At 38.9% G+C, this 57,671-nt stretch carries 47 protein-coding genes, 9 tRNA genes, 1 riboswitch and 1 other annotated feature (1 of these 58 running past the window's edge); of the genes, 7 read left to right on the top strand and 49 right to left on the bottom strand.

Annotation, left to right across the window (positions count from 1 at the left end; translation table 11 throughout):
• The 6 genes in view from ACAN52_RS18820 to ACAN52_RS18795 are tightly spaced (at most 35 nt apart) and all read right to left on the bottom strand, a layout consistent with a single transcriptional unit that may run on beyond the window.
• On the bottom strand, positions 1-1,124 hold the 5' portion of the coding sequence (locus tag ACAN52_RS18820) for an aspartate aminotransferase family protein (RefSeq protein ID WP_378956508.1). Its footprint begins 247 nt before the window's first position; the window shows 1,124 of its 1,371 coding nt (coding positions 1-1,124); the start codon lies at positions 1,122-1,124; its stop codon lies beyond the left edge, outside the window.
• A complete protein-coding gene (phnX, locus tag ACAN52_RS18815) occupies positions 1,108-1,929 on the bottom strand; it encodes a phosphonoacetaldehyde hydrolase (RefSeq protein ID WP_378956507.1) in 822 nt (273 codons plus the stop codon). The genes ACAN52_RS18820 and phnX overlap by 17 nt, the downstream gene beginning before the upstream one ends.
• Positions 1,930-3,015, bottom strand: coding sequence for a 2-aminoethylphosphonate--pyruvate transaminase (gene phnW / locus ACAN52_RS18810; RefSeq protein ID WP_378956506.1), 1,086 nt, complete (start codon positions 3,013-3,015; stop codon positions 1,930-1,932). It abuts the gene before it with no gap.
• Positions 3,016-3,044: 29 nt separating this feature from the next.
• Positions 3,045-4,034, bottom strand: a complete 990-nt coding sequence (locus ACAN52_RS18805; protein ID WP_378956505.1) for an extracellular solute-binding protein — start codon at positions 4,032-4,034, stop codon at positions 3,045-3,047.
• A 35-nt stretch (positions 4,035-4,069) separates the two neighbouring features.
• Entirely contained in the window at positions 4,070-5,704 is a 1,635-nt protein-coding gene (locus ACAN52_RS18800) for an ABC transporter permease subunit (protein ID WP_378956504.1), read from the bottom strand.
• Positions 5,697-6,449, bottom strand: coding sequence for an ABC transporter ATP-binding protein (locus tag ACAN52_RS18795; protein WP_378956503.1), 753 nt, complete (start codon positions 6,447-6,449; stop codon positions 5,697-5,699). The genes ACAN52_RS18800 and ACAN52_RS18795 overlap by 8 nt, the downstream gene beginning before the upstream one ends.
• 278 nt (positions 6,450-6,727) lie before the next feature.
• Between ACAN52_RS18795 and ACAN52_RS18790 the strand changes: the two genes are divergently transcribed.
• A complete protein-coding gene (locus ACAN52_RS18790; protein WP_378956502.1) occupies positions 6,728-7,489 on the top strand; it encodes a DeoR/GlpR family DNA-binding transcription regulator in 762 nt (253 codons plus the stop codon).
• Between the two features lie 83 nt (positions 7,490-7,572).
• Here ACAN52_RS18790 and ACAN52_RS18785 read toward each other — a convergent pair whose 3' ends face one another.
• From ACAN52_RS18785 to ACAN52_RS18775, 3 genes are all read right to left on the bottom strand, one after another.
• Positions 7,573-8,934: a lipase family protein gene (locus ACAN52_RS18785; RefSeq protein WP_378956501.1), complete on the bottom strand. Its 1,362-nt coding sequence runs from the start codon at positions 8,932-8,934 to the stop codon at positions 7,573-7,575.
• Between the two features lie 158 nt (positions 8,935-9,092).
• Positions 9,093-11,099, bottom strand: coding sequence for a response regulator (locus ACAN52_RS18780; RefSeq protein ID WP_378956500.1), 2,007 nt, complete (start codon positions 11,097-11,099; stop codon positions 9,093-9,095).
• A gap of 55 nt (positions 11,100-11,154) precedes the next feature.
• Complete coding sequence (locus ACAN52_RS18775; protein ID WP_378956499.1) at positions 11,155-12,927, bottom strand: response regulator; 1,773 nt, start codon at positions 12,925-12,927, stop codon at positions 11,155-11,157.
• A gap of 311 nt (positions 12,928-13,238) precedes the next feature.
• Here ACAN52_RS18775 and ACAN52_RS18770 point away from each other — a divergent pair, with 311 nt between their 5' ends.
• A complete protein-coding gene (locus ACAN52_RS18770) occupies positions 13,239-14,054 on the top strand; it encodes an alpha/beta fold hydrolase (RefSeq protein WP_378956498.1) in 816 nt (271 codons plus the stop codon).
• Positions 14,055-14,218: 164 nt separating this feature from the next.
• On the opposite strand, the gene ACAN52_RS18765 is transcribed toward ACAN52_RS18770, so the two are convergent.
• The 10 genes from ACAN52_RS18765 to ACAN52_RS18720 all read right to left on the bottom strand — a co-directional run bounded on the left by ACAN52_RS18765 (position 14,219) and on the right by ACAN52_RS18720 (position 26,198).
• Positions 14,219-15,202 carry an alpha/beta hydrolase gene (locus ACAN52_RS18765; protein WP_378956497.1) on the bottom strand — a complete coding sequence of 328 codons (984 nt, stop codon included), beginning with the start codon at positions 15,200-15,202 and terminating at the stop codon, positions 14,219-14,221.
• Between the two features lie 432 nt (positions 15,203-15,634).
• Positions 15,635-16,141, bottom strand: a complete 507-nt coding sequence (locus ACAN52_RS18760; RefSeq protein WP_378956496.1) for an isoprenylcysteine carboxyl methyltransferase family protein — start codon at positions 16,139-16,141, stop codon at positions 15,635-15,637.
• Between the two features lie 17 nt (positions 16,142-16,158).
• Positions 16,159-17,205, bottom strand: a complete 1,047-nt coding sequence (locus tag ACAN52_RS18755; RefSeq protein WP_378956495.1) for a type III polyketide synthase — start codon at positions 17,203-17,205, stop codon at positions 16,159-16,161.
• Positions 17,206-17,334: 129 nt separating this feature from the next.
• Positions 17,335-18,690 (bottom strand): FMN-binding glutamate synthase family protein, encoded by a 1,356-nt coding sequence (locus tag ACAN52_RS18750; protein ID WP_378956494.1) that lies wholly within the window; start codon positions 18,688-18,690, stop codon positions 17,335-17,337.
• 56 nt (positions 18,691-18,746) lie between these two features.
• The gene (locus tag ACAN52_RS18745; RefSeq protein WP_378956493.1) at positions 18,747-19,463 is read right to left on the bottom strand and encodes a lactate utilization protein C; all 717 of its coding nucleotides are present in this window, start codon (positions 19,461-19,463) and stop codon (positions 18,747-18,749) included.
• 5 nt (positions 19,464-19,468) lie between these two features.
• Positions 19,469-20,890 carry a LutB/LldF family L-lactate oxidation iron-sulfur protein gene (locus tag ACAN52_RS18740; protein WP_378956492.1) on the bottom strand — a complete coding sequence of 474 codons (1,422 nt, stop codon included), beginning with the start codon at positions 20,888-20,890 and terminating at the stop codon, positions 19,469-19,471.
• On the bottom strand, positions 20,880-21,617 hold the full coding sequence (locus tag ACAN52_RS18735; protein ID WP_378956491.1) for a (Fe-S)-binding protein: 738 nt from the start codon (positions 21,615-21,617) through the stop codon (positions 20,880-20,882). Before ACAN52_RS18735 ends, ACAN52_RS18740 begins: the two co-directional genes overlap by 11 nt.
• A 456-nt stretch (positions 21,618-22,073) precedes the next feature.
• Positions 22,074-23,597: a PepSY-associated TM helix domain-containing protein gene (locus tag ACAN52_RS18730; protein ID WP_378956489.1), complete on the bottom strand. Its 1,524-nt coding sequence runs from the start codon at positions 23,595-23,597 to the stop codon at positions 22,074-22,076.
• Between the two features lie 13 nt (positions 23,598-23,610).
• Complete coding sequence (locus tag ACAN52_RS18725) at positions 23,611-23,946, bottom strand: hypothetical protein (protein WP_378956488.1); 336 nt, start codon at positions 23,944-23,946, stop codon at positions 23,611-23,613.
• A 5-nt stretch (positions 23,947-23,951) separates the two neighbouring features.
• Positions 23,952-26,198 carry a TonB-dependent receptor gene (locus ACAN52_RS18720; protein WP_378956487.1) on the bottom strand — a complete coding sequence of 749 codons (2,247 nt, stop codon included), beginning with the start codon at positions 26,196-26,198 and terminating at the stop codon, positions 23,952-23,954.
• Positions 26,199-26,731: 533 nt separating this feature from the next.
• Between ACAN52_RS18720 and ACAN52_RS18715 the strand changes: the two genes are divergently transcribed.
• Positions 26,732-27,544 (top strand): helix-turn-helix domain-containing protein, encoded by an 813-nt coding sequence (locus ACAN52_RS18715; RefSeq protein ID WP_378956486.1) that lies wholly within the window; start codon positions 26,732-26,734, stop codon positions 27,542-27,544.
• Positions 27,545-27,689: 145 nt separating this feature from the next.
• Here the strand turns inward: ACAN52_RS18715 and ACAN52_RS18710 are convergent, their stop codons facing one another.
• Together ACAN52_RS18710 and ACAN52_RS18705 are read right to left on the bottom strand one after the other, a co-directional pair.
• Positions 27,690-28,376, bottom strand: a complete 687-nt coding sequence (locus ACAN52_RS18710; RefSeq protein WP_378956485.1) for a 2'-5' RNA ligase family protein — start codon at positions 28,374-28,376, stop codon at positions 27,690-27,692.
• A gap of 124 nt (positions 28,377-28,500) precedes the next feature.
• Positions 28,501-29,544 (bottom strand): oxidoreductase, encoded by a 1,044-nt coding sequence (locus ACAN52_RS18705; protein ID WP_378956484.1) that lies wholly within the window; start codon positions 29,542-29,544, stop codon positions 28,501-28,503.
• 240 nt (positions 29,545-29,784) lie between these two features.
• Here ACAN52_RS18705 and splB point away from each other — a divergent pair, with 240 nt between their 5' ends.
• Complete coding sequence (gene splB / locus ACAN52_RS18700) at positions 29,785-30,813, top strand: spore photoproduct lyase (RefSeq protein WP_378956483.1); 1,029 nt, start codon at positions 29,785-29,787, stop codon at positions 30,811-30,813.
• A 188-nt stretch (positions 30,814-31,001) separates the two neighbouring features.
• On the opposite strand, the gene ACAN52_RS18695 is transcribed toward splB, so the two are convergent.
• The 3 genes from ACAN52_RS18695 to ACAN52_RS18685 form a co-directional block, all read right to left on the bottom strand.
• Positions 31,002-32,282 (bottom strand): ammonia-forming cytochrome c nitrite reductase subunit c552, encoded by a 1,281-nt coding sequence (locus ACAN52_RS18695; RefSeq protein ID WP_378956482.1) that lies wholly within the window; start codon positions 32,280-32,282, stop codon positions 31,002-31,004.
• Positions 32,275-32,748 (bottom strand): cytochrome c3 family protein, encoded by a 474-nt coding sequence (locus ACAN52_RS18690; RefSeq protein WP_378956481.1) that lies wholly within the window; start codon positions 32,746-32,748, stop codon positions 32,275-32,277. The genes ACAN52_RS18695 and ACAN52_RS18690 overlap by 8 nt, the downstream gene beginning before the upstream one ends.
• 319 nt (positions 32,749-33,067) lie before the next feature.
• Complete coding sequence (locus tag ACAN52_RS18685) at positions 33,068-33,787, bottom strand: 4Fe-4S binding protein (RefSeq protein WP_378956480.1); 720 nt, start codon at positions 33,785-33,787, stop codon at positions 33,068-33,070.
• 104 nt (positions 33,788-33,891) lie between these two features.
• Here ACAN52_RS18685 and ACAN52_RS18680 point away from each other — a divergent pair, with 104 nt between their 5' ends.
• Both ACAN52_RS18680 and ACAN52_RS18675 read left to right on the top strand, forming a co-directional pair.
• A complete protein-coding gene (locus ACAN52_RS18680; RefSeq protein WP_378956479.1) occupies positions 33,892-34,587 on the top strand; it encodes a Crp/Fnr family transcriptional regulator in 696 nt (231 codons plus the stop codon).
• Positions 34,588-34,684: 97 nt separating this feature from the next.
• A riboswitch (cyclic di-GMP riboswitch) is annotated at positions 34,685-34,770 on the top strand.
• Positions 34,771-34,877: 107 nt separating this feature from the next.
• A complete protein-coding gene (locus tag ACAN52_RS18675) occupies positions 34,878-35,414 on the top strand; it encodes a LysM peptidoglycan-binding domain-containing protein (protein WP_378956478.1) in 537 nt (178 codons plus the stop codon).
• A 225-nt stretch (positions 35,415-35,639) separates the two neighbouring features.
• Here the strand turns inward: ACAN52_RS18675 and ACAN52_RS18670 are convergent, their stop codons facing one another.
• From ACAN52_RS18670 to ACAN52_RS18615, 12 genes are all read right to left on the bottom strand, one after another.
• Positions 35,640-36,368 carry a formate dehydrogenase accessory protein FdhE gene (locus ACAN52_RS18670; RefSeq protein ID WP_378956477.1) on the bottom strand — a complete coding sequence of 243 codons (729 nt, stop codon included), beginning with the start codon at positions 36,366-36,368 and terminating at the stop codon, positions 35,640-35,642.
• Positions 36,358-37,023: a formate dehydrogenase subunit gamma gene (locus ACAN52_RS18665; protein ID WP_378956476.1), complete on the bottom strand. Its 666-nt coding sequence runs from the start codon at positions 37,021-37,023 to the stop codon at positions 36,358-36,360. The genes ACAN52_RS18670 and ACAN52_RS18665 overlap by 11 nt, the downstream gene beginning before the upstream one ends.
• The gene (locus ACAN52_RS18660; RefSeq protein WP_378956475.1) at positions 37,016-37,828 is read right to left on the bottom strand and encodes a 4Fe-4S dicluster domain-containing protein; all 813 of its coding nucleotides are present in this window, start codon (positions 37,826-37,828) and stop codon (positions 37,016-37,018) included. Before ACAN52_RS18660 ends, ACAN52_RS18665 begins: the two co-directional genes overlap by 8 nt.
• Before the next feature lies 1 nt (position 37,829).
• Positions 37,830-40,817 (bottom strand): formate dehydrogenase-N subunit alpha, encoded by a 2,988-nt coding sequence (gene fdnG / locus ACAN52_RS18655; protein ID WP_378956474.1) that lies wholly within the window; start codon positions 40,815-40,817, stop codon positions 37,830-37,832.
• A gap of 248 nt (positions 40,818-41,065) precedes the next feature.
• Positions 41,066-41,374 carry a TusE/DsrC/DsvC family sulfur relay protein gene (locus tag ACAN52_RS18650; RefSeq protein ID WP_378956473.1) on the bottom strand — a complete coding sequence of 103 codons (309 nt, stop codon included), beginning with the start codon at positions 41,372-41,374 and terminating at the stop codon, positions 41,066-41,068.
• 25 nt (positions 41,375-41,399) lie between these two features.
• Complete coding sequence (locus ACAN52_RS18645; RefSeq protein WP_378956472.1) at positions 41,400-42,740, bottom strand: (Fe-S)-binding protein; 1,341 nt, start codon at positions 42,738-42,740, stop codon at positions 41,400-41,402.
• The gene (locus ACAN52_RS18640; RefSeq protein WP_378956471.1) at positions 42,737-43,528 is read right to left on the bottom strand and encodes a respiratory nitrate reductase subunit gamma; all 792 of its coding nucleotides are present in this window, start codon (positions 43,526-43,528) and stop codon (positions 42,737-42,739) included. The genes ACAN52_RS18645 and ACAN52_RS18640 overlap by 4 nt, the downstream gene beginning before the upstream one ends.
• A gap of 158 nt (positions 43,529-43,686) precedes the next feature.
• A complete protein-coding gene (locus ACAN52_RS18635) occupies positions 43,687-44,568 on the bottom strand; it encodes a CPBP family intramembrane glutamic endopeptidase (RefSeq protein WP_378956470.1) in 882 nt (293 codons plus the stop codon).
• A gap of 226 nt (positions 44,569-44,794) precedes the next feature.
• Positions 44,795-46,084 carry a nickel-dependent lactate racemase gene (gene larA / locus ACAN52_RS18630; RefSeq protein ID WP_378956469.1) on the bottom strand — a complete coding sequence of 430 codons (1,290 nt, stop codon included), beginning with the start codon at positions 46,082-46,084 and terminating at the stop codon, positions 44,795-44,797.
• A 34-nt stretch (positions 46,085-46,118) separates the two neighbouring features.
• Positions 46,119-47,093, bottom strand: a complete 975-nt coding sequence (locus ACAN52_RS18625; RefSeq protein WP_378956468.1) for a bile acid:sodium symporter family protein — start codon at positions 47,091-47,093, stop codon at positions 46,119-46,121.
• Positions 47,094-47,191: 98 nt separating this feature from the next.
• Positions 47,192-47,444 (bottom strand) — a binding site (T-box leader).
• Positions 47,445-47,568: 124 nt separating this feature from the next.
• On the bottom strand, positions 47,569-48,309 hold the full coding sequence (locus ACAN52_RS18620; protein ID WP_378956467.1) for a sulfite exporter TauE/SafE family protein: 741 nt from the start codon (positions 48,307-48,309) through the stop codon (positions 47,569-47,571).
• Positions 48,310-48,423: 114 nt separating this feature from the next.
• Positions 48,424-48,861: a CGGC domain-containing protein gene (locus ACAN52_RS18615; protein WP_378956466.1), complete on the bottom strand. Its 438-nt coding sequence runs from the start codon at positions 48,859-48,861 to the stop codon at positions 48,424-48,426.
• Positions 48,862-49,205: 344 nt separating this feature from the next.
• Between ACAN52_RS18615 and ACAN52_RS18610 the strand changes: the two genes are divergently transcribed.
• Positions 49,206-50,045, top strand: coding sequence for a pyridoxamine kinase (locus ACAN52_RS18610; protein WP_378956465.1), 840 nt, complete (start codon positions 49,206-49,208; stop codon positions 50,043-50,045).
• 222 nt (positions 50,046-50,267) lie between these two features.
• On the opposite strand, the gene ACAN52_RS18605 is transcribed toward ACAN52_RS18610, so the two are convergent.
• From ACAN52_RS18605 to ACAN52_RS18545, 13 genes are all read right to left on the bottom strand, one after another.
• Positions 50,268-51,464, bottom strand: a complete 1,197-nt coding sequence (locus ACAN52_RS18605; protein ID WP_378956464.1) for an ATP-binding protein — start codon at positions 51,462-51,464, stop codon at positions 50,268-50,270.
• Between the two features lie 98 nt (positions 51,465-51,562).
• On the bottom strand, positions 51,563-54,526 hold the full coding sequence (locus ACAN52_RS18600; protein WP_378956463.1) for a chemotaxis protein CheB: 2,964 nt from the start codon (positions 54,524-54,526) through the stop codon (positions 51,563-51,565).
• 256 nt (positions 54,527-54,782) lie between these two features.
• A tRNA-Gly gene (locus tag ACAN52_RS18595) sits at positions 54,783-54,857 on the bottom strand.
• An 8-nt stretch (positions 54,858-54,865) separates the two neighbouring features.
• Positions 54,866-54,941 (bottom strand) — tRNA-Phe (locus ACAN52_RS18590).
• 4 nt (positions 54,942-54,945) lie between these two features.
• Positions 54,946-55,021 (bottom strand) — tRNA-Val (locus ACAN52_RS18585).
• Between the two features lie 6 nt (positions 55,022-55,027).
• Positions 55,028-55,102: transfer RNA gene (locus ACAN52_RS18580), tRNA-Glu, on the bottom strand.
• A gap of 33 nt (positions 55,103-55,135) precedes the next feature.
• Positions 55,136-55,226 (bottom strand) — tRNA-Ser (locus tag ACAN52_RS18575).
• A gap of 93 nt (positions 55,227-55,319) precedes the next feature.
• Positions 55,320-55,393: transfer RNA gene (locus tag ACAN52_RS18570), tRNA-Gly, on the bottom strand.
• Between the two features lie 48 nt (positions 55,394-55,441).
• Positions 55,442-55,518: transfer RNA gene (locus ACAN52_RS18565), tRNA-Arg, on the bottom strand.
• Positions 55,519-55,670: 152 nt separating this feature from the next.
• Positions 55,671-56,552 carry a histidinol-phosphatase gene (locus ACAN52_RS18560; RefSeq protein ID WP_378956462.1) on the bottom strand — a complete coding sequence of 294 codons (882 nt, stop codon included), beginning with the start codon at positions 56,550-56,552 and terminating at the stop codon, positions 55,671-55,673.
• Between the two features lie 374 nt (positions 56,553-56,926).
• Positions 56,927-57,262 carry a L,D-transpeptidase gene (locus ACAN52_RS18555; RefSeq protein ID WP_378956461.1) on the bottom strand — a complete coding sequence of 112 codons (336 nt, stop codon included), beginning with the start codon at positions 57,260-57,262 and terminating at the stop codon, positions 56,927-56,929.
• A 175-nt stretch (positions 57,263-57,437) separates the two neighbouring features.
• Positions 57,438-57,526, bottom strand: a tRNA-Leu gene (locus ACAN52_RS18550).
• A gap of 20 nt (positions 57,527-57,546) precedes the next feature.
• A tRNA-Gly gene (locus ACAN52_RS18545) sits at positions 57,547-57,621 on the bottom strand.
• Positions 57,622-57,671 lie beyond the last annotated feature (50 nt).

Genomic DNA, 57,671 nt, shown 5'->3' with positions numbered 1-57,671 from the left:
TCCCCAATGCATTCATATTGATTATACAATTTTTTTGAACATTGTCTGGCAAATTCTGATTGTTTGTTACAATGATCCAGTAACCCATTTTCATCAATATATTTGATTGTCGCACAAATTGCTGCACATCCCACTGCTGGTTTTTCATGAGTGTAATGTCCTAATGAGATATCCTCAGCCCTGTCATATTTAGTTTTAACAAGGATAGCCGCCTGTGGTATAACAGCTCCACCAAGTCCTTTGCCAAGTACGAGGATATCTGGCTCAATGCTGAAATTTTGATGTACATAAAAAGCTCCACTTCTGCCAAGAGCCGTTGGAATCTCATCAAAAATAAGTAGTATACCATTTTGATCACAGAGTTCACGAAGCCTTTGAAAATAAGATTGGGGAGGAATGTGGGTATCCGTTGCTCGGATCGGTTCTAATAAGATTGCACCTATATCGCCTTCATTTTTGATGATATATTCAATATAATCGGTCGAAAATCTCGCAACAGTTTGCGGACAATTGCTATTCATAAGATTTCGATAAGCATTATAAGGTAATGCTCTTATCGTTCCAGGCATCATAGGTCCCATATCCTTACGAAAGATAGACTCCCCCCCAACAGAGATGGAATCAAGACCTGCTCCATGGAAGGATTCCCACATGGAGATTACTTTATGCCTACCTGTAATTTTACGCGCGACTTTAAGAGCAATCCCTACAGCAGCGCTACCTGATGGCGTAAATAAAACCTTATAATCTTTTGACATGGTTTTATCGACCAGTGCATTAGCAGCAGTTACCGCAATATCTCCTGTGTATCTTCTCGGTATAAAAGGCAACTCATCTAACTGTTTCTTAATGGCTTCGATCACATAAGGGTTCTTATAACCAACCTGATGAATACTATTTCCATGAAAATCAAGATATTTTTTGCCATTTATATCAGTGATATAACACCCTTCTGCATCGACAATGACATTCATGCACGGTGTTGACATGGATTGTTTCATAAACGTATCTTCATCAGCTTTTAAGACTGCTATGCTTTTTTCATCCAAAGTATTCAGCCAATTTTTTCTTTGCTGGCTAGAATTAACGTCGCCTTCTCGATTTATTTCAAATTGATTTTGCATTTGGTCTTTTTCCTTTTAGGAGTAGAGTATTAATTTGTTCAATTAATGGGGGAAGATCTTTCATTGTCTCTATGGTAAAATCTGCACCATACTCTAAAAATGCTTGCTGGGTATTTTTAATGGTTTGTTGTTTCTCTATTTCTGATAGACTTTCAAACTCATCATAGCTGAGCCCCATCTGAGAACTGCCAACAATGACTCCAACAGACCAAACTCCAGCATTGAGTCCTTCTGCAATATCTGCCGCCGTATCGCCAATTTTAATGACTCGCCACGGTGCGGACAATTGTAAAGCCTCCATATTTCTAAATATCATATATGGATAGGGTCTTCCATAGGAATTAGTAGAATCAGGCGTAATCCAAAAATCCGGTTCATAACCTTTCTCTTTCGCACCTTTTTCTACTATTTTCATCATCGAATTTGTATAACCTGTTGTCGATCCAATTTTCAGCCCTTTTTCCCGAAGCAGCTGCACTGTCTTGACTACTTCAGGCAGTGGTTCTGTATACTCTGCAAGAGAAGCGAGAAGTAAAGGCTCAAAATTCGAATATAATTGATCAATATCTTTTTCGCTAAAACATTGCCCATACTGTTCTTGCCAAAGTTTGTTGATTCTTGGCATTTCCAACATAGCCTTAATATGATCTCTTTTTAGCATTCCCATAGGAACTCGCGCTTCATCGATCCTTACTTCTATACCTACAGCTTTAAAAACCTTAGTAAATACATGAACTGGAGCAAAGCAACCAAAATCAACAACAGTTCCAGCCCAGTCAAATATAACACCATCAACTTTACTCATTTATGCCCTCACATATTCTTTGATTATATCGCATAATTGCAGAATATCCTCTTCGTATATTTCACCAATCGTACCAATTCGAAAAGTGTTTACATCTGTCAGTTTACCAGGGTATAAAACAAAACCTCGTGCCTTCACATACTGATAAAACATATTAAAATCAAATTCTTCTGTTGGAAAGAGGAATGTTGCTATAATAGGGGATTGAAAGGTTTCTTTTAGGTATGCAACAATTCCCATATGATTGAGTTTTTCGCGTAACAATCTATTATTTTTTTCGTAACGTTTATTTCGCGCAAAAACTCCTCCTTCGTCCACTAATTCGTCAAGAGCCTTTGAAAATGCTGCAACAACATGGGTTGGTGAAGTATAACGCCACTTGCCATCCTTATCCATATGTTTCCACTGATCGTATAAATCTAAAGACAAACTCCTTGAGTTGCCTTGACAATTTAAAAGTTTTTCAAGCTTAGCCACCACAAAGCAAAAACCTGGTACACCTTGAATACATTTATTGGCACTGCTGATCAGATAATCAATGCTCAAGTCCTGCACATTGATTTCAATTCCACCAAAACTGCTCATGGCATCAACAATTAAAGTTTTACCATACTCTTTCGAAATTTGAGCAATGTCTTCAATTGGATTAAGAATACCCGTTGTCGTTTCACAATGTACCATTGCGATATGAGTAATCGCCTCATCACTTGCAAGAATCATTTTGATGTCACCAATATCATGAATCATGTCATACGGAACATGATAAGCAACATAGTTAATACCGCTATATTGTGCCATAGTTACCATTCGTTCGCCATAGGCGCCATTCGTAATGATCAGACATTTATCTTTTTTGCCAATACATGTTGTCAATACAGCTTCAACACCAAAACTCCCACTTCCCTGCATCAGTACCGCTGTATATACAGCAGGTGATACTGATGCGATCTCAAGAAGTTGACGTCTGATTTTTTGTGTTATGTTTTTATATTCATCATCCCAAGTACAACGATCAAAAAGCATTTCTTCTTTAACCCTACTTGTCGTTGTTAAAGGCCCTGGGGTTAAAAGTTTATACTGTTCCATCTCTTTCCCCCTCCATTTCTTCATAATAGTTATTTTGCAGATTTGAAAAATTCTTGATGAGCTTCAAGCAGCTCCACAGTCAATGGTTTAGCAAAAACTTTTGGATTACCAGCCTTATTTAAATCAGTTACGACCTCACCTTGATATAAAGCTACAGGATAATCCTTAATTAATTCAGGTCTAGCTTTCTCAATAATTACTTTTGCCATTTCCATAGCAAGTTTTGTCGTGGCTGTATCTGCTTTTTTAACGACTGCAATTGATTCTGTCAGTGTATAATTTCCTTCGATTGGATCAATATAATCGATTGGTTTTCCTGCAGCTTTATCCGCTACCGCCTGATGACGAAGACCAAATCCTACTGCAACTTCTCCAACTCTTACTTTTTTAATAGGACCTGAACCTGACGTTTCAATGTGAGGACCACAATTTTGAATCAGCTTATTGAGAACCACTTTACCTTCAACTTCTCCATATTCGCTGATAATCGCCTGCATTAGTAACCATGCAGTGGAAGAATTCATTATATTAGGAATGGAAACGAGCCCTTTATACTCATCTTTAGTTAACTCTTTAATGGATTTTGGTATGGGAAGTCCCTTCTCTTTGATGACTTGGGTGTTTATAAAGATTGCACCTGTATTGGCAAGGATCGGAGTATAATAGGATGGATATTTTGCAAGAGCTTTCGTTTCAAAATTAAGTTCGGCAAACATTTTATGTTTTTGCTCGGCACTTTCTATAAAATAAGAACTCATTGTAACTAAATTGGCCTCAATTTTGTCACCTTCGGCCATAAGCTTACCACCTAGTTCAGAAGTACCCATGCTTTGTAGCACGTACTTCCCTTCATAGCCTGCAGTATTAAGACTATTTTGCATGGCTTGTACCGCTTCTTTATCTGCATTGGTATAGATAACGACTTTCTGGGCACTGGTATTATTAGAACATCCTGCCAAACTAATCAACATCGCCATTAAACTGAAACAGAGTATCAAATTCTTGACTATTTTTTTCATACTGTACATATCTCCCTTTTATTTAATTTATCATTTCATCCACGTTGGTGCGTGAATGATAGCTTTTTATTCAAAAGCTCACTACAAAATTTCATACATAGATTAGTGCTAAAAATCAGTATGGATAATACAAAGATTTCATTAAAACTAGCAAAATGTTGAAGTTCTTTTATTTTGCTCGTTACAACTGAAGTGCGTGCCGTAACTAAAAAAATAACTGCACTAATTGTAACCATCGAATTGATAAAATAGTAACCAAACATTTCTACTAAAGTTGATATGGAATTTGGAACAATCACTCTCATGATGGTCTTGAACCAAGTGTCGCCCATTAACTCTCCCGTGATCTCCCAGGCTGGATTCATTTTGGAAAGAGAATTTTTTGCCATAAGATAAGGAGTTGTAAAAAAATGTACAATATTGCAAATAATGATGATGGCAAATGTTCCTTTTAAATCACTCCCATTAAAAAGAAGCAAATAGGATAGTCCGAGCACCATTCCTGGCACAGTATTCGTTGTCATAGAGAAAATATCAATGCTCATTTTCATTTTTTGACTCATCTGAGTACGAACACTAATAATAGCTGAACCATAAGAAATAAACGTTCCGAAGACTGCCGAAGTAATGGCTACGAATAATGAGTTTTCATATACATTGAGTAGGGTTGTAGAAAAAAGCGTGTCCTTAAAAAATCGAGTGGTAAATCCCATATCATAGGGAAAGTTATTTACAAATGGTGTAATAAACATAACTAGAAAAATGAGTATCATTCCTAGGATTATACTCAGAGATATACCAGCCAAACAACTATCACGCATCCTATTTTTAAAGAGTTCTGTTTGACTTACTTTATCATAATGAAAATTAAATCTTTCAAGGTAATTTAAGAATAAAACTCCAAATATTGCAGGTATTAACATAAGCATAGCAATGGCAGAACCACTATTAAAATTTGGAATCGTGCCTAACATCACTTGATAGAGTAGAGTTGCAACCACACTATAGGTCCCGCCCACAGAAGCGGGTATTCCAAAGTCAGTGAAACTTAATATGAACGATACTACAAATGCGCCTCCTAATGTACCAATGAGCGGACGAATAATTGTATTTGTAAAACTTCTTAAAGCGCCGTCCCCCATCAATGTTGAAACAATCATGAATTTCTTATCAATATATCCGAAAGAATTGTTAATCAACAAAAATGCTGAAGGTAAGGTATAAATCACATATCCGATTAGAAGTCCATTCATTCCATAAATAGACAACAATTCTCTGCCAAAAAGTTGAGTTAATAAACCTTGTTTTCCAAAAGAATAGATAATGGCAAAGCCATAGGTAATTGTAGGCAACAACATGGGAATTAGAATTCCAACTTTTATAAATCTTTTAACAGGCTTATATATGTTTGTACAATGTACGGCATAAGCCAGAATAAAAGCCAAAATAGTTGTGATCATGGCAGTAAGAGTTGAAATATAGATACTATTTTTGATGGCTACTAAAACATCCTTATCACCAATCACTGAAATATAATTGAAAAACCCTAGACCATTTCCACTTTTAAAAGAATTTATTAATAATGTCAGTAAAGGAGCAAAAAGAAAAATCATAAAAAAAAGTCCAACCGTAGTATAAATAAACTTTGTTTCTGATCCTTGTTTAAGCATGGCAACCTTCGAATAAATGATAAATGTTATCTCTTTTTATTCTGAGTTGTCCCAATATAAACTCTTCTACAAAGTTATTCTTCGGTTGATGAATCACTTGCTTTGGTGTACCAAATTGAGAAACTTGGCCTTTATCAATGATTAATACTTTGTCAGACATTGTTAAAGCTTCTTCCGGGTCATGGGTTACGATAATCGTGGTCAAATGATACTCTTTGGTAATGGCTTTAATTCGATCCTTAATCGTTTCTTTTATGACACCATCGAGAGCACTTAAGGGTTCATCTAAGAGGAGTATCTTAGGCTTTGTAGCTAAAGTCCGAGCGAGTGCTACCCGTTGCTTTTGCCCACCTGAAAGCTGATCAATTTTTTTCGATAAATGAGGTTCTAACTCCAAAAAATCAATTAGTCCATCAAGTTCTTCTTGACTCATTAAATCAGGCTTATTTTTCAACCCATAAATAATATTTTTATACGCATTAAGATTGGGAAAAAGGGCATAATCTTGAAAAACAATGTTAAATCCACGTTCTTTCATTGAAACCTTGCTGATATCTTTGCCATTAAAAATGATTGTTCCGCTATCCATTCGGGTTAAACCTAATATAATATTAAGCAATGTGGTTTTGCCACTTCCGCTAGGTCCGAGCATAGAAACAATCTCACCATTGGCAATTTCAAGATCAATTCCATCTAACACTACTTTTCCATCAAATTGTTTCCTGATTTTTTTTAATTCTAGCAAAACATTCACCCCCTATCATTTTTATAAAGAAAATATTGGCTTACACCAATCCTCACATCTTCACTATACACGCCTTACGGTATACTTATGTTAGGGCTTTGTTAAGATCTTGTTAAAACGACTTTATAAATGATCATTTCATTACCATATCTTTATATACTAAATACTATCTAATGACAATATTATTACAATATCATTTAAATAAAACTTGAATATTGTCATCTTCTGCGATACACTTTGTATATACTAACCGATTATATTTAATAAGGATGGTATTCATGTTACCAAGCGAAAGACAAAAAAAAATCTTAGACCAGTTGTTAGTCAAAGACGTTATTACAATTCCCGAATTAATGAGTGATTTTAAAATATCCATCGAGACGGTACGAAGAGACTTAACCATTTTAGAAAAACAAGGCAACATTCAAAAGGTATATGGAGGAGCCAAAATTAAGAATTCTACTTTTTCCGAACCTACTATGGAAAGACGAATGGTAAATAACCTATCCGAGAAAGAACTTATTGGAGAAAAATGCTGCGAATTTATTAATGATGGGGATTTTATTTTTATCGATAGCGGTTCCACAACATATCACATTGCCAAATATCTCACGAATAAAAAAAATCTCACAATCATTACAAACTCTATCCCCGTAGTCAACGAGTTGATGAGTACTGATTTTGAGATTATTATCATTGGAGGAAAGATCAGACATAATGAACGTTCAATCGTTACTTATGATTATATCTTCAACTTTTCTCAATTGAATATTCAAAAGAGCTTTATCTGCGCTGGAGGTATTACAGTAGAAAATGGCGTCTCCGATTTTAATATGCAAGAAGCAGTGACAAGAAAAACAATTATTGAACGATCAAAAGAAGTATTCGTTGCAGCAGATAGTAGTAAATTTGATCGAGATGTCACCATAAGTATTGTACCACTCAATAAAATCAACTATATTATTACCGACCCATATTTAAATAAAAATACTGCAAATCGTTTTAAAAAAACCACAACTAAACTCATCTTAGCTGAATAAAAAATCTCTTAAACCAAACTTTAAACAGCCCCCTTGTATTGGACTTTTCTAACATTCCAATTACAAGGGGGCTGTTTAAACAATTATTGTTCTTCTTTCTTTTGAGAAGAGATCAGCCAATCATGTCTGTCATGCCCCATCGTTTTAGCATCATGAATCAAAGCTTCAAGAGAGGTGAGGTTCCGCGTACTGCTCCCATAACTTGCAGCATTAAGAATCTCACCACTATCTGCACGATATACCCCTTGATTTAAGGTAATATAAAAACAATCCTTTTCATTTTTAATTTTATAAGCCTGAATCTCAGGAACCACTACCCATTTGCATCCTAAAGCAAGGGCTTTCTGAAATACATCTTTCCCTTCATCTGTAATACCTAAAACATATCCTGGTAACATTGACCGGTATTCATCTTCAAGAGCTTCTCTCATATAAAGAAACTCTTCTTGTAATTCCTCTGGCAAATTATTTTTTAATTGTGCTACATATACTCTTGGCACTTCAGCAGTCCCTACCGCTTCATTTGCTAATGAAAATTCTCCTGTCAGCACAGCCTGTTGCCTTTTCTGATAGTAGTTTTTAATCGCTAAATCTAAATATGATGTAATTTGATGTGAATCAGACATTTCTCCTTCTGGCGCTTTCCAACGGATTTCCTGACCAAACTGTTCATAGCCCCCTACCAACTTTTGCAATACTTGCGTAATAGGGTCGCCCTTCATTACAACACGAGTTACATTTAAAATGGGATCAAATCGTTGACGAAAAGCCTTATTTCCGACTGCAGGCGCACCAAAAGTAATCACTTCCACCTGTTCACTTCTGACCCCCATATCTAAAAGCCTTGCTCCTCCTAAAGTAACTCCAGCCCCACCTAAACTATGCCCTACAAGATAGACTTTTCTTTCCTTATTCTCTAATAATACGTCTAATAACGGCTTTTGAGCATTGCCTACTTCCTCATGCACTTGCGCTGCTAAACTTGCCTGAACATATTGATTAAACCCTTCATGTACCTTAGGAACACTATCAGGCATATCTTTGCGCTGGGCATTTGCTGTAAATTCTTCCGGCGTTTTTCCAGCAAAATAAACTTTCCCGACTCTTAAATCAGCCTTGATATCTTTTATATTTTCTGTACCGACTGCCGCAAGTAAATAGAAGGGTACCGTAGTCCCTGGCTGAATTTTCTTAGCCACTAAAAACCTTGCGTCTACCTGGCTACTTCTTCCCACATAAGATTCAATCTTCCAACCATCCTGTTCCAACGCATCACGAGCAATACTACCGACCCGATCACTATATACAGCTGTACAGGCCGCTGCTGCCAAGTATAGTTTATGGGCTTCTTCATATTCCTCCAACGCCCCAGCATTTCCTATCGCTGGTAGCATCAATAAAATAACAAGGACAATTATATGAATGTACCTTAAGACTTTACTCATTGTTTCATCCCCTGTCTGGAAAAATATTATCTTACTTCTAAGTTATAATCATATCTATATCTTACAAAATAACTTTCTATCTGACAATCTCTTCCCATTATTTAACGAAATTGAATGCCCTTTTGTAAACTGGCAAAAGGGCATTCAATTTCTTACATTTATATTTTCTTTTTTGTCCATCGCTCCACAGCTGCATAAAATTCATGTGCATTAATTGGCTTAGTCAAGTAATCATCCATTCCCGCTTCAATACATTTTTCTCTATCACCCTGTAATGCATAGGCAGTCATAGCAATAATCGGCGTGTGCGTCTCTCTCTGACGCTCTAATTGTCGTATTGCTCTCGTTGCTTTATATCCATCTAAGACAGGCATTTGGCAATCCATAATCACGATATCAAAATTTTCTTTCCGATATCTATCAAATGCTTCTGTTCCATTTTCACAAAGAATAACCTGCCAACCTTTTCGTCCTGATAATTGCTCTAGTACCATCTGGCTTACAGGATCATCTTCAGCTAGGAGAATTTTTAACTCATTTTTCACTTGACCCTCTATCATTTTCTTTACTGATGGCTCTGGGAAATCTTGTTTTACATGAATACTCTCCAAAACACATGTAAAGCAGAAGTTACTTCCTTCATCTTTTTTGCTATCCACCCAAATTTCTCCTGCCATCAATTCCACCAAATTTTTAGAGATGGCAAGTCCTAGTCCACTTCCGCCATATTTACGAATATTCGAGTTGTCAACTTGACTAAAACTTTTAAAAAGATCATCAATTTTATCATCAGGTATTCCAATTCCAGTATCTTTAACAGCAAATTCGAGTTTAACTTCGTTATTACTTCGCACTTCCACCATTCTGATTAAAATATCAATTCGTCCTTTATTTGTGAATTTAACAGCATTACCCATCAAATTCGAAAGGATTTGTCTTAGACGGAAAGGATCACCGATAAAATGATCAGGAACATCTTTTTGGATAGAAACTTCCATAATTAGTCCTTTTCCAATAGCCGACGACTTAAATAAACTAACTACATCACTGACCATCTTTGAAAAATTAAAAACTATCTTTTCTAATTTCATTTTTCCTATTTCTATTTTTGTATAATCAAGAATGTCATTAATGAGCTTTAAAAGTGCGTCAGAGGATGTCCTAACAATATTCATATATCCTCTCTGCTCTTGTGTCAGTTCGGTCATTTCCATAATTTGAATCATTCCAAGAAAACCATTCATCGGCGTTCTAATTTCATGTGACATATTGGCAAGGAATTGACTTTTTGCAGTATTTGCCGCATTTGCAAAAGCTGTTTCCTCTTTTGACTTAATGACTTCTTCTTGTTTCCTTATTTCCTCTGTTACATCTCTAAATACAAGTATAACTCCGGTTATATCACCATTTTCATCTTTTATGGGTGCTGCACTATCTGCGATATGCCTTTCCGTGCCATCTTTAGCAATTAAAATAGTATGATTAGCCAATCCAATTATTTTCCCCGTATGAATTACTTTTTCCACCGGATCTTCACATCTATCTCTTGTAATTGCACTGATTAGATGAACAACCTCTCCAAAGTACTTTCCACTTGCCTCGTCTTGGGACCAACCTAAAAGTGCTTGCGCTACTTCATTTACAATTTCAATTTTACCTTTATTATCAGTAGAAATAACACCATCACCAACTGATAACAACGTTATTTTCAAACGTTCTTTCTCTTTGAATAAGGACTCTTCAACTAATTTTCGCTCTGAGATTTCTGCCATCAACATGGCATTTATTTTCTCTGACTGTATTTGTAATTTTTTGATTTGAAGATAATTTTTCACACGAGCCAGTACTTCTTTAGGCTGGAAAGGCTTGCTAATATAATCAACGCCTCCCAGATCAAAACTTTTAACTTTAGCCTCAACATCATCGAGTGCACTAATAAATATAATTGGAATTTCACAACTATGTTTTTCTTTTTTTAGACGACGACAAACTTCATATCCATCAATATCAGGCATTTTTATATCGAGTAAAATTAGATCTGGTGCCTTAGCCGCTACTGAAAGCAATGCTAGATCGCCTCCATTGGCAGGTCTAACTTTATAACCCTCCGAAGAAAGGATATCTATCAATAATTTTAAATTAGCTGGATTATCATCTACAACCATTATCTCAGCAGAATAAATGTCTTCATTTTGAAAGTCGATCATATTTTTCTCCTTTCTATTGTATTTTTTTACTTTTTGACAACGAAAATAATTGTGTATAGTCCATACTCTCAGCAAGTTTTTTCAATGAAATTCCAAGATTATTGTCAATTTTACTCATTTTCCCTATTGTTTCTAAGATTTTTTCTCTATCCAATGCAAGTACGGAATTTTGAAATTCCATGAGCAGCTGTTCAGGCATTTTTTCTAATTGCTCATTATCAATCCTAGCCGTTGTTATAGAATTAGATTCTTCATCATGCATCGTCTTATATACATATTCCAAATTAAGTTTTTTTGCCATGACCTCAAAAATTTCACTCTCTCGATAAGGTTTTCCTACAAAAGCATCACAGCCAGCATTGAGTATTTCGGCCACTTCTCCCGTAAGTACATGTGCAGAAAGTGCCACGATTTTTGTGTCCATCCCACTTTTAGTCTCTCTAATCAGTTTGGTTGCTTCTAGTCCATCCATTACAGGCATACGTATATCCATCCATATTAAGTCAGGATGCCATTCATTGAAAATTTCAACTGCTTCTTTTCCATTAACGGCTTCTCGCACTTCAAAGCCAACGCTCGAAAGAAGTTTCACTAGTAGACATCGATTTTCTTCCATATCTTCTGCAATAAGTATCCGAGGAATCTGAAATCCTTTTTTAATACCAATCACACATTTTGCGGTATGACTTTCATGATTACTTTCTTCTTTTCCTAGATCAATCTCAATAGTAAAGTGGAATATACTTCCTTTATCAATACAACTTGTTGCTGAAATCTCTCCTCCCATAAGTTTAATATAATCCTGACTTATGGCAAGTCCTAATCCAGTACCAGTTTTGCTTTTCTTTCCACTTTCAGTCTGTACAAAATATTTAAATAATTTAGTTATCTCCGTTTCTGAGATACCAACTCCTGTATCTTCAACCACCACCGAAATACAAGATTGACCTGATGCTTTTTTAAAAAAAGACAAGGAAAGAGTTACACTTCCTCGATGGGTGAATTTTACAGCATTTCCAATAAGATTAATCAAAATAATGCGTAGTTTTTTTTCATCCCCATATAAATATTTTGGCATATCAGTAAGTCCAGCTATCTTAAATACTATATTCTTCTCATTAACTTGAGCCTGAAACATTTTTTGAAGTTCTTGAATTAACATATGGAAATTAAAATCAGATGCCTCAAGTGCAATACCCTTGGACTCAATTTTCGCTATGATCAAAATATCATTTATGAGTGACAATAAGTGTTCTCCACTGCGATTTATAGTCTTTAAGAATTCTTTATGTTCAGCAGATAGACATTCATCTCTGCGCATCATTTGTGAATATCCTAAAATTGCATTCAGCGGAGTGCGAAGTTCATGGCTCATATTTGCTAAAAATATACTTTTTGCTTGATTGGCTATCTGCGCTTCTTCTTGCGCCTTTTTCGCACGAAGGTTTGCTCGTCGCATCGCCTCTGCAACAAATGAGATCATCGTACAAGTCAGAAAAAACACGGCCATTCCCAACCAATCAGCAGGTTCTTTAATAAAAGGATGAGTTGTAAGTAAAGGCCATAAGAAAATAAGTATGAAACACGATAAACTAGCAGCGATCATTCCGACTGCGACTCCACCATAGATTGCGGCAAGCATTACCGCTGGATAAAATGTTAACCATGCAAGACGATTTTCAAGAAGACCTAATGGCCATACTCGAAGGGTAGTGGCAATACCGATAAGTATAAAAGCAAGCATCAAACGTTTCCATGTTATCGGAGTGATTTGATACCATTCCACTCATAACGCCTCCATTTTTATTCACTTTTTAATATATTCTTCCATACAGTTACACAAACTCCTTTAATTTTTATTTATTTGTTATTTGTTTATTTTTTTGCTTAATAGGAATCCTTCTTAACAAAAAAATCTCTTAAATAAAGTATGAATAAACATAAATACACTTATTAAATTATCTTTAAACCTATGATTTTTTGAAATTATATTTTTTTATTGAATGTATACACCTATCTAACTTAAGAAATTAATTCTCTTTTTTGTTTTAAAGTGAATATATTACCACTATAGATATTTTAGATGGAGTGATTCACATGGGATACTATATTAGAGTCGAAACAAACGTACGTATTTATGTGGAAGATATTAACCCAGGAAGCTGTAAGACAATTTTATTTATACATGGTTGGCCTGCAAATCATAAAATGTTTGAATATCAATTTGACCAACTACCTAAAATGGGATATCGGTGCGTAGGAATTGATCTTAGAGGATTTGGTAATTCTGATAAACCTTGGAAAGGTTATGACTACGATCGATCGGCAGATGATATTCGATGTGTGGTTGAGGAGCTCGATTTACAAGATTTTGTACTTGGAGGCCATTCCACTGGAGGAGCGATTGCGATTCGATACATGGCCCGCCATAATGGATATGGGGTATCAAAACTTGCCCTTTTTGCAGCTGCAGCTCCTAGTCTAATTCAACGCCCTTATTTCCCTCACGGTTTAAAGAAAGAAGACGTAGAGAAAATCATTCAAGAAACATACCGTGATCGTCCTAAAATGTTGCAGGGATTTGGAGACATGTTTTTCTTTCAACATGTTACAGAACCCTTTTCAGATTGGTTTTTCCAATTAGGGCTGCAAGCAGCGGGTTGGTCTACAGCAGCAGTTGCAAAGTCTTGGCTAAATGAAGAAAGATTATTTTCTGATCTTAAAAAGATATGCGTTCCTACATTAATTCTCCATGGAATCCATGATAAAGTCTGCCTCTTCCCACTGGCGATTGCACAAAATGAAGAAATTAGAAATTCTAAGCTCGTACCATTTAAATACAGCGGTCATGGATTGTTTTATGATCAGCGCGATAAATTCAACAGGGAATTGGTACAATTTATTGAGCAATAATTTTTTACACTCCCCTCTGACAAAATAAATCGCCTAAACTCAAAGGGGCTGTTGACAAAAGGGTAGTCGAGAAAGATCTCGGCTACCCTTTTGTCAACAGCCCCTCAAAGTTCAGGCGATTCTAAACACATCGATTTTTCTCCACGCTACTGACAATTTTGCACTTATTGCTGCAAAGCAACATCAATAAAGCTCATTATTCGTCGCTGATATTCAACTTTATGATTAAATATTGCCATAGCATGAGCATCACCAGAGGAAATATACTTTTCCTTATACCCTTTAGTCGCGGTATATAACTGCTCATTCATGTAGACTGGTACTAATACATCAGCATCACCATGAAGATAGAGAATAGGAGTCGTTACATGGCGTACTGATCGAACAGGTGAAACATCCTCGTAGCGAAACCCTGATTGCCACTTGGCCATGATGCTTGAATAACGTAAAAGTAGTTTTATCCAAAGAGGATCATGTAGAGAAACTGCAGCATCAATTTGTTGAGTTAGTAATTCTTCTAAATCGCTGTAACTGCTATCAGCAACATAAAAATTGACACGATGGCTCATTTCATTCATTTCTGCGTGCATTAAAGCAGTCGCTGCTCCCATTGATACACCATGTACCCCGATCTTCCCCTTAGGATGATACTGCTCAACCCAATCAATCCATTGGTCTAGATCATACTTTTCATAGAATCCCCATGACACTGAGTTTCCCCCACTTTCACCACTAGCTCGCGAATCATAGATTAATACGTTATATCCTGCTTTTATATATAATGGAGCATACCATAACCCCATCAGACGGCTTCCAGTAATACCATGTACAAAGATAACCGTGTTATTCGAAGGTGTTGGATTCGGTAAGTATGTGCCTTGCAGGGTATACCCTAAACGTGAGTTAATGCTGACATTTTTCCAGCCTTTTGTTTTAATCCCGTCTTCCAAAGTGACCTGCAATGCTTGAAATCGTTTGGAGTCAAGTCGGGTATTCCATACACAGAATTCTTGGTAAAATAGATTACCAATCACTAGGCCAATTCCATTGATGATTGCAAAAAAAACGAACAGAATTGATAATGTCACTAAAAAAAATCGCAACCAAACCTTTCGCTTAAGCGCTTGCATTTCAGCGTCTTCAAACATAAAAAAAGTGTCCTCCAGTATAACGTAAGGGTCGTATTATTATTCACCAAAATAGCAGTCAGTATTATCATATGTTAATACTACTTCATCGAATAATTCAAAAGTATATTTTTTCAGCAAGCAATTTCGACTTCCTGTAACTGAGAAACTTACCGAAAATAGTCCTCTGATGACTAACGATAATTGCTAGAATTACACATTTAGCCTAGTCTGACTTATATTTTATATTATAAACTAATTATAACATAAAATATAAGTCAATTTCGGGCCCTTAAACCCCCTCCCCTTACTACCGTCCATTACTTTATCCTGAATACTTGAGCCTTTATCGACTAAAGCTAGTTTAACTCGTCCGTTGTCACTATGTGTATAAATCATAACAACTCCACTTTACTCTTATATATTATCTGAGAGTATTTTGTTCTCGTTGTATTATTTAAAAGATTCTTTTTTGAGCAACCCCAAAGCAATATTTTCTTGCGGAATACGAATACCTAAGATGAGTACAGCATTAAAAAAAGTAGCAAGAATTGCTGTTATGACAGAACCAAAAATCAACGGTACGCTGATAAGCTCAATAGCGACTGCTAAATAATTAGGGTGGCGTAAAAAACGATAAGGCCCCTTAGAGATAGCTGCCCGATGGGGGATGACTAAAATACGTGTATTCCATAACCGCCCAAGACTCCTCATACACCAGTAACGCAACCCTTGAGCGATTATAAATAAACATAACCATAAATACCAAAACTGACTTAGCACACCACCACGCAAGATGGATTCCCCTACCCAGCCGACTAACCATCCAATATGTAACAGAAAAAATAAGGGATAATGCCAGGCACCAAATTCTTGTGCACCTGCCGTCAATGCCCATATGCGGTTACTTTTAGCTATGTATAACTCCGATATACGCTGACTAACAATCAATATGACCATAACTACAATCCACCAGTTTACCATTGAAATAGCACTTGCTCAGCGCTGAACCCCGGTCCTAGTGCAAGCATTACACCAAAATTACCTGTAGGAGGTGTTTCTGCCATAAACTTCTCTAATACAAACAACACAGTTGTGCTTGACATATTACCATAATCAGCTAAGATGTCATATGCATATGTTAGCTGATCCTTAGCTAGACCAAGGCTTTCACTATAGGCCTTAAGTACTTTGGCACCGCCAGGATGGACAATATAATGCACGATATCTTCTTGGTTAATGCCCCATTTAGTACAGGCGCCATTCAATAATTGGGGCAAATTTCGCCGAAGGATGCTAGGAATATCCCGAGAAAATCGCACTTTAAATCCAGTCTCAGCCAAATCCCACCCCATCACATCTGCTGAATCTGGAAATAGTGTACTATAATTACCTAGCACAGCCGGACCATCACCATCTACGGTTATTACTGCAGCGGCGGCTCCATCTGCAAAAATACTTGTACCAACTAGATTAGATTTCGAGTAATCGTTCTGTTGGAAAGTCAGACTGCATAGTTCAACCGTTACTAACAATACAGCTTTTTCCTGCAAACTATGGCTAAGCTCAGCAGCTCGTGCTAAGCCTGATACACCACCACCACATCCAAGTCCCCAAATAGGCAATCGTACACTATGGGGCGATAGGCCCAGTCTTTGAATCAATTTAGCATCTAAGGTTGGTGTAACAATACCCGTTGATGAAACAAAAATAACCATGCCAATATCCTCTGGTTGCACACTTGCCTTCATCATTGCCTCTAGTGCTGCCTTTTCGGATAATTCAAGAGCCACCCGCTCAAATATTTTATTTGCTTCGGCGAAAGAGTGAGCAGTAGCATACCAATCCAATGGTTGAGAAAGATGCCTAACATGAATACAACTACTCTCGAATACTGGAAGCAAACGATCAAGATGATCAATGTGTGACTCAAATAAAGCGGTAACAAATTTCTTTATCTCCCTTTGTTCTAAAGCGTAGGTCGGTACTGCTCTGCCTACAGCTTTTATTTTAGGTATTTTCATAAAAAATAATCACCACCATTTCTTTTTCTACTAATAAACTATTTTGGATCATAAGAAAAAATACATCTTTTATCTTACAATTGAAAAAACCTCCCCGATTGGAGAGGTTTGACTTTTTATAGCGTAAGATCAGCAAACAGTTGATTGCTGATCTTCCCGATGACTACCAGCATAACGAATACTCGCAAAATTAGCTAGGTCTTTCTCTACTGATACTAAGTCGGTACGATCCAATTCAGTAATGGCATTTTTTCCTACAGCTTGTACCGCCAATTGCATTTCAATGACGCAGGAAGCAAGAAATTTGGCCAAATGCCCCGCGGCTAAATCAACATCCAGTTTATCTGCTAACTGACCAGTATAAAGTGCCAACTGGGACGGTGGTGCCTGGGGTAAAGTTTTATTGATTTGGGTATGCATCGCAGCCAACAGAGCAATAGTCCCGATATAAATCCCATCAGCTCCTAAAGCCATAGCCTTTAAGAAATGTCCTGGTGTTGTTAACCCGCCAGTAATAATAACGCTAAATCGATCACGCAAATTATTTTTAACTAACCAGTCGATTGTCCTAACCAATGTATGAAATGTAGGTAATCCCACATTATCTTGCAAGGTTGGATTCGCTACTGCTGTCCCGCCCTCAGAACCATCAACTACAATATAGTCAGCATTTGTTTGAGCAATCACTGCCAATTCATATTCAATATAATCAGTACCCGCTATTTTTACTCCCACTGGTACGTCATATTGATCTTTCATGTCATTGATCATTTTAATATAATCTTGAGTGGAACTTTTTCCTGGCATACGAGCGTATACTGTAGCATCTTCCCCATCCTCTAAATGCCATGCTTTACGCAGATGCTCACCGATCTGATCAGCCTTCATGGGTCCATCAACAGCACCGCCCCACGCACCTTGCCCTAACTGAATTTCGATAGCATCCAAACGACTTAATTGTTCTTTTCCTGATAATTGACCACCACGATGATATTGGCCAATTAAAAAATTAGCCGCATCGCGTTCTTCATTCGTAACAGCTGACTCTCCCGTATTTGTTGAAGTGCCAGCAATGGTTGCTCCTTTTGCTAGGGCTATTTTCATTGGCAAGCTTAAAGACCCGCCATATGACATCCCTGTTATCATAATTGGTATTTGTAATTTTAATGGTTTTTTTGCATTAGGCCCAATCACAATCTTAGTATCAATTTGAGTATGATCCGAAGCTGGCAATTGGAATAATTGTTTAGGATTTAGTAAAATTTTATCCCATGGTGATAATACAACTGGACTGCCCATAGGTCTGCTCAATTCCATGCCTTTCTCTGCACGCATGGCAGCTTCCATCATAGCACGCGGCGACAATTTTTCTGCTACCGTTACCATAAGAAAAGGATTGTCGGGATAATCCTCTGTGAGCATTTTGACCATTGCTTCATCAATTGTAGGATCCATCAATTTCATCATCATCCAGCTCAATAACATTCTAGCACCTCCATAATACCAAGCCTTCTTAAGAAATTCAGACCATCATGTACTTTTTATTCATCTAAAATCAAAGCATATACATACCTTGAACCATGTACTCCGATGGTTAGAACCATCTCAATATCGGTCGTTCGGCTAGGTCCGCTAATAAACGTGGTTGTAGTCGGCAAATTGGTTCCATAGCGTTCTTTGAGTATCTTCATTACTGAAGCAAGTCCATCCACCAATTGAGCGGTTGTGAAAATCGCAATCAAAGTAAGTGGTAAAACGCATAAGGATGCAGGTTGTCCAGGAGATGCAGTAGGCAATACAATGGTACCTGTTTCTGCCATGGCAATATCTGCCCAAACGATTCCAGCATCCATAGCAGCCGCTTTGCCAATCCAGTCACTATATTTTTTCTCTAAGGGCCATCGTGATAAGGTCGTCTTAGTATCTGAGAATATTTCTTCCAGCTTTAGATTTTCAAGTTCAGGATGATCCCAGCGCATGGCCTTTTGCAGTTGTCTCTCTTGAATAATTTGCTTGAGTGCTTGACCTAGTTCATTACGATCCTTAATACTAAAGGTTTTCCCGCCCAACTTCACCCATTCTTGAATAAACCGCTCCCGCAACTCTTTTCGTTCATCAAGGGTTATTTCACGCTGGGTAAACAAACCGTTCATTGGATTTTGAACCCTCTTGGCCTTTCCGCCAGGCGGGATTTTCATATTACTCTTAAGACCCGAAAAGAATGCATTACGATCACCAGTTAATACTCCTAGCCCCATCTTGATTACTCCTTTCTATCCTCATGCAGCTCAGGCCAAATTTCGTGGAAAAATTTATCAGGAAGTGCAGGCATATCGCGATGTTTCAGCCAATCAGAAATAGGTGGTGGTCCATAGGCGATTTTCCCTGCTTTCACGAGAGGAAACTGAAAACGCCGCGCCATGCGTACAGAGAAACGATAGCGGCTCACACTTGCGAAAGTAGCACTCCAGCCTTTATAGGCTATATTCTCGGCAATTTCGCCTTTGTTCTCAAGTTCCACCTTGTCGTTCCGTAATGAATACAGCATATCATGTAACGGAATTTTGACTGGGCAGGCAAAAGTACATGCACCGCATAGTGTAGTAGCATAAGCCAATTCACCGAATTTATCAATTCCTTGATAAAGGGGAGATAAAACGGCCCCAATTGGCCCTGGATACACCCAGCCATAAGCATGCCCACCGATATTACGATAAACTGGACATGCATTTAGGCAGGAACCGCACCGAATACAGTTAAGAACTTTTTCGTATTTTGTTCCTAGCAACTTAGAACGACCATTATCCACTATGACTAGATGAAATTCCTGCGGCCCATCAAGTTCATTTTCATCCCGTATGCCAGTCGATAGTGTATTATATACTGTTAGCTTTTGCCCCGTAGCGCTACGTGCTAATAAAGAAAGCATAACCGCAAGATCATCGATACTCGGTAAAATTCGCTCCATTCCCATGATTGTAACAAGTGTTGGCGCCAAAGCAGATATAATACGAGCATTTCCCTCGTTTGTACATAGAGTAATCGCACCTGAATCGGCTATTGCAAAATTACAACCGGTAATTCCGATATCGATTCCTAGGAATTTTTCTCGTAAATGTTCTCTAGCAAATCCACATAAATCTGCGATTTCTGTAGAAAGTTTCTCTTTACTCACTGCATTAAAGAGATCGGCTACTTGGAACCTATTTTTATGCATCGCGGGTGCTATAATATGTGACGGTGTTTCACCTGCTAGCTGAATGATATATTCACCCAGATCTGATTCGATAACCTCACAGCCCAGTTTTTCTAAAGCTGGATTGAGGTGAATTTCCTCAGATACCATTGATTTAGATTTAATAATCGATTTAGCATTTTTCTTTTGTGCTAAGTTTGCAATATACTGAACAGCTTCCTCGCCAGTCTTAGCAAGACATACATGTCCACCTTTTTTTAATACATTATCAATGAGCTGCTCAAGGTATTGATCTAAATGCTGAATGACATGAAGACGAATCCCTTCTGCTCGATCACGAAATGCCATCCAGCGTTCTTCTCCAACGGCTTCAATTGATGCAGCTCGCTGCCCCCTTAATCGTCCTGTACCATTTTTTACAGCTTTAATCATGGCCGGGTCACTCAATGCTTTATGATATCGTTTTTGAAAGCTAGGTTCAAAATGCATTCTTTCCACCCCCTTGATCTAAAACCTGGGCCAGATGCATAACTTTAATCCGAGAACCGCGGCGACTCAAACGACCACTTATATTCATAAGACAAGTTAAATCAGACCCAGCTAACACCTCCGCACCAGTGGCAATAATGTGATCTACTTTTTCATCTACAATCTCGGCTGAAATATCCTTCATTTTCATTGAGAAAGTTCCACCAAAGCCGCAGCAATCAAAAGCAAAAGGTAATTCTATAAAATCAATCCCTTTGACATTTCTGAGCAGTACCTTTGGTTGTTCCTCCACCCCTAGCAAACGAGTCATATGACAGCTAGAATGATAAGTCACTTTCTTAGCAAAAGCAGCTCCAACGTTTTCAACACCAAGAACATCAACAATAAACTGGGAAAATTCATAGGTTTTAGCTACAAATTCTTCTGCTCTCTTCTTCCATTTAGGGTCATTGTCAAATAGTGTCGGATAGCCATGATGTATCATAGCGGCACAAGACCCTGATGGCATAACAACCCTTTCGCTTTTCTCGAAAACTTCAATCACCTTTTTTGCGACTATAGCAGCTTCCTTATAATATCCACTAGAGAACGCTGGCTGACCACAACAGGTTTGTCCTTCTGGAAAGTCAAGGTCTACTCCGTTTCGTTCTAAAACCCGAACTACACTTTTTCCAACATCCGCATACATTAGATCAGCAATGCATGTTATAAATAACGATGCCTTCAAATTACTCCCCCCAATTATGTAACTTTCGATTACTCTATAAAGAAATACAGGGACAAATATATCGTCTTACTAAGAGATCATTCAATTATTCATATGTTTTGCATACTACTAGTAATTAATACTTAAAAAATAAAAAAAGAATTGCCTCAAAAAAATTTGAGGCAATTCTTTTTTTATTTTAGCATTGTTTTTCTTTATCTTGTTTTTTCTTGCAATCATTATTACTAATTTCTTTTGCAAATTCAACGTTCTTAACTTGTTTCTTATTTTCTTGCTTTTTGCATTCTTGTTCTTTCATGTTTATCACCTCCAACATTATTATTGCCATATCTTCAATTAAAATTATAGGAAAAATACACCGTAATTTTACATGACTTTACCAAATGCACATAAAACTATGGCGGTATAGGCCGCCATAGTTTTACATACTTTATTTATCTTTTCTGAGAAGAAAAACTAGTTCAGCACCCTATGGCTATTATCATTTTCTTTGTTAGCAATGCGCCAGGCGACAGTTCCTAACAAGATTCCAAACACGATTGCCGTCAAATCGACGCCGACCGTCATCCAATCACTACGTGGGATGGCCCTTAGCAGACCGACATTTGTCGTCAAACTATTTATGATTGGTAGCCCAATGCAAAGCCCAGCTGCGATTGCCAGTTGTTCGATCCAAGCCCGCAGTGGTGAACGCCAAAAAGCATGGATAAGCATCAACAGCCATACACAAAAAAATACGGTGATTTCACTATCTGCCCGTTCCCGCATAGAGATGGGTAAAAGCCGATTGGCCCACAAATAGCTAGTGCAGGCAATCATAGCACCAGTGATCGCTGTCGTATTCAAGGCTTCGATAGCACGATAAGTATGTTGGAGCATCTTACTACTCTTGGCATAACGACTACGTCGCTTGACTGTAAAAAATACCAGTCCGGCGGCGATCATAACGCAACCGATCAAACCAGATAGAAAATACAACCAGGAAATCATATAGCCACCAAACCTAGCAACATGTAATCCAGCTAAATAGCGAACGGTATAGACAGAAGGGTTCCACTCCTTATGGATGCCGATCAGTTCACCCGTAACCCCGTTAAAAGAAACTCGGTCACCTACGGCTGCAATCCGATCGTCGATATTGCGTATAAAGGTTATTACGGCTTGCTGGTCTCCTGGATTTTTAACTAGAACATAAGCAATCTTACCCTTACCAAATTCTTTTTCCGCCAAGGGCAGCAATTGCTCTAAAGGTAGTAACGTGGCGGGGACATTCCCACGTTTCTGGTCAGAAATGAGTCCGACTTCGCTCCATAATTTAGCCTTATTCTCATATAGTAAGTGTGTTGCAACGGGCATCACTTCCATGAAGGTCAGCACCAAACCAGTATAGGTAATAAGCAGTACGAAAGGTAGCGTGAGTACACCAGTCATAAGATGAGCATGAAGCCATGTCCGGCGCCAGCGCAAAAGAAAAAATTCTTTAAATACCTGCTTACGAATGATGATCCCAGAGACTACTGCCGCCAATAATACAAGAGATGCAGCACTGACTAGCCATAAACCAGCCTTACCACGATGTAGTTCAGAGTGAAAGTCCGTAAAGAAATGGCCGCCTTCTGTTTGACGTTCTTTGATTATCTCTCCCGTCAGAGGATCTAAATGCCTTTCTAATGTTGCCTTACCTTTCTTCCAACTAATATCGAGTACGGGATAACGTGTCTGTGGCAGACGAATTGTCCAATTATCGCTTTGGGGGGCAACTTGGCGAAGTTTTTTGTTCGCTTCAGCCAGAGCTTGCTCAGGCATAACTTGAACAGCCCTAAATTCCGGTTTCATCCAATGGGTCAATTCAGGCTGGAATACCGCCAGCGTACCTGTCAAAAAGATAACAAACAGTAACCAGCCAAAAATCAATCCCCCCCAAGTATGTAGTTCACTCATCGACTGAGTAACAGTTTTATTTATTGTTGATTTTATCACTATCTATACTCCTTTAACGTCCCCAGACTACAACCATAGCCAAGAGACTACAAAACGCTGTCGCTCCTAGCATGTCTCGCCAGGCTCTTTGAGCAGTGGGGGCAGCAAAAGCCCACAGTATCCCACCTAGCCAAACTAAACTCGGAAACAATGCGCTAAAAAATACTACATCAACTCGAGGCCAAGGTAATAATATTGCTAAAGCTGCTAGAGTACTATAGGTTAAGCCATAACCGCCAAGCACAGCGGCTAAAATGCGCAAGATGACTTGTCCCGTTTTGTTGGTGCTAGCTGAAAATTCCTTCAGCTGGCGAATTGAATTAAGAATAGTTATATTTATAATCAACACCTGCCTTATAAACTCATCGTTGCAGATAGTTTAAAAGTACGAGGGTTGCCCAGCGTAACATAACCAGAAGTATTAAAAGAACCTGCCCAATAGTTTTTATTAAGTACATTTTCCACACTGGCATTGAAAGTAACCGGTGTTTTTCCCATAGTCGTTTTATAGCTTGCACCGAGATCATACCGTACCCAGCTTGGAATTTTGAGTGTATTCGTATTATTGATATATTGTGAGCTAGTGTATACTGCCCGAACAGAAAGGGCTAAGTTGGGGTTCCAAGGAGTATCCCATTCCAAACCTAAATTTGTCTGCCATTTAGGGATACCTGCAGGTGTATTCCCTTCATTGACTCCTTTAGTTTGACGAGTTAATTCACCTTGGGTATAAGCAATCCCCCCCAAGAGACGTAGGTTTTTTGCAACTTTGCCAAAAGTACTCCATTCAATACCACGGTTTTCTTGTTCACCATCAGATGTTACATTATATAAAGTGCTAGTTAGATAAACATTAGTTTCACTTGGTTTTGTGATTTTATAAAAGGAAAGGGTATTAGCAAAATCGCCACCATCCCATTTAACACCAACTTCCTTTTGTTTACTTTTATATGGTGGTAAGATCTCACCACCATTATTTACATTCACACCCGTTGCAACGACTTTGCCAGCACTCAATCCTTCAATGTAATTGGCATAAAGAGCAACGGAATTGTCCCACGGTTTGACAACAAGGCCAAGCATTGGTGTGTTCGCACTTGCATCATATTCACTGGTTTGAGCACCAGTGGTAACATTAAAACTTCTAGTATTCACATTTTGCCGGCGCATACCTAAGGTTAATTGAACTTTTTCTTTATTGAAAGAAAGGGTATCGGCGATAAAAAGGCTGGAGAGCTCTTTATCATTGCTTTTATTTGGTCTCGCTGGTGTTGGCGCTAACACGTTAAAAACAATCGGATTATAAATATTTGTTTTACCTGATACTTGCGTATAAACACTGGAGTTTTCAGAAGTTAGATAGCTTGAACCTAAAACAATTTGATGTTCAATCGAACCTGTTTGGTACTTACCACGTAAACCCAGTTCAGCTGAAGCAGAATCTGTCCACCAGTATTGATTATTTCGATTGACGGTAGCTGTACCGTCTGCTAGGATGCTGTTGGCGTGATTGCCCGAAAGATAACCTGTCGTAGTGCTGGAAAGCTTACCAATACTAGCGTAGGCAGTCAGCTTGTCATTCACATCATATTCACTTTTAAACAAGATCGCATTGTTCCGCGCTGAACCATATGTCCCTTTAAGTAAATTAGTAGAACCATCAGGAGCAGAGATAACGCCCTTGCCTAGGTCATACATAGAAACCGATCCATTATCAAAATTTTCTTGGGAGCCATAAGCATCCAAGGACAAACGCCACCTATCATGACGATAATCCATGCCCATAGCGCCTAATAGTCTTTCTTTCGACTGACCATCGGTTTCCGTACCTCCATCTTTATAAACACCATTGAATCGAATGCCAAATTCTTTATTTTTACCATAACGACGGCCAATATCAAGATGTCCACCGAATTGAGACCCTGAGGAATAGTCGGTAGTAAAGGTGGTGACGTCTATTTCGCCAGCCCGTTTCGGCACAAGATTAACGGTACCACCAACCGCTCCATTCACACTTCCGTTTAAAAAAGAGCCAGGACCTTTAAGTACTTCTACTCTTTCCAGAAATTCTACCGGTACATGGTTAAGTGGTGCCAGACCTTGCATTCCGTTAAAATTAAGTTCTTCAGCAAGTAAACCAAACCCGCGAATCGTAAAATTTTCCTGAATATGTCCGCTAGAAGTGGTAAAACGGATTGATGGATCATTGATCAGTACATCATGCAGTGTACTTGCCTGTTGGTCCTCAATAGCCTGTGCCGTATAACTGGTGATATTAAATGGTGTATCCATGAAATCCTTATTGCCCAGTACACCTAGATTAGCCCCGCGGGCCACTTGACCACCAGCATAAGCAGGCGGTAACTCCTTAGGCTTTTTACGCTCACGATCAGCTGTAACTTTTATCTCTTCGAGAGCAAATTCACGCTTCCCATCCTTATTTTTGTCTGCTGCCTGTTCCTCTGTGACTTGCTCTTTTACCGTGCCTGTTTCCGTAACATCCTCTGCCGCGTATGTAATCATTGGTATATGCCATAGTAAGCTGCTACCAAGCAAGGCGTAGAGCATATTTTTTTTGGTACGAGACATTTTTTTCTTCATAAGATTCGACTCCTTTGTTATTTTTACTTAAGGTGTCCCCATGATCTAACCATAAAGGCAGCGCCTTGCACCTTAGCTGAGAAAATAAGGATGAAAGAAAGATAAATACCATTTCCACTGTTTTTTCCATAAGGAATGCGACTTTAAATAAACCAACATGAAAATGATTATCAATATCAATTTAATAATTCTTATATAGAATACCAAGCAGACCAACTGAAGTAAATGGACATATTTCGATACCCTCATAGATTTTTTTCTAATAGCTACACAGGATATTTACGAGTTACTCAAAAAAATATTGAGTAACATTTTAAATAGAAGGGTTAAGTCAGAGAATTGATTGACAAGCATGTACTGTAGAGTTATAATACTTCATTATAACTCTAGCAATGATAATGATAATCATTGCTTTTAGATTTCAAAATATGCTCACCTAGAAAATGATTGAAATAATTTATGTTAGAATATTACAAAAAAACAGACTCATTTTCCCAGTCAATTGCTACTATCGAGTAAGGAGGTTTATTAAAATGAAGGTGGATATCAATGAGTTAGCAGGATATTTTTCTACTATAAATATTAACCTAATCAACATGGTCAGATCAGTCGTACCACCGGGCGGAAAGTGCTTTGGCGTCTTTACTCCACCATACTCCAGTTTCATTTTCCCGCTGCATGGAAGGGCTAGAATGTTTTTTGATGGTATTCCTTATATAATGGATCCTGGAAAGATCTTTCACAGTGGTCCAAATATGACTCTCGATAAAGAAGTTTTAGGACGGTTTGAGTGGGATTTCATGGTCATACATTATCGGGTTGACGGTGATGAAAAGGATGGATTATCCTATGGATCATCTCATTACCAACTTGATCCCGGACAGAACACACGCATCAATGATATGCTGCATCGCCTCTACCATATGTGTAACACACCGGGCAACCTCGCTACATTACGAGCAAAATCACTGTTTTTCAGTCTTTTGGATGAAATTTTCACCTGTGCGAATCATCAACGCAACGACAATAACCGAGACCTGATAGAGCAATCTATCGAATACATAAAGATTCATTACATGCAACCTCTCACCATACCAGAATTAGCTGAGCAACATGGCTTGAACTCTAAGCAGTTCGCTTATTTATTTCAAAAATACATGGGCATAGGACCAAATGAATATTTAATCGATCGCCGGATGCGACACGCTAAGGAATTACTCTGTGCCACAACTTCCTCTGTAGCAGAAATTTCTGCTTGTGTAGGCTACTCTGACCCTTATTATTTCAGTAAATTATTTAAGAAACGTACAGGTTTCTGTCCTAGCGCACTACAACGCTCTTTTTAAAGAGTCAAGCTGAACGGGTATCAGAAAGTCTTCTTTTTTAACCTAGATAGAAAAGCTGGACCAATAGATTTTTCAATCGATTGGTCCAGCCTGTCTATCTAGGTTTTATATATGTACAGAAATCAGCTGACTCTCTTCAAAGTCCTCATCCTAAGGTGAACGTTTTGATTACTTCTTTTCTACGGTTATACCAGTCATGAATGACCAATTCCAATTCGTTGACTCTAAATCGTCCTATTTCTGCGACATTATATTTCTGAACTATGTCTAAAAGCTGACTTCTATTTTTGAGTGGTGACTTAAATCTGATCCCGGTAAAATGAGCCGAAGTACGCTGATAACGTTGCTCTACGTCAATATTTTCTTCTCTTGATAATTCACGTATCTTGTTTCGTATTTGATTTAATCCTTGTCGATAATAACCTTTTCCCAAAACGGCGGCATCACTTACAATCAATCCTTTAAACTCTATATCAAACTTGATTATACTAGATAAAGCATTTTCAATGAGTTCAATCATTTTATTATTTTGAGCATCATCCTTCTCAAATTCACTATTCCCACTTATAACTTCAAGGACTGTAATATGCAAATCTGAGTCCGGATAAAAATAAAGATCTGGTTCGATTTTTTTTATTTGCTTGATAATATCTTTATATAGATCATTAGTCGCCCCTTGTATATTGATTTGCAAAGTCAACCCAAATCTCTTATCTTCACCCATATTATTCAAGAATTGATCGATCACTTCTTGCTTATTTCGAATAGCCCCTTCCCCTTTGAAATGAATTCTATTATAAAGCCCATCTAATTCTTCCGTAAGTTTATCCATCTCTTAACTACCATTTCCTTTCAGAATATCCTGGCTAATCAAGACATCAATTTCTTTCTCATAGATCATCAATCCAAATTCCGAAGCCATTTCCTTAGAGAAAGCGGTAAATCATCACCATAAATTACGAAAATTTTACTGTTCGTTGTTCCTGATGGCTTGTCATTGCATGCTCAATCACCCGAATTGTATTACGGGCATCTTCCGCCAAAACTGGAGCCCCTATGCCCAGTTCAATCGATTGTACCAATTTTTTATAAAACTCTTCATATTGGCCTGGCAAAGTCTCTACCGTACCGCGAATTATGATTCCACCAATTTCTGTAGTCAAACGTCCATAATTTTCCTGATGATCTTCTCCCCATCCTAGATCACCTGGCAAAATTCCTTGTTTAAGCTGATCTTCTTGACAGTCTAACCCTGACTTAATAAAACTCCCTTTATCTCCATGCAACATAAACTTCAATCCCGCATCCCTCACAAGGGATCCTGAGTGCAAAATGACTTTGAATCGGTCATAACTTAATAAGATATGAAAATAATCAGTTGCCTCGGCTCCTTCTCGTTCTACCCGCAAGTCGGCCCATACTGCTTGCGGCAGTCCAAATAAGGTTAATGCTTGATCAATTAAATGTGATCCTAGATCATACAACATTCCTGATCCAGGAAGATCTTTCTCGCGCCATCGATCCTGTACAATAGGCCGAAACCGGTCATAATGTGCCTCATATGTAGCAAGTGTACCTAATACATTGGCAGCGAGCAGTTCACGAACGGTTAAAAAATCATTATCCCACCGGCGATTTTGAAAAACAGTCAGTATAACCTCTTTTTTTTGTGCAAGGATGATTAATTCATCCGCCTCTGCCGACGTCACAGTAAAAGGTTTTTCCACAACCACATGTTTTCCAGCTTTTATTGCCCTTTTAGCATACTCATAGTGAGTTGTATTCGGACTTGTGATGACGACAACGTCAATTTCTTTTTGTAATAATAAGGTATCTACATCAAGCACAATCTCTACATTCGGATAATCCTTTTTGACTTTTGCAGCAGCGGAACTTGTAACGATTGTTTTCAAGTTCAATCCCTCAACGGCCGAAATAAGTGGAGCATGAAATACCGATCCTGAAAGACCAAAACCAATTAAACCAACCTGAATTGTCATATGTCTTTTCCTCCTGTAATAATGATTTCAATATTATTTTTTAGTATGATTTATGATTTTTGGGTAGTTCTTAAACAACTACCAGGATTTCATATTGATATGATATTCCATACTATTATGCCGATTCCTCTATAATTCTGTATATATCCCTTATTTCTGCTAACACTAGATTTATACTTCTAAGAATACCAATATCAAAACCTTTTATTTGTTAAAAATAGCGATAAACGAGGTGGTTATTTGATTGGTCGGTTTGTACCTAAAAGAGTCTTTTTTGAACAACAGGCTTTGGAATATCCTCTAGGAAAAGATTTATATGAACGTTTCCAAAAAATGAATATACCTATTCAGTTTACTGGCTCACATAATCGAATAACTGGTATTCCAGGGAAAACTCCTCAGGAAGCCTTTCGTGAGGCTAAAAGCACTTTAGTGGTTGGCATTAGAAAGAGCAAGGATTTTTCGAGTTGCAAACCGTCAGCTCATTATCAATTGCCCTTGACAACAAGCTGTCCTAGTATGTGCGAATATTGTTATTTGGCGACGACTCTGGGCAAAAAGCCCTATCTGAGAGTCTATGTAAATATCGACGATTTATTAAATCAGGCTTCTCGTTATATACAACAACGAGCACCGGAAATAACTTTATTCGAGGGAGCCGCTACCTCTGACCCTATTCCAACAGAATATCTTACAGGACTATTGCATAAAACAATTGAATTTTTTGGGGCTCAACCTTTGGGACAATTTCGTTTTGTGACTAAGCACGATAAGGTAGATTCTTTACTAACTGCTGTCCACAACGGACATACCAGATTTCGTTTCAGTATAAATGCTGCCACTATCATTGAGAAATATGAACATGCTACACCATCTATGACAGAAAGAGTGATTGCGGCTTGTAAAGTAGCACGTGCAGGTTATCCTCTGGGATTTATCATTGCCCCTATTTTTTATTATGATAATTGGGAGCAAGATTATCATAATTTATTAGAAACGTTAGATGAACAATTACCTCAAGAAGCTCGAAGGGATTTGACCTTTGAGTTGATATCTCATCGGTTTACTAAACGCGCTAAAAGTAACATTCTTGATTTATTTCCTGAGACTACATTGCCATTAGAGGAAGAGCAACGGAAATATAAGTACGGACAATTTGGCTATGGTAAATATATTTATCAAGAACAAGAAATGAATGACATGAAGAAATATATGAAAATAGAACTTACCAGATTTTTTCCTCAGGCTAAAGTAGAATATTTTGTCTAACTACAGTTAGAATTAGAAATTTTTAAAATAATTTCATAATAAAAAATATAAAAATCAGTTGAGGTATTTTAATCACCTCAACTGACTCTTTTATGCTTTAATTCAATACTCACTGTCTCCATTATTATTTTTTCTACTATTTTTGATATTGCTATGATGATACTCCCTCTAATTGGTAGAATCAAAATTTATAACACCTTTATACCTGCTGCTCGATTGGCTGCTTCAATTGCCTGATGAGCTAATTCGTTGGCCTCACTAAGAGTCGTCATCGATTGATCAGTATTGTGAAAACCCATACTGCTTTCAGCTGCTACAAAATCCCACATCCATTGAGCTTTACGTACTAGCTCTCTGGATTTAGCAAGTTCAGCCTGATCTGCATTGGGTGACTCACCAGCCTTTTTGATAGCCTCATGGGCTCTTGCCACTGTTTGTCCAGCATTATGCTGTAATTGCCAAGTTTGATCTTGCATAGTTTTGACTCTTTCAAGCAGCCACGTTGATCCTTGGCTATGGCACGGAGAGCAAGAGGAATTAAGATCTTTTGTTGGGCTGGTTATATTATGAGACGTATATTTTTGTCCACTTTTACGCATGAAGGGCATATGACAGTCAGCACATGTTACTCCAGCCTTGCCATGAGTACCAGTCGCATATGTCTCATAATCAGGATGCTGAGCTTTTAGAATCGACGCTTTAGAGTCTGGATGTTGCCAGTCCTGAGCAAAACCATTTGGCTTTTCAGCATAATAAGCATACATTTCTTCTGGCCTTAATCCTTTATCCCAAGGAAGCACGACCTTACTCGTACCTGGCTCGAAGTAATATTCATCATGGCACTGGGCGCAAACGTAAGTACGCATCTCTTCTCGAGTCGCTTTACTCATATCAATGCCACGGCGCTCTTGCGCTTCAATAAAGGATGGAGTAATAACCCGTAAACTCATGGTTTCAGGATCATGGCATGCTGCACAACTAATAGGATGCTTGGCCTTATCCAATAATTCAGCCAAAGGTTTACTTGCATAGCCCCAACCAGATTCTTGATAAAATTGTTCAACATAGGGAGTCTTACAAGAAATACAAGCTCCTTTGCTAGCTTTACTAACTCTTTTACTATCACGTAAATCCTCTAACGAGTATACATGTCCCCGTTCTTCGCTATAATCCTCACTAAATGGCATACCCTTGAAATTAGTAAACAATTCGGGTTGCATATCTGATTTTTGTACTTTAATACTACCACCATAACCCGTTGGTGAAGGTGACATTTCATACATTTTTTTATAACTTTCATATTGCAATGGGTAATGCTGCCCCCATACTGCTGGGTCATATTCCCCTGCTGGAATTGCGGCTGCTTTGACAGTCGATATAGGCTTGAATGCAATACGCACAATCACAAAACCAAAAAATAGTATGACCACACTCAATAAGGCTATTAAAGTTTTTTGAATCTTACTCAATCTCTATGCCTCCTTCGCTTTTGTTGATGCCATGAATTAAACCACGATGGCATTTAGTACAATCTTGTCCACCAACTGCCATACCAGTATTTTCGATTGTCGATTGATGGCATCGTAGACAATTGTCTTCGACAATAGTCTTATTTTTAGGCGTTAACCCCATTGCAGCTGGATAATCTCTAAGTACTTCATGATAAGTGTCATTTGTACCAGTCTTAACTTTTGTAATCAATTTAATGGCCAGATTTTGATGCGGCAAATGACATTCTGTACACGTAAGATGTTTATGATTTGACATCTGCCATGTACCATGAGCTTGTTTCATTGAGTGACAACTTCCACAAAACTCTGGACTATCTGAATAAGCATAGCCAGCACCCGTAGCCATCATTCCTATCAGAACCAGCACTAAGACTACCAGCGCAATCTTTAACGAATTGCGATTTAAAAATTGACTAGTATCCAACTATACTTACCTCCCGATTTTTTTGTAAATTAATACACTCAAAACATAGCATATCCGAAACTCATACGAGCTATCCTCAAAAAATCCTGCCCATGAACCATTTAATGGCGTATATCGCTCGAATCGCTATGTACTAAACCTTATGTAAAACCAACAAAAAAACTACTAAGGAGAATATCCTAGATATCCTCCTTAGTAGCTCTTACTTTCTATAGTGGCAATTTATGCCATCAATATCTTAACAGCCTTTTCGACATTGCTACGAAACGAATTCCATATGATCGGCAGGCGTGTTTTTACTATTATTGTGCATTATAATTTAATTTTCTATAATACTGCCATCGGTACCAATGATTACAAAATTCCAGGGAATCATATTGCCGCTGTTTACTAAAGCTTCTTTGACCGCATTCACAATGCCGCCGCAACAAGGTTTTTCCATCCGTAGTACAGTAATACTTTTAAGCTGATGAGCTTTTAGTATTGCTGTTAACTTTTCAGCATAGTTGACGCTATCTAATTTAGGACAGCCAATAATCGTAATTTTATTGCGCATAAAATCATTGTGGATATTAGCGTAGGCAAAAGCCGTGCAATCAGCCGCAACCAACAAATGAGCATTATCAAAATAAGGAGCGTCTACAGGAACCAGCTGTATTTGACATGGCCATTGTCCTAATTGAGATTCAGAAGTTTGCTTACTTTCCTGAACTTGGCTACTTACTTTTTTTCTTTCAATCACTGCAGCACGAGTGCCTGGACAACCGCCTCCTGAGTTGACTGACTCTGATACTTTAGTTTTTCCCATAAGATGTTTTGGTGCAATTTCTCTATCAAAAGCAACTGCAGCACGCTTCTCAATTGTAATAGCCCCTACAGGACAATTAGGCAAGCACTTTCCAAGACCGTCACAGTATGCATCCGATAGCAACTTTGCTTTTCCATCAATGAGTTGTAAGGCTCCCTCTTGACAAGCCGAGGTACAAAGCCCACAGCCAACACATTTTTCTTCATCTATTTTCACAATTTCTCGTAACATAACATTTCCTCCAGTGCAATATATCTTGTATTTCTATCTCATTGTAATACAATATAATAAAAAAAACGGTATCCTTGGCTACCAAAAACAAGGTGGAGATAAATTTGTGTAATAATCTTGGCAAGATCCTGATGGGATCCCCCTTATTTGACAGTATTTCAGCAAATGAATTAGAAAGTATGATTCATTGCCTACAACCTAAAGTCTATACGTATAAGAAAAATAGTTATATTACGATTGGCGGTGAGCCTTTTACAGGATTAGGTGTTTTACTTACGGGGGAAGCCGTTGTTATAAAAGAAAATGTAGCTGGTAGCCGGAATGTGATGACGACGCTAAGAGCTGGTCATATTTTTGGCGAAATGATTGCATTTTCAAGCAAGAAAATTTGGCCTGCAAGCGTATTTGCTCAAACCCCTTGTTCTGTCATATTTTTGGCTCCTGATAAAATTGCAGGCAGTTGTGCCAATACTTGCACAGGCCACACGCAACTTATAAAAAATATGTTATCAATACTATCGGAAAAAGCTCTTTTACTAAATCGAAAAGTCGAATACCTTACAATCAGCAGTATGCGAGGAAAGATAAGTACCTATCTTCTAGAACAGTGTCGATTAGCAGAGAAACAGGTTTTTAATCTCTCCTTAAGTCGTAATGATTTAGCCGATTTTCTAAACGTCTCTAGAACAGCTTTATCAAGAGAAATGGGGCGTATGAGAGATGAAGGTCTTATTGAATTTTATCGTACATCAATAAAAATTCATGACCTTGAAACCTTAAAGAAGATTGCCGACTCATAAAATATTTTTTTCGACATATCTAAGACTTTTGTCCTATATTTCTGGGTTAAAAGTCTTGACTATTTGTGACATTAGTTGTAACATTATAGCAATAATTGAATTATTTCGGCAAACTTATCAAAAGATGAGGACGCAAAACTATGGGTCTAAGGATGTAATATCTATGATTGCCAGGTTGCCATTTATAGGATTTCCTAGGATGCGCAACAGGCAAAATGCCTGTTTTTTTTATTTCTATTGTGATGAAAATCCATATACAATCGATCAATGATGATAAAGGTGGTATTTTTATGAATATCGATATAAGATCTTGGTCATATAAGAAACTAGGCGAGATTTTTGACAAAGACATCTTAATAAAAGCATTCACTAACTATAAGCATCATTTTGAAATTTTTGACGAAGAATCTACAAAATGCATAGAAGTTCAACCTAAAAAAATGGGTATCGTCATTCCTTTTGATCAGAAAAAGAATGCTTCCCATCCATATAGTATGCTGAATGATACGATTATGAAATTCATTATTACAAGCATTTTCGCAATTTTGTTGATCAATATACTAAACATTTCCTTTAGCAATGCCGAAAAACCCACTGTAAATTACGTGAATATACAAGTATCCAGTGGCGATACGGTATGGAGTATTGCATCACGGTACGCTTCAGATAAAGAAGATATACGAGAATTGGTCTATACAATCAAGACAATAAACGACCTCAATCATAGTGCATCCATTTATGCAGGGCAAACCTTAAAAGTGCCTACTAATGCTAGTAGTAAAGGAGAATTCAGAATCTCCACAAATAATTTTAAAAATGAATTCTAAAAATCTCCAATTTAAGATTTAAAAATGATCTAAAACTCCTGCAAAAAATCTCATTAGAATTTTTGCAGGAGTTTCTGCCGTTATTATTCAATAATACGCCAAGAACTGCTTAGGTGTAGCCACCAGCAAAACGATTCATTCTTTTAAAGCAGCTGGCCCTAAAAGAGTTTTTAAGGGAAAATGAAATGATAGCAACAGATTGCTGATTGCTATCATTTCAAAAAACTATGTACTTTTTTCATGAAGTGTCAATGCATAATCAAGAGGCAGGGTTTCCATTACAGCCTTATACCAATTAGGAGTGGAGGTTAGTGTACGTAAGTCTGCTGTTTTAAGATAGCCTTTGCATGTCAGACAGACTGTAGCCGACCATCCAGGGAATTCCTCAGCAGTTACAATTTTTAGTTTCTCAGGATTTTCCTCATTACAAAAAGCGCAGCCAATACGTTTATATCTCCATTGTGTCAGACAGGCCCCGCACACTAACAAACGTTTTCCTTGCCCTTTTTCCAGACAAGCAAAGGCGGGGCTATCTCCACATACTGGGCACTCTTTATTATCCCAACTTGCTAAAGAGACAACATCCGTCACCAACTTAGCCATTTTCTCTAAGGCTATTCTACAGGATAAATGTACATAAATATCACCATTTTCGGGCAGAATACCAATCTGTTGCCAGTCTGGATGAATCGACTGCTGATCTAAATATCGCAATACTAATTGTTCTGCCTGAATAGTGGGCAATATTTTTTTTTCACGATCGCTGATCACTTCAATGACCAAACAAACTGCTGCGTTAAGAGGAAATTCATTTTCTCTTAACGCTGACTCATCGTTTGCCAATCGTGTTTGCCATAAATTCTGCAGTACATCATCGGCAGGAACCATATCAATCTGGGCAATATGCTCTTCAAGAAACTCCAAAATCTCAGTAAATTCTTTTTTATTGATCACTTTTTTTCTCCTTTTGCGTCATTTCTCGATACCATTTCCCATGATGTAACTTCGCAAAAGAACGTGATACTGTACCACTCAACATCCCGTTAATCGCTTCTTTTGATCCTGGATGCAGCAAGCCAAGGTACATATGAGCAACAATAACAGCCATCATCAAAAATGCGGCAATATCGTGCACAGGATACGCCCAGCGGATAATCCCAAGGGGAATGGAATCAGCATACCACATCATGAAACCAGTGATCGTTAATATCCCACCATCAATCAAGATCAGTAAGGAATTGACTTTTTCACCAGAATTAAACCGACCTTGCTCTGGCAAATTGGCATGACCGCCCAAAAACTCTTTAGGAAATTCTTTCAAAAATGCAATATCTTCTTTACCCCAGGTTGTAATATCCTTGATCCAACGAGTAAAAGCTGGGCTATCCCCAATGATAAACAAGAGTAAAGTACCGAAAGAAAATACAACACCAGCAATCCGATGAACAATTCGTGTCTCTTGTACACCACCAAATAAACTGGCTAAAAAGTGAAAATGAGGGGAGAGCACAACCAATCCAGTTACTACGAGAGTAAAGAAACTAAAGGTGTGCACCCAGTGACTGATTCTTTCAATCAATGAAAATCGTTTAATACGATCATTATTCATCTTTGCTCACCCCCCTGTCCTTCGGTGAAGCAGAATGATGATCAGCCTTTTGCCCTCTAGTTTTTATAAACCCGACTGTCGTTGCGAGCAAGGCTCCAGCAATTGCTACGCCTCCAAAAGGACGTACCAAGTCTTTCCACACATCCACGGACATGGGTACAGCTGGATCATTTGGCAAGTGATAAACCTCAGGTTTTCTGAGTAAAATATAGGTAAAGTTAATTCCATCAAGTTTAGGAGCATCATATAAGACTGCCTCAGGATGCACGGACCTTATTTGTTCGAAGCGTTTTTTTGCCATGGTCATAATTTCATCCCGCGTCCCGTATACAAGTGCTTCTGGCTGGCAAGTTTGCACACAAGCAGGCTTAAGACCATTTGATACCCGCTCAGGGCAACCTGTGCACTTATAGGCTTTGTGGGTTTTAGGATCAACACGGGGCACATGAAAGGTACAATTCGTCACACAATAACCACAACCGATGCATTTATCATGATCAATGACAACAAACCCCTTGTCTGTATGGGAAATCGCATCATAATTACAAGATTTTTGGCAAGCGGCTTCACCACAATGCATACATTGTTGCTTAAAAAACAGCCACTCCATTTTGCTTTGATCCCAAACTTCCTTAAAAGTAATGAAAGTCCAGGTTTTCGGGGTCAGGTTGTCATGAGTTTGATAACTACTGGTCAAGGTTGTCTTCTCCGCTGGCAGACTATTCCACTGCTTACAGGCAATCGAACAGGCTTGGCAAGCAGTACATTTGGATGCATCAAATAAAACGCTCATTCTCTCAGCCATCTTATTTCACCTTCCTTACATTAACCAACAAAGCTTTAAATTCAGGTGTTCCTGCCGCAGGATCAAAAGCCGCATGAGTTAGTGCATTAACACTCGGACCAGTCGCAAGTCCAGCATAACCCCAACCAAAAGGCATGCCTACAGTGTGACTTACTTTGCCGTTAATTGTAAGGGGCTGAATACGCTCCGTTACCATGGCCTTCACTTTAAGAGAGCCTCGCGCCGAAAGAACTTCGACTACTTCACCGTATTTGATATCTAACTTTTGGGCCAGTGCAGTACCAATTTCCAGAAAAGCCTCTGGCATAAATTCTGCTAACCATGGTAAATTCCTGGTTAATGATCCACTACAGAAATGCTCTGTACCAGAAGAATAAGTTGTCAGCACGTAAGGAAATTCTTCAATATTTCCGATGTTTTGTTTATCTTTTAAAGCTTTCCGTGCTTTTGCCAACGGATTTGTTGATACATTAGGATGCAAGATATTAGCAGTAGGACCTTCAAGAGGTTCATAAAATTCAGGCAGCGGTCCATCAACATTAGTCCCTGAAATAGCGGCTGGCATATCACTACCTGATGGTTTATTAACATAAGGAGCCGTAAATAAGCGTCCCATGCGCTCGGCATTCATACGAAAAGCCGCTTTTCCTTCTGGTGTCTCAGGTCCCTTGGTGCGATCCACAACATCGGGTATGTCATTACCTACCCACTGATTTTTGACATTATCCCACCAAATGAGTTTGCGTTTTTCGTCCAGAGGTTGGCCTTTCATGTCGCATGATGCACGATTATAGAGTATACGCATATTAGCTGGCCAAGCATATGACCAGCTCGGAAAGATCCCTAAACCGCTTGGATCTTTACCATCTCGTCGTTTTGCCAAGTTGCCATTGCCACATACACCAGAGTAAATCCAACATCCACAGGAAACATCACCTACTGGCGCTGCCAGATATTCTCCTAAATTCGCCAGCAATTTACCAGTCTTCACATTATATCCACTAATCTCCTGCAACACTTTTTCAGGATCGGGTTCATGACCATAATCCCATACTGCATTTAAGATAGGCTCATCCTTAGGATCACTGCTACCTTTATAAAGTTCCTTAACTTTTTGAAACATCAAATCAAAAATATCAAGGTCCGAAAGACAATCCCCCTCTGGTTTCAGCGCCGCTGGCTTCCATTGCACCCAACGACCGCTATTTGTCAAGCTACCAGCTTTTTCATACAGAAAAGCGGCGGGTAGGAAAATAACCTCTGTTTTAATATCTTCTGGTTTTACATTAGGTGCTTTCCAAAATGTTGCTGTTTCCGTTTCAAATAAATCAACATTGACAAAGAGCTCTAGCTGAGCTAAACCAGCTTCAACAACTTGGTTATTGGGAATACTGACCATTGGGTTAATTCCTACATTCAGTAACATCTTGAATTGTCCACGCGCCATGTCCTCTAACATCGGAATATAAGTTATGGCTTTACCACTCTGCATGCGCGGTAAATAGTTGTAGCAATAATCATTAGCAACTGTCGCCCGCTCACCAAACCAAGCTTTTAAAATTGAGATCAGATTTTTTCGTGCTGCACTACTATATTTTCTACCATAGGTTGCCGTATCTTTATCACTATCAAAAGGAGTCGGTATATACCCTGGCAAGGTAGTCGCTAAATTAGAAAAATCAGTAGAACCTTGCACATTGGGCTCACCTCTTAGAGCATTAACTCCGCCACCCGCCAAGCCAATATTACCCAGCAATAATTGAATAATAGCATAACAACGAATCCCTTGTGTGGCCGTCGTATGCTGTGTCATACCTAATGCATACATGATCGTGCCAGGTCCATTTTTAGATATCATCTCAGCAATTTGTTTTATTTTTTCTGCTGGAATGCCACTAATGGCCGCTCCTGTTTCCAAGGTATAACGTTTAAAATGTTCTTTCATCAAGCTAAATACTGTACCTGGATCCTCATGAGATAAGGACTTAACCGGTTGGTTCTTTTCATCAAGAACGTATCCCCATGTACTGGTATCATAGCTGTTTTTCCCACTATCAAAGCCTGAAAATAGCCCTTCACTAAAATTAAAAGCAGGGTTAATTTTACAAGCAGCATTGGTGAAGTTGAGCATATACTCTTTATTATATAGATTATTTTGCAAAATATAGTTAATGATGGCACCTAGATAAGCCGTATCTGCACCTGGCCTAATTTGGGCAAATAGATCGGCTTTTGCTGCCGTTCTCGTAAAACGTGGATCCACAACAATAATTTTTGCGCCTTTAGCTTGAGCCCTAAGTACATATTTCATGGCAATTGGATGGTTTTCCGCCGCATTAGAACCCGCAATGAGAAACCAGTTTGCATTTTCTAAGTCTGTCCAGGAATTAGTCATGGCTCCTCGGCCAAATGAAGGTGACAAACTTGTCACCGTGGGGGCGTGTCAAACACGGGCCTGGTGTTCATTATAGTTACTACCCATCAAGCGAATAAACTTCGTCATGATATAACATTCTTCATTATCCAGTTCAGCTGACCCCAAAAGGCCTAATGAATCTGTCCGATTAGCCTCATTTACCCAAGTCGTATCGCGAACTGTTTTAATCTTACTCGCGATTTTTTCAATAGCTGCTTCCCAAGAAATTGGTTGCCATTCCTTCCCTCCTGGAGGACGATAAAGAGGTTTGAGGATACGATTTGGATTATCACGCACTTGTCCCAGAGAAGCCCCTTTAGGACATAAACTGCCTTTATTCGTCGGATGATCAGGATCGCCTTCCAAATTAATCAGTTTTTCGTCACGGACATGAAGAATAATTCCGCAACCTCCTGAGCAGAAATGACAAATACTCGGATATTCTGTGGCATTGCGAAGTTTAAGTTCATAGCCGACTGCACGGGCTTTTTCTGCCTCGAATGGCAGACCTGTTGAAAGCACAGTAATTGTTGAAACCGATAATTTGATAAACTGACGTCTAGATAATGTCATTTTTCAATTACCTCCCATCATACTGACTCACGATACTCTTTATCCTATTTCGACAAATAACTATAAATTCCTTTATGGTTATTTGAAAATTCAATCTTTTCATTTTGTATGACTTCTACAAATACAAATCTCACTATAAGATAAACAATGTAATAAGACTTCTATTTTAGAAGAACAACATAAAATATAGAGTTTCGCTATACATGCAGAAGACCCTTTTTAACTCCTATAGAAGCAATCTCAATTCATTATATACAGCCCGTCGGCTTAGGCAATCCTGCTAATTTACAAGCACCTTTTGCTGGTCCTGTTGGAAATAGTTCATAAATTTCTTTTAAGGTCATTCCTGATCCTTTACAGAGTTTTCGCACCATCGGCGCAATGCCGAACTGCTTAAAATAATCCCGCAAATAATGAATAACTTCCCAGTGTTTGTCCGTCAACTCACTTACATTTTCTTGTTTAGCAAAATATTCTACGACGCCTTCGTCCCAATCTTCTGGATTGAGCAAAAAACCATCCTCATCCAGTTCAATTTCTTTGCCATTCATTATCATAATATAGCTCCTCCCATTCTATAGCTTACTTCTTCTGAAGTATTATCGCCTTCCCTACCAAGTCCATGACACCACTCGTGGATAACTCATTCATACCATAGTATTTTAGCAGTTGTGGAATTTGCGCTTTACAGCTAGCGCAAGGCGCTATGACGTAATCAAGTTTCCCTAATGCCCGAATCTGCTCTGCTTTCTTTTTACCAAGTTTCATACGTATGTCCATCATTTCATCCATCAAAATTCCTGAACCCCCACCACAACAGAAATTATCCTCTCTAGCGGGAGTCATTTCTACAAACTCTGCTACACAGACTCTTAAAATAGCACGCGGTTGTTCAATAATCTCACCCGCCCGGGCATAATTGCAAGGATCATGAAGAGTAACCCGCATTGGTAACTTTTGAAGGGGCAATTGATCAAGATGTTGAGCACAGTAATCTAAAATATGAATCAATCCAAAAGAAACTGGCCCACTACTGCCCTCTGTATACATTTTTGCTGCTCGCCAACCATGACCGCATTCTCCCTGAATGACTAACTTTGCTCCTACCTGATTTGCTACTTTTTTCAGACGTTGATTATGATCGCGCATCACATTTAGATTAAATAATAACCCGAAATTTGCCGCCTCCAATATCTCTGATGAAAGAGTCCAATTAACGCCCAAATGATAAAATAATTTAGCTACACCAATCATTGTATCGCTGTTCACAAAAAAATCTGTAGATGAAGGAATATATAATATATCTGAATTAGGTTTATCGAGAGGGATTTTAATCTCTAGTCCAGTCTCTTCTAACATTTCTGCTTCCAAAAACTCGGCACAATCCAGTATTGCAGCTTTAGGAAGACCCATATTATTACCAGTTTTCTTTAGATTGGCCACAATTCCTTGTATAAACTTTGGCATAATACCAAGTTCTGATAAAATATGTCGTGCTGCAATGGTTACCTCAGCCGTATCAATACCAAAGGGACAAAATCTAGCACATCGTCGGCACAAATTACACTGATAAAAATAGGTCAACCATTTACTCAATGTCTCAGTATCAAAGTCTCCTGCACCAGTAAGCTGAGCAAAAGTACGCCCCATCCAAGTAAAATACCGTTTATAAATTCCCCCCATTAATTCGGCACGAGCGGCAGGAATATTATAATAATCTTCAGTCCCTAAATAACTGTGGCATTGTTTAGCGCAATTACCGCACTTTGTACAATTTTCTAACATAACCACTAAAGAACGCATGGATGATTGAAGTTCTTGCATTTTCTTTAAGGCTACGGCCTGCTGATCTTTTTCTAGAACGTAGGGAAAGCCAATGGTAGCTGTATCTTTTTCTTTTGCCATGTGCATCGGAGTTTTCACTGCAAATCCCTTCCTTCCCATAAGCTTACTTTAGCTGAAGTAGTATCTGGATTGGATTTATGTGGAGAAGGATAGACCGGTACCGCTGCAACCATCATTGACTGATTAACAACCCCTCCAACAAAATGTACCAATTTAGAAAATGGTATATAGATCAGTAGCGTATTTGCCAAGAAAAAATGACCAATAAAAGTCCAGTCATGAGGTATTGGGCTGCTTTGAAAGGAAAGAATCCCCTCCATATATATACGAATAACTACTAAATCCATTTCTGATAAAATCACTCTCATATAAAGCCCACTAATTACAACTGCAAGAATCAAAAGCAAATCAAAATATTCTATTGGGTTGCTTAACCTTTTGACTTCCCAAATTACAATACGCCGATACAGCAACATCACTAATGCAGCCAATAGCAGCATTCCAGTACTAGTAGCCAATATAGTGGAAAGTCCTTTACTTTGTGTCGCCGTAATCCCTAACGGCGTAAATTGAAGCCCCAGAGAACTGATACCAACGACATGTCCTACAATCACCATCCCTAATGTGACATGCATCAACCATGCCCATAACCACAAGAATCGATCACTACGCCATAAATTTCTAAACAGCAATAGTTCCTTGCCAATGGTCAAAACTCGTCCCTTCGTAGTTGTTGGTGCTGGAGACAATGTAAGTTGAAAAGGGACAGGCACTCTAAACCATATCCAAACTCGCCAAATCATGCCCACTAAGAAAATTCCCGCTGAAAGATAGGGAAAGATTTGCCCAATAAAAAATAGCATCATCAACCTCCTACGGATTTATCAATAGATAAAGCATCTCACACTGTCAATTGATCCTCAATATTATTACCTAATGAATCTTCATCAAACAAGTCCATTCTTCTATATCTATTTCGCTAAGGGGCTGGATTGTCTTACATTAACGTCCCCACTCTCTGCCCTTAGGCTATTGCAGGATATGTAAATAATAAAAAATGAACTATATTCAAACTAAAATGGGCCAATATACTCGACTCAATTCGGTTGGTCTTCTGATAAATCCATCCGTATCCAAGTCCAGCAATAGTCCCCCATATACTATAGGCAATTCCTCCAGCATAGTGAGCAAAACCAAAAAGCAACGATGCAATAATAAGTGCAATCAAATTTCCCCATGCAAAATTTCTGAAAAGTTCAGCAAGATTTTTTTGAATAAATCCGCGAAAGAACCCTTCCTCCGCCACACACACAAAAAGTAAGTTTGTGATTAGCCAAATGGGTAAACACTCTGGCAGCTTGGGATCAAAATGGACCTCACCTGCAATTAGCGCTAGAAAAACAAGAATGAAAATAAAGAGCACAGTCTTAGGGATGGTTTGCTTAAACATAGCAATCCATTCCTCTTTATTCGATAGCAACCTTTGAGTTAACCCCAAAATAAACAATCCCACAATCGTTTTATCAAAATTTAGATATAACGTAAATGGAGTACCGTCTTGACTAATATATACATTGGACAATACTTTCAGATTATGAAAATAAGGAATTACGTGTGCGCCCAATCCATAAGCCCAAAAAAGGACTATGATTCCTGCAATCATACGCCCTGCAGGATGAGCATACTTTTTTTCCCTATAATGCAAGGCATACCCTATGATAATAATTGTGAAAACAGCATAAGACTCAATTTGATTGCTCATCAATGCGAAAAAACAAGCAATAATAAACGCTATGCTCCATACTGGAATTCTTTTTTTATAAGGTATCCACAAAAAAAGCACCGCGATATATAAAAAACTATAACATAAAACAGTTACCCACGCTAACATCTCTGACCATATCATACTGCAACTCCATCCTCTTTATTTCTATAAGCATTTCTTTATCAATTACTTTTTTCCCTTCATTTTTACTATCATAAGTTCAAACTTCCATTTTTTGCAGTTAGAGATATTACTTTCAGCAGAATTAGAACAATGCATATAGATAGAGAAGGACAGGTTGAAAAAATCAATCTGCCCTTCTCTAAGGTTGAGTTTGTCTCTCATCTTATGTTTAAATTTATCTTTTTTATACAAGTCTAGGCAAAGTGTTCGCCCCATGTGGCATGATATGAGTTTGCAAGTCCTTTCCGCATTTTTCATAAACTAAGGCCAGAGCTTCATCGAGTGTTTTGACAATTTTAATATTAGCCTTCTCTAAGAGATGAGGATCTAAGGATGAAACCAATATCAAATTAAACTTTTCTGCCGATTCACAGAAATAGTAACCTACATATTTTGAAATACTATAATCAGCTCTGAGGGCATCTTCCCGTTCCAGAACAGTATCATAACCCAAAATCATTTCCTGCACTTCCGCATTACCGCCAAGTCCTTCAGGACTTTCGGTCAGAATAATCATCGTACCACCCGGTTTTGTCGCCTCACGCGCGTTAATTAATGTTTTAATCGATTGATAAAGGTTAACATCTTTGGGACTGCCACCTGCCGAAGCAATGACTAGATCTGCTTTTTCCTGAATCTTTACGCCATCAATCCCATCTACTAACTCTCGCCCCTTGTCATGAGCAGCTTGATAATGTCCAGCCACTGCACCTGCAATTCTCCCCTCAGCAGTTACGACATTAAAAAGAAATGTTGGTTTAGCTAAGCTAGCGGCTTCCAGCATATCCAGATGAATCAGATTAGTATCGTCATTACCAGAGCGTACATCAGGATGGGGTCCTAGTCCTCTTGTAGGATTGAGTGACAGAGCATGATTGGCCATGACTGTTTCATAAGAAGAAATACCAGGTAATACATATTTTTTACCACCTGACCATCCAGCGAGGAAATGATAGACAATACCGCCAGTCAGCACAAGATGGTCACATTCCATCGCTTTCTTATTTAACCACACTGGTGTGCCTAAGGAAGTTTCACCACAATAAACTAGATTATCTCGATCATAACAATCATGATCGACGACTTTAAAGCGATCAGCCAATTTTGGTCCAAGTAGCGCTCGATGCTCTGCTACTGTTTGTGGACGATGAGTCCCCAGAGCGCAGATAAAGAGAATATCTTCATCTCGTACCCCGCCTCGCGTTAGTTCGTCAACCACGAGTGGCAGATATAGGTCGGTCCGTTGCCAGGCGCGGGTGATATCCGGAATGACCACACAAACTCGCTGCCCACATTGCACTAGTTCAGAGAGTCGTTGACTACCAATTGGCTCTTCCAAGGCCGCCTGGATCATTTCAGTTTCTGTTTTATCAAAAGTAACTGGATTGCTCTCAATCACTTGCAAAATATTCTTTTCGGCAATTTTAAGTAGCATTTCTTCATGGCCATACTTTAATACAATCTGTTTTTCCATAGTACATCCTCCCTTATAATTGCAACATTCATTTTTATTCTACCAGTGCGACTTCCCTTTCTGTTTCTGTACCTTCCTCTTCTGGAGGTCGACTTCCCCAGTAGCTGGCTAGTACGCTACCGCTGATATATTCCCAAACAGTGCCAACAGCTGCAGGCAAGGCCGCCATCGGATCAAGATGAGCCAAAGCAAGGGCAACAGCAAGACCTGAGTTTTCCATTCCAATCTCAAATGCAATAGCTCGCGATTTTTTGGGAGACATCCCAACGGCCTTCGCAGAATAGTAACCAAGACTCAAGCCGAAAACATTCTGTAATATCACGGCAACGCATAGTACTAGGGCAACCATTACCATTTTTGCTGCATTCAGCGCAACAACGGAAGCCAAAATCGTGATAATGAAGATGACTGATATCGCAGGAACAATTTTGATGATTTTTTCAACAAGCTTCGGAGCGGCCATATGAAGAATAACACCAGCACTAACAGGGATCAACACAATCTTTACGATATCAATAAGAAGTGCAGTCACATTGATGGGAATCATCGATCCAGCTAACAGCAGAAAAATATACGGCGTTAAGATAGGTGCCAACATTGTATTCACGCTGGAAACGGTTATAGAAAGTGCCGTATCACCTTTCGCTATATATGTCATAACATTCGAACCAGTACCGCTAGGAGCAGCACCTAGCAGCACCATTCCTGCCGCTAATGCTGGCGGCAACCCCAACAATTTGGCTACAAAAAATCCAGCTAATGGCATAATCAAATAACGAAAAGCTACGCCATAAAAAACATCTTTGGGGCGGGTCAAAACCAAACGAAAATCTTTCAAGGACATAGTGAGCCCCATCCCTAACATAATCACACCCAACATATAGGAAATATAAGGACCAACTAACTTAAACGGAGCAGGGTTCACAAAAGCAATTGTGGAAAAAAGAAGCACCCAAACTGTCATATACTTACAAACCAGAGCTGCCAACTTTTCAAAAAACTTAATCATTTAATAAACCTCCTAATCATTTTAATTATTTTGTGTTGCAAAAAAGCTGCAACACCTTACAATAAAAAAAACTCTTGCCCTTCAAGTCTGAATAGACTCAAAGGGGCAAGAGAAAATTCTCGCGATACCACCCTTTTTCATAGACCAATTGGTCTACCTCTCATCAGGTCTAACAACCCTAGCAATATAACGGTTGCACTCCTTTACGGAGCTGATCCGGCGCAGCTTACGTTTATCGTTCAGCTTTGCTGTTCAGGAGTGATCTTTGCATCCCATCGTTACCGGTTCACACCAACCACCGGCTCTCTGAAACGATCTTAAGATTGCAACATTCTCCCTCATCACATTTACATTAATATTAAAAATATGTAAATTTCATTTCATTTTGTTAACTATATATTATTATACTCCTCCTTTTGTATCTGTCAAGTGGAAATTGTCATCTCATAACATACTAATTCATGAATAGATTTGATCAATTCTTTGATAGAGCAGCACCGATTAACGCGATACTGCTCACAAAGACCATAACTAGCGATGCCTTCCTAAAGGTTTCTGAATTTATGCGATGAAAAGCTTTCTCCCCTAAGTAAAATCCAATATATAAGGCAGGTATAGACAGTAATGTCTGGAGCCACAGATCTCTAATTTTTAGCGTACCTGCAAAGTATGAAATCACTATAGATGCTATATTTATCAGTAAGAAGTACCGAGTAAGGTTTCCACGAAAAACACTTTTGTTTTCTTCAGCTTTGGAATTAAGATAATATAAAATAATGGGTGGACCATTTATACTCGTTGTTGTAGCAAGAAACCCACTCAAACCGCCTACAATACCTTCAGTAAACTTATGATGATTGATCGATATCTTATAATTCTTCCATAAAGCAAGCACAGCAATCAGCAAAACAATGCCAATAAATAATTTAAGACCATCATTACTGATCATGGTCATAATATATGCCCCAGGAATTGCCCCGACAATACTTGCAGTTATCAGTGGGAATATCGCCTTAAAGCTCCCATCATGTTTGGTAGCTCTCATCATGAAAAGCCTAATAATGAGACCTGTAAGCATGGTAAGCATAACAGTTTCTTTGGGCCCCAGCACCAAAGCTAAGAGAGGTGCTGTTATAATCGCATAACCAAAACCCGTTGCGGTCTGCAAAAAGCTAGATAGAATTAGAACTGCAAAAACATATACTTCCGTTACCAATGTATCCCAACCTCCTTCTTGCGGATTGTAAATACTTGAGCGTTGCTACTATCTACTCAAATAAAGCTACTGAGCTATGATCACATAACATTATCCGCAAATATCAAACTGTTTTTAACAGTTTGACTTTTCACAACATCCTCCCTGATACTCTTTATAAATTCCTAATTCTCTTTTCCTAGAAGCTCCTCCACTAATATATGAACCCTCTACAACCGTTGTAAAACCCTTTTTTGCAAGAATTCCTTTTATGAAATCCACATGAGGACACCTGTCATAATGAGCATTATCCGTTACCATACATGAAGCTAAATGAATCACTACTTCATCCTTTAAGACATCAGTTTTCTTCGTTAATTTTCCGATAAAATGCTCAATTTTAGCTGCCACACTCTTACCACAACAGCCACCGCATGTAAAGGAGATGTATCTACTATTCTCCCCATACTTTTCAAATGCCCCACTTTTCTCATAAAAACTATGGGTACAAGCAAACCCACTACATCGATTATGAGCAATATCACATTGAATAATTAAAATATATTTCTCCATATTTAAAACTCCCTCCATTTTGAAGTCTTATCAATCTTTGACTTCTTATTATAAAAATAATACAATCAAATTAACTCTAATAAAAGTACCAATTTACGAATTTTTATAGGATACAGTTTACAAAGAAAGTGAATCATTAAAATTCACTTTAGCGCTAAACTTAAGTCAGGCAGGGTCTCTGCATGATTTTCCAAAACTGTACCTAACAAAATTGTAATTTCTGTACATTTTAAAAGGTTCAAATTTATTTTATAATACAATTATGATTTTGAGATCTCTAACTTATATAATGATTTCTTTTTCCCTATCTTAACGTAATAAAACAAACACTGGAGGATATTAATATGAAACAAAAACTTGCAAGAGTCGTGGCGATCCACGATATGTCCGGGTATGGTAAATGCTCACTTACAGTAGCCATTCCAGTAATATCAGCGGCTGGAATCGAGGTTTGTCCTCTTCCTACTGCATTATTATCTACGAATACTCTTTTCCCTGGGTTTAAATTCTTTGACTTTACTCCGCAAATGGATGAAATTATCAATCATTGGAAAGAAATTGGTTTTAAGACCGATTGTGCTTATAGTGGATTCTTGGGCTCGGCAGAGCAAATCCAAATCGTTAAAAACTTCATGCTGGATTTCAACTGCTCATTAAAAATAGTCGACCCTGTAATGGGTGACAATGGCATAATCATTAAAACCTATACACCAGAAATGTGCGATACCATGCGGGATCTTGCTTCAATTGCCGATATCGTTACTCCAAACCTTACAGAAGCCTATATTCTTACAGGCAGAGAGTATGTAGATGGAGAAGTTGATAGTGACACGTCTCGCAAACTTTGTGCTGAAATCATTGAAATGGGTGCGAAAAATGTGGTATTAACAGGTGTCGTTCGAGGCGATTCCTTGTATAACTGCGCAATGAGTGACGATCATTCTTATTTTGAAGTAGCAGTTGATCTACTCCCTTACCATATGCATGGCACAGGAGATCTTTTCACTAGCGTACTTACATCAGGTGTTGTCAGTGGTTACACGCTAAAAGAAAGCGTAGAAAGTGCCGCACATTTCGTACGGGATGCAATGATTGTCAGCAATGATATCGAAGATGCTTTCGACCGTGGAGTCGCATTTGAACCTATTGCCTACAAATTACGCGGCGGTCTTTACAATAAATAATTCGCTTTAAAAATAAGCATTTCAAAATGAAAAACTTACAAAACACTTATCTTCGTAACTTTATACATTAATAAAAAAATCTACACCGTTTTTAAACGTTGTAGATTTTTTGGTTCTGATGCAAATAAATCAAGTGTTGGTACATTTCCACCAGTAGAACCACCTATGAAATCTAAACTACAATCATAGAAAATTACCAGCTCACTCTTGATTATGACCATATCACAGATGTTTTACGGACGCAGGAAATTTTACCATAAAAGTGGTTCCGTAGTTTCCCGTCTTAATATCGATTTTTGCATTATGCCGATTGACTATGCTAAAGCATATCGGTAATCCCAGCCCAGTGCCTTTTTCTTTCGTCGTCAGAAAGGGTGTCCCTAATTTCTGCTTAATTTCCATGGGGATACCCATACCTTGATCTTGAATGAATAAAACCACTTGCTGCGTTTCCACAAATGTACCAATCGTCAATTGTCCTCCCGGCAGCATAGCTTCCAAACCGTTCCTGACGAGATTGAGAATGAGTTGTCGCATTTCTTGAGAATCCAGAAGCAAAGTAGGAATATCAGCCGATAATTCCGTGATAATCCACTTTTCATTAAGAAGTGCATCAGACTCCATCAATGGTAACAGATCTTTGACGATCTTATTCAGATTCTGCGGTGATTGATCGAGAGGCTTATCCTTAGCTAGAGAGAGATATTCCGTAATAATAGAATTCGCTCTGTCCAGTTCGGTAATCATTAAATTGAGCTGCGAATCAAACTGAGTAAATTCTTTCCTTCGCATGAAAGACTGCAAGAACCCCCTTACCGTCGTCAAGGGATTTCTGATTTCATGGGCAATGCCAGCGGCCATTTCCCCAATCAGATTTAACCGATCCATGCGGGACATCTCTTTTTCCATAAGTTTACGTTCGGTGACATCGGCGATAATCGACCTGTATTTTGATCCATAATCATCAGTGCCCGGCAGCGGCATACTGATAATTTGAGCATAGATAGCCGGAGTGTTTTTTTGTATAAGCCCCAATTCGGTAATGACCTTTTTACCAGTCAATCTGCATGCCCGCAGATGATCAAAAAAAAGTTTATAACTACCTTTATCAACAAAAACAGACATCGGCATACCAAGCAGTCGTGATCGCTCCATGCCTAATAGGGCTGCGCCAGCAAGATTAATCTCACTGATACAGCCCTTTTCATCGAAAGTCACGTAACCTGCTGGTGCAAAATCATAAAGATCTGCATAGCGTTTGCGGGATTCCTCCAACACCTCGAGAGTCTCTTGCATCGCCCGGCACTGATTTTCCAAATCCAATTCCCGAGTCTGCAATTCATACTTTAGCCATTGAAATTCTTCTTTCCTAGCGGGATCAACGACTCCTCCCGGACCTTCGGCATTCGATCGGACCATGTACTCTCCTCCTGTTGACCGAGCATATCCTTCTGCCCGGTTCCACTGACGTCTTCTTGCATTATCCCACTGTTGTTGCTTTACCCTTTGGCTTTACGTTATCCTGTCTGCAAGGCAATCGTTTCAAAAGCCATCAGAATCAGTTTCGTATTGTCGTGCAAGTTTACAATTCGGCGGGCATTAATCAACATGGTTAATTTTCCGATATCAGGGAAATCGCCGGTGACCGCAAAATTTTCAAACACCTCATCATGATCTAGAAGATCCGTCAGCAGGGTGCTCAATTCTATAAGATTCCACTGCCTGTCTTGTATTTGGAAAATGGATTGACCGGTCAATTCTCCAGGTGTCATCAGAAAAGTCTGATAAAAAGCCTTATTGGCCGTTTTCAACCGTAGGTCGGCATCAAGGACCACCATGGGATGCCTTACGGTTTCCACAATGGCTTCGGCGTATTCCCGGGCCTCTTGGGCCACTCTACTACTTTGCTTGATGGCGTCAATATCGGCAAAGGTAATGATAACACCATCAATCTTGTTATCTGTAGTTCGATAGGGACGTATCTGCATGGAATACCAATGGCCCCATCGGTCTTGGACTTCTTGCTCCGTGCTGTTTAGAGTGTCAATTACCTGAAGGCTCGCTTGCTCCAAATCAGGAACATCAATGTTTGGTTTAATATTATTGATCGGGCGTCCAACATCTGCACCGATTAAATTAAATATTTTTTCGGCAACCGAGTTGAAGCGCCTAATACGCAAATCGCTGCTGAGTATAAGGACAGGAAGGTTTATACTGCGAAGCAAATTGATCATATCATTGTTGGCATGGTTCAACTCCATATTGCGTGTTCTCAATTCTTCGTTCAGAGTCATCAATTCTTCGTTGGTCGACTGGAGTTCCTCTTTGGCGGTCTCCATCTCTTCATTCATGCTCTGCAGTTCCTCATTGCCCGATTGCACTTCCTCGATCGCATACCTGAGATCCTCGTTGGTCGCTTCGTGCTGGTCAATGGTCGACTGCAGGTATTCCTTTGTGGCAGCAACTTCTTGTTTGAGGCGCAGGACCTCATCTACAGCCCTCACCTGATTAAAAACTTCCTGTGCCGCAACGTCTCTGCCAAACGTACTATCATGCATAGGCTGCGATGTAACCTCCCTGAACAACACTAAAAAGTATTCGCCTTTTTGAAATGGTCCATTGATAGGGACAACATCAACAGTAACTGGGAGCGAATGCCCATTCTTGAGAACATGCAGGCCTTCCTTTCTAACCAGCACATTTTCCTTTTTGGCCTGGTTGACGGCTGACCGCAATCCGGTGAACAAACCGTCCCGAGCCATCTTCAATAGATTTACACTCGGCATTCCTGATGCTGGTTCAAGATAGACGCCGGTACGACCCCGAAACTGGATAATATCCAGTTTGCTATTGATAATGACACCAGGGGGAGCATATTTACCGAGAATAATCCGATCAGCCTCTTTGTAAACCCCCTCTAGCCCAGAACCGCCGCTGAAACCGTCTGGATCGCTCTTACTACGATTTTGGGTCGCTGCCGCATGCTCAGTGGCAGAAAAATCAAACACGATCGGAGTCGCTACCGATTTTTTCCTATAAATCCTGTATTTTTTATCTACCATATCAAACAAGTCAGCAAATACACCGATAGACTCTGACGCCCCTAAAATCAAAAAACCATTGGGGTTCAGGGAATAATGGAAAATTGGGAATATTCGTTTATGTAATGCTGCCCCAAAATAGATAATTACATTACGGCAACTGACAAGATCCACCCTGGAAATAGGCGGGTCTTGTCCTATGTCCTGTCTGGCGAATACGCATATGTCGCGAATGGCCTTGCTGACCTGATACCCTTGTTCCACCTCGACAAAGAAACGGCTAAGCCGCGTCGGCGAAACATCGGTCATGATCGTCTTAGGGTAGAGTCCGACCCGTGCTTTTTCGATAACTGTTTCATTAATATCAGTAGCGAAAATCTGGATTCGCCGATTGATGGTGTTTTCCTCCAGAAATTCCAGCAAAGCAATGGCCAAGGAATAGGCTTCCTCACCAGTTGAACATCCGGCCACCCACAGCCGAATGGGTGCGTTGATTGGAGCAGCGTTGACGATAGATGGGAAAATTTCCTTTTTCAAAGTATCGAATGCTTGCTGCTCACGAAAAAATTTCGTAACATTGATCAGTATATCTTGCTGCAAGGCGGTAAGTTCTTCGGCATTTTCCCGCAAATAAGCGACATAATCATCAAGTTTGTCTATCTTGAGTAAAAGCATTCTACGCATAATACGTCGTTTTACAGTAAGTTGCTTGTACTCATCAAAATTAATACCTCTGACTTTGCGTAACAGGGCAATAATTCTATTGAGTGCGTCATCTTCGCCCACGAACAACTCGGCGTCCTCCGCTATTGGTCTTGTAATAATCCAGGATTGACTAATCCGTGAAAGTTCACCAGCAATCTGTGACGGTACCAGAACAAAATCCACCATACCCGTAGCGATTGCACTACGCGGCATGCTGTCATATTCCGACGACTCAGGCGTCTGGGCGAAAACAATGCCGCCGACATCCTTTATCTCCTTTACTCCTTGTGCACCGTCTGCGCCGTTTCCCGATAAAATCACTCCGAGAGCTTTACTCGCCCTATCCACAGCTAGCGATTCGAGGAAAGAATCTATCGGTGTATGGCGTCGCACGCCGTTTTTTTGCGGCACGACAGTCAGACCCCCATGGGAAACAGCCAGCTCGGTACCAGGTGCAATAACATAAACATGGTTGGGCTGCACGACGACGTTATCCGTTACTTCACTAACAGGCATGACTGTAGCCCTGGACAAAATGTCAGCCAAGGTGCTGTCGCTGTTGGCATCCAAGTGCTGAACAACTACAAAAGCCATGTCGGTTGTTTCCGCCATATTCTCAAATAGTTGCAACAGAGCTGACAACCCTCCAGCAGAGGCCCCAATACCGACAATTGGACAATCCTGCCTCTGGAATTGGCTGCCATAGATCTTGTCACTATTTCTTTCTTTCAACATTCTACTCCCTTCAACAAATAGAGACGATATTATGCGCCATACGCAATCTCGCAGCAGTGGAAACTGATAAACTACTCCACAACTGATTATCTTTATGCAATATTCTACAATGCTATACTCTTCTCCTGCCTGGAAATTAATGTAATTGGATAATAATTACATTCACTATAAAACATACAAAAAAACCACAGAGAACATTCTCTGTGGTTTAAAATTCTTTATGGCATGATAAAAATAATTGAGCTACAATCTTATTTGGAGCGGGAAAAGAGATTCGAACTCTCGACCCTCGCCTTGGCAAGGCGATGCTCTACCGCTGAGCTATTCCCGCATGTTAAATGGTGCCTCAGGGCAGAATCGAACTGCCGACACGAGGATTTTCAGTCCTCTGCTCTACCGACTGAGCTACCGAGGCAAAATGGTGGGCGATGACAGGATCGAACTGCCGACATCCTGCTTGTAAGGCAGGCGCTCTCCCAGCTGAGCTAATCGCCCATATTGTGGTGACCCGTGGGGGAATCGAACCCCCGTTATCGCCGTGAAAGGGCGGTGTCTTAACCGCTTGACCAACGGGCCATATAAATGGTGACCAATGACGTGCTTGAGTAATGGCGGAGCGGGTGGGATTTGAACCCACGCAGGCCTCACGACCTCTAACGATTTAGCAAACCGTCCTCTTCAGCCACTTGAGTACCGCTCCATAACTATCATTGGTTACAAGAGTAAAATTCAAATCTACGATCGATCGGTTAATAGTCGATTACTTTACTAACTGAGCTATCGTCACTAAATATGGAGCGGGTGAAGGGAATCGAACCCTCGTAGCTAGCTTGGAAGGCTAGTGCTCTACCATTGAGCTACACCCGCATGGAACTTACAAAACAGAATCCAACTGACTTTCTGCGGCAAATATCATGGTGACCCCGGCAGGATTCGAACCTGCGACCTTTTGATTCGTAGTCAAACGCTCTATCCAGCTGGGCTACGGAGTCAATTACTACATAATTCATTTGACGTCAGGAGACTATAATATCATTTATTGAGCATTATGTCAACTTTTTTTTGCATTTTTTTGCACCAGAATCTCTTTATCCCTGAAGTAATATTTTCTTCTCCATATCTGCCTCTTATATTTAAAAACTTTTTATAAGCAAATAGCCTTAGATATTACCTTTCCACCTATCCTATGAGCTACAGCCTTGCGTTCTGTAAATATCAATACTTCATTATAACCATATTCTTTAACATATTCTTCAGCAAGATCAATATATCTTCCACAATCCTCTGGACGGTGTGCATCAGAGGAAAAAATAATTGGTATATTATAATCTTTTGCTGTTTTCATAAAAGCAGGGTAAGGTGAAATTTCATTAATAGGATAGCGATATAATGTACCAGTATTAACATCTATACCCATACCCGCTTCACTTAAGGCTATGGCAACTCTATTTAAAAAGGGCTGCACATCAAACGTTGGGATATGTTTAAACAGTCTAAGATTAAAAGGATGTCCAAGAACATCATATAATCCAGCACGACATAATCCTTCTATTTCAGCAGTGTACCAATCATAAATATCCCTTAAACTATGTTCATCCCAAACGAATTTTAGATCCGAAAAATCAAATCCCCACGAATTTATAAAATGCACAGAACCGATGATATAGTCAAAATTATATTCTTTCAAAATTTCAGCTACCCGCTGCTGATTCTTAAAGTTACAGACTTCTATACCCGTTTTCACCGGATAACCCTGTTTCTTGAGACTATTCATAAAATCCATATAGTCTTTCAAACTATAGCGAAATTTATTTTTAAGCAACCATTGCTGTTGATAGGTTCCGATTGGTGAATCATCTAAAATCAGCTCTTCATTGTACAGCTCTTTAAACTCTATAAACCCATGACTGTGTTCTGCTATTCCGATCTCATCAATATTTCGCTGACGTGCATGGCGGAAAAATCCCTTTACCCATTCAAGATTATAACTGCCATTTTCAAAATGCATATGATAATCAATTCTCATATTTTTTCAATTCCTTTGCTAAAAATAGATCAACAAATCGTATAAATTTTATACACTTAAATACTTTATTGATTCTGGTACAAAAAATAAAGACATGCTTATCATTTTACCATAAACTTAAAAAATGAGGTAAAAATATCGCAGAATTTATCAAAAAAAATAATAATAATAATAATAAATAAACACACCAATAGTAAAAAACTGCCTTTGCGGTTTTCATTCACCACTTGGACAGTTTTTTAATTGTTATTACCAGTAAATTATATCGATTAGAGCATAATCATATTTCGAAAACGCCTAAAAAGCTGTAATTGAGTTTGTTATGCCAAATGGCAGTATGGACACTAGCAGTTAACAAAGGCAACAGAATATTTTTAATTTACGATTGTCACTTGAGTACCTATAGGTACCAGTTGAGATAGCATGAGTACATCACGATTATACATGCGGATACAACCATGAGAAACAAGATGACCAATAGAAGATGGATCATTTGTTCCATGGATACCATAAGAAGGTTTGCTTAATCCCATCCACATAACACCAAATACACCACCAGGGTTAGGATGTTTGTTGATAATATGATAAGTACCTGTTGGTGTTGGAGTAAGCATTTTGCCGATTCCAACGGGGTAGGATCTTATCGCAGAACCATTTTTATATAGAGTGAGTCTTTTACTAGATAACTCTACAGTGATTGAATAAGCCATGTTTTCACCTCTCTATTATTCTATGCTGAATAATAGAGAGATGTACTAAGGATTGACTAACTGGATATGTATAACAAAAAACACCACTAACATTATCACAAGATAATATTAACAGTGCTTTTATTTGCTTTATTTCATTGCCCTGTCATAGCACAGAACATTTCTCATTTCAAATTGGTGCGAAGGGGGGGACTTGAACCCCCACGGACGTTACCATCCTCTGGATTTTAAGTCCAGTGCGTCTGCCGATTCCGCCACCCTCGCATATATGAAAATTAACTAATTGGAGCGGGAAAGGAGATTCGAACTCCCGACCCTCGCCTTGGCAAGGCGATGCTCTACCGCTGAGCTATTCCCGCATGATAATTGGCTCCTGGAGTAGGACTCGAACCTACGACCGATCGGTTAA

Source organism: Pelosinus sp. sgz500959, from assembly GCF_042610375.1.
In the GTDB taxonomy this organism is placed as follows: domain Bacteria; phylum Bacillota; class Negativicutes; order DSM-13327; family DSM-13327; genus CTSoil-075.
This window is presented reverse-complemented; position numbering and strand designations above follow the sequence as displayed.

What these genes read in the sequence shown, in the direction of transcription:
- phnX (WP_378956507.1), bottom strand. Translation starts at nt 1,929, where the DNA reads ATGAGTAAAGTTGATGGTGTTATATTTGACTGGGCTGGAACTGTTGTT.
- phnW (WP_378956506.1), bottom strand. Translation starts at nt 3,015, where the DNA reads ATGGAACAGTATAAACTTTTAACCCCAGGGCCTTTAACAACGACAAGT.
- ACAN52_RS18805 (WP_378956505.1), bottom strand. Translation starts at nt 4,034, where the DNA reads ATGAAAAAAATAGTCAAGAATTTGATACTCTGTTTCAGTTTAATGGCG.
- ACAN52_RS18800 (WP_378956504.1), bottom strand. Translation starts at nt 5,704, where the DNA reads ATGCTTAAACAAGGATCAGAAACAAAGTTTATTTATACTACGGTTGGA.
- ACAN52_RS18790 (WP_378956502.1), top strand. Translation starts at nt 6,728, where the DNA reads ATGTTACCAAGCGAAAGACAAAAAAAAATCTTAGACCAGTTGTTAGTC.
- ACAN52_RS18785 (WP_378956501.1), bottom strand. Translation starts at nt 8,934, where the DNA reads ATGAGTAAAGTCTTAAGGTACATTCATATAATTGTCCTTGTTATTTTA.
- ACAN52_RS18780 (WP_378956500.1), bottom strand. Translation starts at nt 11,099, where the DNA reads ATGGTTGTAGATGATAATCCAGCTAATTTAAAATTATTGATAGATATC.
- ACAN52_RS18770 (WP_378956498.1), top strand. Translation starts at nt 13,239, where the DNA reads ATGGGATACTATATTAGAGTCGAAACAAACGTACGTATTTATGTGGAA.
- ACAN52_RS18765 (WP_378956497.1), bottom strand. Translation starts at nt 15,202, where the DNA reads ATGTTTGAAGACGCTGAAATGCAAGCGCTTAAGCGAAAGGTTTGGTTG.
- ACAN52_RS18760 (WP_378956496.1), bottom strand. Translation starts at nt 16,141, where the DNA reads ATGGTCATATTGATTGTTAGTCAGCGTATATCGGAGTTATACATAGCT.
- ACAN52_RS18755 (WP_378956495.1), bottom strand. Translation starts at nt 17,205, where the DNA reads ATGAAAATACCTAAAATAAAAGCTGTAGGCAGAGCAGTACCGACCTAC.
- ACAN52_RS18750 (WP_378956494.1), bottom strand. Translation starts at nt 18,690, where the DNA reads ATGTTATTGAGCTGGATGATGATGAAATTGATGGATCCTACAATTGAT.
- ACAN52_RS18745 (WP_378956493.1), bottom strand. Translation starts at nt 19,463, where the DNA reads ATGGGGCTAGGAGTATTAACTGGTGATCGTAATGCATTCTTTTCGGGT.
- ACAN52_RS18740 (WP_378956492.1), bottom strand. Translation starts at nt 20,890, where the DNA reads ATGCATTTTGAACCTAGCTTTCAAAAACGATATCATAAAGCATTGAGT.
- ACAN52_RS18720 (WP_378956487.1), bottom strand. Translation starts at nt 26,198, where the DNA reads ATGAAGAAAAAAATGTCTCGTACCAAAAAAAATATGCTCTACGCCTTG.
- ACAN52_RS18715 (WP_378956486.1), top strand. Translation starts at nt 26,732, where the DNA reads ATGAAGGTGGATATCAATGAGTTAGCAGGATATTTTTCTACTATAAAT.
- ACAN52_RS18710 (WP_378956485.1), bottom strand. Translation starts at nt 28,376, where the DNA reads ATGGATAAACTTACGGAAGAATTAGATGGGCTTTATAATAGAATTCAT.
- ACAN52_RS18705 (WP_378956484.1), bottom strand. Translation starts at nt 29,544, where the DNA reads ATGACAATTCAGGTTGGTTTAATTGGTTTTGGTCTTTCAGGATCGGTA.
- ACAN52_RS18685 (WP_378956480.1), bottom strand. Translation starts at nt 33,787, where the DNA reads ATGTTACGAGAAATTGTGAAAATAGATGAAGAAAAATGTGTTGGCTGT.
- ACAN52_RS18675 (WP_378956478.1), top strand. Translation starts at nt 34,878, where the DNA reads ATGAATATCGATATAAGATCTTGGTCATATAAGAAACTAGGCGAGATT.
- ACAN52_RS18665 (WP_378956476.1), bottom strand. Translation starts at nt 37,023, where the DNA reads ATGAATAATGATCGTATTAAACGATTTTCATTGATTGAAAGAATCAGT.
- ACAN52_RS18660 (WP_378956475.1), bottom strand. Translation starts at nt 37,828, where the DNA reads ATGGCTGAGAGAATGAGCGTTTTATTTGATGCATCCAAATGTACTGCT.
- ACAN52_RS18650 (WP_378956473.1), bottom strand. Translation starts at nt 41,374, where the DNA reads ATGATAATGAATGGCAAAGAAATTGAACTGGATGAGGATGGTTTTTTG.
- ACAN52_RS18640 (WP_378956471.1), bottom strand. Translation starts at nt 43,528, where the DNA reads ATGATGCTATTTTTTATTGGGCAAATCTTTCCCTATCTTTCAGCGGGA.
- ACAN52_RS18635 (WP_378956470.1), bottom strand. Translation starts at nt 44,568, where the DNA reads ATGATATGGTCAGAGATGTTAGCGTGGGTAACTGTTTTATGTTATAGT.
- larA (WP_378956469.1), bottom strand. Translation starts at nt 46,084, where the DNA reads ATGGAAAAACAGATTGTATTAAAGTATGGCCATGAAGAAATGCTACTT.
- ACAN52_RS18625 (WP_378956468.1), bottom strand. Translation starts at nt 47,093, where the DNA reads ATGATTAAGTTTTTTGAAAAGTTGGCAGCTCTGGTTTGTAAGTATATG.
- ACAN52_RS18615 (WP_378956466.1), bottom strand. Translation starts at nt 48,861, where the DNA reads ATGGAGAAATATATTTTAATTATTCAATGTGATATTGCTCATAATCGA.
- ACAN52_RS18610 (WP_378956465.1), top strand. Translation starts at nt 49,206, where the DNA reads ATGAAACAAAAACTTGCAAGAGTCGTGGCGATCCACGATATGTCCGGG.
- ACAN52_RS18605 (WP_378956464.1), bottom strand. Translation starts at nt 51,464, where the DNA reads ATGGTCCGATCGAATGCCGAAGGTCCGGGAGGAGTCGTTGATCCCGCT.
- ACAN52_RS18600 (WP_378956463.1), bottom strand. Translation starts at nt 54,526, where the DNA reads ATGTTGAAAGAAAGAAATAGTGACAAGATCTATGGCAGCCAATTCCAG.
- ACAN52_RS18560 (WP_378956462.1), bottom strand. Translation starts at nt 56,552, where the DNA reads ATGAGAATTGATTATCATATGCATTTTGAAAATGGCAGTTATAATCTT.
- ACAN52_RS18555 (WP_378956461.1), bottom strand. Translation starts at nt 57,262, where the DNA reads ATGGCTTATTCAATCACTGTAGAGTTATCTAGTAAAAGACTCACTCTA.